Origin of the sequence: Methylobacterium frigidaeris (genome assembly GCF_022179185.1) — a bacterium.
GTDB lineage: Bacteria > Pseudomonadota > Alphaproteobacteria > Rhizobiales > Beijerinckiaceae > Methylobacterium > Methylobacterium frigidaeris.
On sequence record NZ_BPQJ01000005.1, the window covers coordinates 166,400 to 221,532 of the forward strand.

The 55,133-nt window shown below is 70.5% G+C and carries 53 protein-coding genes and 1 tRNA gene (2 of these 54 running past the window's edge); 24 read left to right on the top strand and 30 right to left on the bottom strand.

Going from position 1 to position 55,133, the window contains the following annotated elements; translation table 11 throughout:
• The 3 genes from MFF64_RS07405 to MFF64_RS07415 form a co-directional block, all read right to left on the bottom strand.
• Positions 1–536: the 5' portion of an ABC transporter ATP-binding protein gene (locus tag MFF64_RS07405; RefSeq protein WP_238190260.1), read on the bottom strand. 235 nt of this gene lie to the left of the window's left edge; the window shows 536 of its 771 coding nt (coding positions 1–536); its start codon is at positions 534–536; its stop codon lies off the left edge, out of view.
• A 61-nt stretch (positions 537–597) separates the two neighbouring features.
• The gene (locus MFF64_RS07410) at positions 598–1,461 is read right to left on the bottom strand and encodes an ABC transporter permease (protein WP_099904357.1); all 864 of its coding nucleotides are present in this window, start codon (positions 1,459–1,461) and stop codon (positions 598–600) included.
• On the bottom strand, positions 1,445–2,440 hold the full coding sequence (locus MFF64_RS07415) for an ABC transporter substrate-binding protein (protein WP_099904355.1): 996 nt from the start codon (positions 2,438–2,440) through the stop codon (positions 1,445–1,447). The genes MFF64_RS07410 and MFF64_RS07415 overlap by 17 nt, the downstream gene beginning before the upstream one ends.
• 265 nt (positions 2,441–2,705) lie before the next feature.
• Here MFF64_RS07415 and MFF64_RS07420 point away from each other — a divergent pair, with 265 nt between their 5' ends.
• A complete protein-coding gene (locus MFF64_RS07420; protein WP_099904353.1) occupies positions 2,706–3,425 on the top strand; it encodes a GntR family transcriptional regulator in 720 nt (239 codons plus the stop codon).
• Between the two features lie 17 nt (positions 3,426–3,442).
• A complete protein-coding gene (locus MFF64_RS07425) occupies positions 3,443–4,186 on the top strand; it encodes an aspartate/glutamate racemase family protein (RefSeq protein ID WP_099904351.1) in 744 nt (247 codons plus the stop codon).
• A 104-nt stretch (positions 4,187–4,290) separates the two neighbouring features.
• Here the strand turns inward: MFF64_RS07425 and MFF64_RS07430 are convergent, their stop codons facing one another.
• The 4 genes from MFF64_RS07430 to MFF64_RS07445 form a co-directional block, all read right to left on the bottom strand.
• Entirely contained in the window at positions 4,291–4,989 is a 699-nt protein-coding gene (locus tag MFF64_RS07430; protein WP_238190262.1) for a carbonic anhydrase, read from the bottom strand.
• A 37-nt stretch (positions 4,990–5,026) separates the two neighbouring features.
• Positions 5,027–5,554, bottom strand: a complete 528-nt coding sequence (locus tag MFF64_RS07435; RefSeq protein WP_099903926.1) for an NUDIX hydrolase — start codon at positions 5,552–5,554, stop codon at positions 5,027–5,029.
• Positions 5,551–6,282, bottom strand: a complete 732-nt coding sequence (locus tag MFF64_RS07440) for a DUF429 domain-containing protein (protein WP_099903924.1) — start codon at positions 6,280–6,282, stop codon at positions 5,551–5,553. Before MFF64_RS07440 ends, MFF64_RS07435 begins: the two co-directional genes overlap by 4 nt.
• Before the next feature lie 285 nt (positions 6,283–6,567).
• Complete coding sequence (locus MFF64_RS07445; protein WP_099903923.1) at positions 6,568–7,833, bottom strand: D-amino acid dehydrogenase; 1,266 nt, start codon at positions 7,831–7,833, stop codon at positions 6,568–6,570.
• A 169-nt stretch (positions 7,834–8,002) separates the two neighbouring features.
• On the opposite strand from MFF64_RS07445, the gene MFF64_RS07450 reads away from it, so the two are divergent.
• Together MFF64_RS07450 and MFF64_RS07455 are read left to right on the top strand one after the other, a co-directional pair.
• Positions 8,003–8,470: an Lrp/AsnC family transcriptional regulator gene (locus MFF64_RS07450; protein WP_238190264.1), complete on the top strand. Its 468-nt coding sequence runs from the start codon at positions 8,003–8,005 to the stop codon at positions 8,468–8,470.
• A 593-nt stretch (positions 8,471–9,063) separates the two neighbouring features.
• Entirely contained in the window at positions 9,064–9,615 is a 552-nt protein-coding gene (locus MFF64_RS07455) for a hypothetical protein (RefSeq protein ID WP_133123429.1), read from the top strand.
• Positions 9,616–9,645: 30 nt separating this feature from the next.
• On the opposite strand, the gene MFF64_RS07460 is transcribed toward MFF64_RS07455, so the two are convergent.
• Together MFF64_RS07460 and MFF64_RS07465 are read right to left on the bottom strand one after the other, a co-directional pair.
• Positions 9,646–12,132, bottom strand: coding sequence for a PBP1A family penicillin-binding protein (locus tag MFF64_RS07460; RefSeq protein ID WP_238190266.1), 2,487 nt, complete (start codon positions 12,130–12,132; stop codon positions 9,646–9,648).
• Positions 12,133–12,135: 3 nt separating this feature from the next.
• Complete coding sequence (locus MFF64_RS07465) at positions 12,136–12,495, bottom strand: hypothetical protein (RefSeq protein ID WP_099901606.1); 360 nt, start codon at positions 12,493–12,495, stop codon at positions 12,136–12,138.
• Positions 12,496–12,700: 205 nt separating this feature from the next.
• On the opposite strand from MFF64_RS07465, the gene MFF64_RS07470 reads away from it, so the two are divergent.
• Together MFF64_RS07470 and MFF64_RS07475 are read left to right on the top strand one after the other, a co-directional pair.
• The gene (locus tag MFF64_RS07470; protein WP_238190269.1) at positions 12,701–13,135 is read left to right on the top strand and encodes a hypothetical protein; all 435 of its coding nucleotides are present in this window, start codon (positions 12,701–12,703) and stop codon (positions 13,133–13,135) included.
• A gap of 81 nt (positions 13,136–13,216) precedes the next feature.
• Positions 13,217–13,292, top strand: a tRNA-Asn gene (locus MFF64_RS07475).
• Between the two features lie 68 nt (positions 13,293–13,360).
• Here the strand turns inward: MFF64_RS07475 and MFF64_RS07480 are convergent.
• Complete coding sequence (locus MFF64_RS07480; protein ID WP_099901428.1) at positions 13,361–14,266, bottom strand: helix-turn-helix domain-containing protein; 906 nt, start codon at positions 14,264–14,266, stop codon at positions 13,361–13,363.
• Between the two features lie 295 nt (positions 14,267–14,561).
• Between MFF64_RS07480 and MFF64_RS07485 the strand changes: the two genes are divergently transcribed.
• The 3 genes from MFF64_RS07485 (at position 14,562) to MFF64_RS07495 (ending at position 18,267) form a co-directional block, all read left to right on the top strand.
• The gene (locus tag MFF64_RS07485; RefSeq protein WP_238190271.1) at positions 14,562–15,659 is read left to right on the top strand and encodes an aromatic ring-hydroxylating dioxygenase subunit alpha; all 1,098 of its coding nucleotides are present in this window, start codon (positions 14,562–14,564) and stop codon (positions 15,657–15,659) included.
• Between the two features lie 6 nt (positions 15,660–15,665).
• Positions 15,666–16,637, top strand: a complete 972-nt coding sequence (locus MFF64_RS07490; protein WP_099898980.1) for a PDR/VanB family oxidoreductase — start codon at positions 15,666–15,668, stop codon at positions 16,635–16,637.
• 262 nt (positions 16,638–16,899) lie between these two features.
• Positions 16,900–18,267 carry an MFS transporter gene (locus MFF64_RS07495; RefSeq protein ID WP_099898978.1) on the top strand — a complete coding sequence of 456 codons (1,368 nt, stop codon included), beginning with the start codon at positions 16,900–16,902 and terminating at the stop codon, positions 18,265–18,267.
• Between the two features lie 4 nt (positions 18,268–18,271).
• On the opposite strand, the gene MFF64_RS07500 is transcribed toward MFF64_RS07495, so the two are convergent.
• On the bottom strand, positions 18,272–18,898 hold the full coding sequence (locus MFF64_RS07500) for a 2-hydroxychromene-2-carboxylate isomerase (protein WP_099898976.1): 627 nt from the start codon (positions 18,896–18,898) through the stop codon (positions 18,272–18,274).
• Positions 18,899–19,085: 187 nt separating this feature from the next.
• Here MFF64_RS07500 and MFF64_RS07505 point away from each other — a divergent pair, with 187 nt between their 5' ends.
• A complete protein-coding gene (locus tag MFF64_RS07505) occupies positions 19,086–20,327 on the top strand; it encodes an argininosuccinate synthase (RefSeq protein ID WP_099898974.1) in 1,242 nt (413 codons plus the stop codon).
• Positions 20,328–20,408: 81 nt separating this feature from the next.
• Here the strand turns inward: MFF64_RS07505 and MFF64_RS07510 are convergent, their stop codons facing one another.
• The 3 genes from MFF64_RS07510 to MFF64_RS07520 form a co-directional block, all read right to left on the bottom strand.
• The gene (locus MFF64_RS07510; protein ID WP_099898973.1) at positions 20,409–20,750 is read right to left on the bottom strand and encodes a hypothetical protein; all 342 of its coding nucleotides are present in this window, start codon (positions 20,748–20,750) and stop codon (positions 20,409–20,411) included.
• A 155-nt stretch (positions 20,751–20,905) separates the two neighbouring features.
• Positions 20,906–21,904 carry a DUF4424 domain-containing protein gene (locus MFF64_RS07515; protein ID WP_238190273.1) on the bottom strand — a complete coding sequence of 333 codons (999 nt, stop codon included), beginning with the start codon at positions 21,902–21,904 and terminating at the stop codon, positions 20,906–20,908.
• A 509-nt stretch (positions 21,905–22,413) separates the two neighbouring features.
• Complete coding sequence (locus tag MFF64_RS07520; RefSeq protein WP_099898971.1) at positions 22,414–23,109, bottom strand: GntR family transcriptional regulator; 696 nt, start codon at positions 23,107–23,109, stop codon at positions 22,414–22,416.
• 172 nt (positions 23,110–23,281) lie between these two features.
• Between MFF64_RS07520 and MFF64_RS07525 the strand changes: the two genes are divergently transcribed.
• The 6 genes from MFF64_RS07525 (at position 23,282) to MFF64_RS07550 (ending at position 29,088) form a co-directional block, all read left to right on the top strand.
• Positions 23,282–24,307, top strand: a complete 1,026-nt coding sequence (locus MFF64_RS07525) for an ABC transporter substrate-binding protein (protein WP_099898969.1) — start codon at positions 23,282–23,284, stop codon at positions 24,305–24,307.
• A 30-nt stretch (positions 24,308–24,337) separates the two neighbouring features.
• The gene (locus MFF64_RS07530; RefSeq protein ID WP_238190275.1) at positions 24,338–25,102 is read left to right on the top strand and encodes an ABC transporter ATP-binding protein; all 765 of its coding nucleotides are present in this window, start codon (positions 24,338–24,340) and stop codon (positions 25,100–25,102) included.
• 44 nt (positions 25,103–25,146) lie between these two features.
• A complete protein-coding gene (locus tag MFF64_RS07535; RefSeq protein WP_207767853.1) occupies positions 25,147–26,010 on the top strand; it encodes an ABC transporter permease in 864 nt (287 codons plus the stop codon).
• A 202-nt stretch (positions 26,011–26,212) separates the two neighbouring features.
• The gene (gene araD, locus MFF64_RS07540; protein ID WP_099898967.1) at positions 26,213–28,009 is read left to right on the top strand and encodes an L-arabinonate dehydratase; all 1,797 of its coding nucleotides are present in this window, start codon (positions 26,213–26,215) and stop codon (positions 28,007–28,009) included.
• A 32-nt stretch (positions 28,010–28,041) separates the two neighbouring features.
• A complete protein-coding gene (locus tag MFF64_RS07545; protein WP_099898965.1) occupies positions 28,042–28,791 on the top strand; it encodes an FkbM family methyltransferase in 750 nt (249 codons plus the stop codon).
• A 78-nt stretch (positions 28,792–28,869) separates the two neighbouring features.
• Complete coding sequence (locus MFF64_RS07550) at positions 28,870–29,088, top strand: hypothetical protein (protein ID WP_099898963.1); 219 nt, start codon at positions 28,870–28,872, stop codon at positions 29,086–29,088.
• A gap of 58 nt (positions 29,089–29,146) precedes the next feature.
• Here the strand turns inward: MFF64_RS07550 and MFF64_RS07555 are convergent, their stop codons facing one another.
• The 8 genes from MFF64_RS07555 to MFF64_RS07590 all read right to left on the bottom strand — a co-directional run bounded on the left by MFF64_RS07555 (position 29,147) and on the right by MFF64_RS07590 (position 37,463).
• Positions 29,147–29,380 (bottom strand): hypothetical protein, encoded by a 234-nt coding sequence (locus tag MFF64_RS07555; protein WP_048451744.1) that lies wholly within the window; start codon positions 29,378–29,380, stop codon positions 29,147–29,149.
• Positions 29,381–29,647: 267 nt separating this feature from the next.
• Positions 29,648–29,881 (bottom strand): hypothetical protein, encoded by a 234-nt coding sequence (locus MFF64_RS07560; RefSeq protein WP_099898982.1) that lies wholly within the window; start codon positions 29,879–29,881, stop codon positions 29,648–29,650.
• A gap of 533 nt (positions 29,882–30,414) precedes the next feature.
• Positions 30,415–31,356 (bottom strand): 2-hydroxyacid dehydrogenase, encoded by a 942-nt coding sequence (locus tag MFF64_RS07565; protein ID WP_238190277.1) that lies wholly within the window; start codon positions 31,354–31,356, stop codon positions 30,415–30,417.
• 6 nt (positions 31,357–31,362) lie between these two features.
• Positions 31,363–32,982, bottom strand: coding sequence for an ABC transporter ATP-binding protein (locus MFF64_RS07570; protein WP_099902483.1), 1,620 nt, complete (start codon positions 32,980–32,982; stop codon positions 31,363–31,365).
• Between the two features lie 2 nt (positions 32,983–32,984).
• Entirely contained in the window at positions 32,985–33,863 is an 879-nt protein-coding gene (locus tag MFF64_RS07575; protein WP_238190279.1) for an ABC transporter permease, read from the bottom strand.
• The gene (locus MFF64_RS07580; protein ID WP_099903948.1) at positions 33,863–34,831 is read right to left on the bottom strand and encodes an ABC transporter permease; all 969 of its coding nucleotides are present in this window, start codon (positions 34,829–34,831) and stop codon (positions 33,863–33,865) included. The genes MFF64_RS07575 and MFF64_RS07580 overlap by 1 nt, the downstream gene beginning before the upstream one ends.
• Positions 34,832–34,885: 54 nt before the next feature.
• A complete protein-coding gene (locus MFF64_RS07585; protein ID WP_099903950.1) occupies positions 34,886–36,439 on the bottom strand; it encodes an ABC transporter substrate-binding protein in 1,554 nt (517 codons plus the stop codon).
• A gap of 253 nt (positions 36,440–36,692) precedes the next feature.
• Positions 36,693–37,463 carry a class II aldolase/adducin family protein gene (locus MFF64_RS07590; RefSeq protein WP_099903952.1) on the bottom strand — a complete coding sequence of 257 codons (771 nt, stop codon included), beginning with the start codon at positions 37,461–37,463 and terminating at the stop codon, positions 36,693–36,695.
• Positions 37,464–37,716: 253 nt separating this feature from the next.
• Here MFF64_RS07590 and MFF64_RS07595 point away from each other — a divergent pair, with 253 nt between their 5' ends.
• From MFF64_RS07595 to MFF64_RS07605, 3 genes are read left to right on the top strand one after another with little or no spacing between them, the layout of a single operon-like run.
• Positions 37,717–38,400, top strand: a complete 684-nt coding sequence (locus tag MFF64_RS07595) for a GntR family transcriptional regulator (protein WP_238190282.1) — start codon at positions 37,717–37,719, stop codon at positions 38,398–38,400.
• Positions 38,401–38,440: 40 nt separating this feature from the next.
• Positions 38,441–39,469, top strand: a complete 1,029-nt coding sequence (locus MFF64_RS07600; RefSeq protein ID WP_099899817.1) for a histone deacetylase family protein — start codon at positions 38,441–38,443, stop codon at positions 39,467–39,469.
• Between the two features lie 11 nt (positions 39,470–39,480).
• Positions 39,481–39,801, top strand: coding sequence for a cupin domain-containing protein (locus tag MFF64_RS07605; RefSeq protein ID WP_238190284.1), 321 nt, complete (start codon positions 39,481–39,483; stop codon positions 39,799–39,801).
• A 71-nt stretch (positions 39,802–39,872) separates the two neighbouring features.
• On the opposite strand, the gene MFF64_RS07610 is transcribed toward MFF64_RS07605, so the two are convergent.
• The gene (locus MFF64_RS07610) at positions 39,873–41,768 is read right to left on the bottom strand and encodes a flagellin N-terminal helical domain-containing protein (RefSeq protein ID WP_238190286.1); all 1,896 of its coding nucleotides are present in this window, start codon (positions 41,766–41,768) and stop codon (positions 39,873–39,875) included.
• A gap of 876 nt (positions 41,769–42,644) precedes the next feature.
• Positions 42,645–44,540, bottom strand: a complete 1,896-nt coding sequence (locus MFF64_RS07615) for a flagellin N-terminal helical domain-containing protein (protein ID WP_238190288.1) — start codon at positions 44,538–44,540, stop codon at positions 42,645–42,647.
• A 433-nt stretch (positions 44,541–44,973) separates the two neighbouring features.
• Between MFF64_RS07615 and MFF64_RS07620 the strand changes: the two genes are divergently transcribed.
• The 4 genes from MFF64_RS07620 to MFF64_RS07635 all read left to right on the top strand — a co-directional run bounded on the left by MFF64_RS07620 (position 44,974) and on the right by MFF64_RS07635 (position 48,743).
• Positions 44,974–45,378, top strand: a complete 405-nt coding sequence (locus MFF64_RS07620) for a flagellar biosynthesis repressor FlbT (protein WP_099899813.1) — start codon at positions 44,974–44,976, stop codon at positions 45,376–45,378.
• A 67-nt stretch (positions 45,379–45,445) separates the two neighbouring features.
• Positions 45,446–45,703, top strand: a complete 258-nt coding sequence (locus tag MFF64_RS07625) for a hypothetical protein (RefSeq protein WP_207767872.1) — start codon at positions 45,446–45,448, stop codon at positions 45,701–45,703.
• 92 nt (positions 45,704–45,795) lie between these two features.
• Positions 45,796–47,361, top strand: coding sequence for a cation:proton antiporter (locus tag MFF64_RS07630; protein ID WP_099899811.1), 1,566 nt, complete (start codon positions 45,796–45,798; stop codon positions 47,359–47,361).
• 173 nt (positions 47,362–47,534) lie between these two features.
• Positions 47,535–48,743, top strand: a complete 1,209-nt coding sequence (locus tag MFF64_RS07635) for an alpha-hydroxy acid oxidase (protein WP_238190344.1) — start codon at positions 47,535–47,537, stop codon at positions 48,741–48,743.
• 57 nt (positions 48,744–48,800) lie between these two features.
• Here the strand turns inward: MFF64_RS07635 and MFF64_RS07640 are convergent, their stop codons facing one another.
• On the bottom strand, positions 48,801–49,046 hold the full coding sequence (locus tag MFF64_RS07640) for a hypothetical protein (protein ID WP_099905493.1): 246 nt from the start codon (positions 49,044–49,046) through the stop codon (positions 48,801–48,803).
• Positions 49,047–49,312: 266 nt separating this feature from the next.
• Between MFF64_RS07640 and MFF64_RS07645 the strand changes: the two genes are divergently transcribed.
• Positions 49,313–49,453, top strand: a complete 141-nt coding sequence (locus tag MFF64_RS07645; RefSeq protein ID WP_165795812.1) for a hypothetical protein — start codon at positions 49,313–49,315, stop codon at positions 49,451–49,453.
• Positions 49,454–49,464: 11 nt separating this feature from the next.
• On the opposite strand, the gene MFF64_RS07650 is transcribed toward MFF64_RS07645, so the two are convergent.
• The 5 genes from MFF64_RS07650 to MFF64_RS07670 all read right to left on the bottom strand — a co-directional run.
• On the bottom strand, positions 49,465–50,577 hold the full coding sequence (locus MFF64_RS07650) for a CgeB family protein (protein WP_099905495.1): 1,113 nt from the start codon (positions 50,575–50,577) through the stop codon (positions 49,465–49,467).
• Positions 50,574–51,746 (bottom strand): glycosyltransferase family 4 protein, encoded by a 1,173-nt coding sequence (locus MFF64_RS07655; RefSeq protein WP_099905497.1) that lies wholly within the window; start codon positions 51,744–51,746, stop codon positions 50,574–50,576. The genes MFF64_RS07650 and MFF64_RS07655 overlap by 4 nt, the downstream gene beginning before the upstream one ends.
• Entirely contained in the window at positions 51,731–53,029 is a 1,299-nt protein-coding gene (locus MFF64_RS07660; RefSeq protein WP_099905499.1) for a TIGR04295 family B12-binding domain-containing radical SAM protein, read from the bottom strand. Before MFF64_RS07660 ends, MFF64_RS07655 begins: the two co-directional genes overlap by 16 nt.
• A gap of 217 nt (positions 53,030–53,246) precedes the next feature.
• Positions 53,247–54,305 (bottom strand): NAD-dependent epimerase/dehydratase family protein, encoded by a 1,059-nt coding sequence (locus MFF64_RS07665; protein WP_238190290.1) that lies wholly within the window; start codon positions 54,303–54,305, stop codon positions 53,247–53,249.
• Between the two features lie 29 nt (positions 54,306–54,334).
• Positions 54,335–55,133, bottom strand: partial view of an NAD-dependent epimerase/dehydratase family protein gene (locus tag MFF64_RS07670; protein ID WP_207767990.1) — the 3' portion only. Its footprint extends 320 nt past the window's final position; only the last 799 of its 1,119 coding nucleotides appear in the window; the start codon falls outside the window, past its right edge; its stop codon occupies positions 54,335–54,337.

The following is a 55,133-nucleotide window of genomic DNA, read 5'->3' on the forward strand; positions in this document are numbered from 1 at the left end:
ACCAGCTCCTCCTGCATCTCGATCTTCGTCTGGGCGTCGAGGGCCGCGAAGGGCTCGTCCATCAGGATCACGGCCGGGTTCATCAGCAGCGCCCGGGCGATGCCGACCCGCTGGCTCATGCCGCCCGACAGCTCCGCCGGGTAGTGCCGCTCGAACCCGGTGAGGCCGACGAGGTCGATATAGGTCTTGGCCCTCTCATGGCGCTCGGCCTTGGCGATGCCCTTCAGCTTGAGGTGGAAGGCGACGTTGTCGATGACGGTGAGCCACGGCATCAGCGTCGGCTGCTGGAACACCACGCCACGATCGGCTCCCGGCCGCTCGACGCGCCGGCCCGCCACCCGGACCTCGCCGGCGCTCGGGGTTTCGAAGCCCGCGATCATGTTGAGGAGCGTGGACTTGCCGCAGCCGGAGGGGCCGAGCAGGCAGACGAACTCGCCCGCCTCGATCGTGGCCCGGGTGCGGTCCACCGCCACGAGGTCGCGCCCGTCGCGATCGCGAAAGACTTTCTGGACGTCGGCGAGGTCGATCGCGCTCATGGGAATCTCCGTCGACAAGGGGATTCGGGGCAAGGGGATTCGGGGGAGGGAGAGGGGCGGATCACCGCCCCTGCACCGTCGTGCCCTTCTGCCAGTGCAGCACCGAGGCCATCAGCGCCTTGAGGCCGAGGTCGGACAGGTAGCCGAGCAGGCCGATCGAGATCATCGCGGCGAGAACGATGTCGTAGCGCAGGAAGTAGTAGGAATCCCACAAGACGTAGCCGAGGCCGCTCTTCACCGCGACCATCTCGGCGGTCACCGTCAGCATCCAGGCCGAGCCGATGGCGATGCGAAGACCCGAAAAGATCGACGGCAGGGCGGCCGGCAGCACGATGTCGGTGAGGAGCTGGCGCTCGGACGCGCCCATCATCGCGCCGGCCCGGATCAGGTTGCGGTCGACCCCGCGCACGCCGTGGATGGTGTTCATCAGGACGGGGAAGAACGCCCCGAGGAAGACCAGGAAGATTGCCGGCTTGTCGGCGATGCCGAACCAGATGATGGCGAGCGGGATCCAAGAGACCGGCGGGATCGGCCGCAGCATCTGCAGGGTCGGCTCGACGGTGCGCTCGACGAGCCGCCACCAGCCGATGGCGACCCCGATCACGATGGCCGACGCGGCCGCGATGGCGTAACCGGCGGCGACCCGGGTCAGGCTCGCCAGCGCGTCAGGCACCCAGCGGCCGGAATAGGTCTGGGTGCTCTCGTCGAGGCCGAGCAGCCAGTCCCCCAGGGCGTGCAGCACGGCGGTAGGCGCCGGCAGCAGGGCCGCCGGCAGGGCGCCGGAGCGCGCGAAGGCCTCCCAGCCGGCGATAAGGAGGAGCGGCAGGGCCGCCCGCTCAGCGAAGGCGACGAGGCGCCGGGGCAGCCGGCGGGCGGGAGCCGGCGTCGCTTCCGGCAGCGGCGCGGTCTCAGTAGCCGAGGCCATCGCGGGTCTTCTTCGTGGCGGCCTCCAGGAACGAGAAGTCCATGTGCTTCTCCACGTCGGCCGAGACGTCGCGGCTGATGTACTTGAGGTCCCGCATCATCGCGGCGATGGCCAGGGTCTTGGCCCGGTGCATGCGGTAGTCCGGCTCCGCGTTCCTGATCGCCTCGGCGGCAACCTCCTTCGACAGGCCGGTCTTCTGGTTGATCACGTCGACCCAGACGCCCTTGTCGGCCTTGAGCTTCTCGACCAGCGCCACGTCGGCATCGACCACCGCCTGCACCGCGGCGCGGTTCTTGGCGATCACGTCGGAGCGGGTGACGATCAGGTTGGTGAGGTTGCCGGCGGCCTGGTCGTAGGGCAGCACGAAGCGCTCCGCGGCACCGGCCATGCGGATCTGCGAGGCGAAGGGCTCGACCGAGCAGACCATGTCGATCTCGCCCCGCTGCATCGCCGCCAGGTGGTCGGACGGGTTCGGGATGTTGACGAACTGCACGTCCTTGTTGGGGTTGATGCCCTGCTTGAGGAAGGCGCCGCGCATGTGGATGTCCTGCGCATTGCCGCGGGAGGCCGCGACCTTGAGCGGCGTGCCCGCCGCCTTCGCCTTCTCGACCGCGGCCTTGAAGCCGGCCCAGTCATCCGCCTTCAGGTTCAGGGCCTTGGCGGAGAGACATTCCGAGCCGCCATTCACCTCGCCGGCCACCGCCACGATGTCGAAGCCTTTGTCGAGGGCGGTGACGTAGTGAAGGTACGTGACCTGCGCCACGTCGAGGCTCTTGGCGATCAAGGCCGTCAGCACGTCGTTGCCGGAATTGAAGCCGGTGGCATCGATCGTCGCGCCCTTGGCGAGACCGGGCAGCAGGGCGACCGGCAGGCAATGGGCGCACTTGGCGTAGCCGACCTTGACCGGCGCCTCCTGGCCCGAGGCGGGCGAGAGGGACCACAGGGCGGCGGCCAGCAGGGGGCCGAGATGGCGACGCATGGTCGGTGACCTCGCTCGTGAGGGGCGCGCCGTCCGGGAGCGCGATCGGGCTTGACCGGACATCTCGAAAGCTCTGGCGGGGCCGTCGGCCACCGCCGCGAGATCAGGGTGGGACGGGCTCGGGGCCGGCGCAACGTATTTTTCGTGCTCTGCATGCAATTCATGCCAAATGCCGAGGCAGTCAGCAGAAATGCCTGGAATTGATGCGCCCGCTGCCGGATGGAGCGGCTATGGTCGAGACCCGACGATGATGGAGAGGACACGCATGGATCCGGTCCGGCGCCCCCGTGGGCGCCCGCGCAAACCGGTGCTGCTGGACACGGCCGGCCTCGGGCCGCGGCGCGGCCTGCACGACCAGGCGGCGGAGCGCCTGCGTGCGCTGATCGTCGAGGGAACGCTGCCGGCGGGCGCCGCGCTCGTCGAGACCGAGCTGTCGGCGGCGCTCGGCATCTCGCGCACGCCGCTGCGCGAGGCGCTGAAGCTCCTGGCCGTCGAGGGGCTGGTGGAGCTGCGCCCCAACCGCTCGCCCCGGGTGGCGGAGCTGCAGCCGGAGGCCGTGACCGAGCTGTTCGAGGCGATCGCGGCCATCGAGCGGGCGGCGGCGGAGCTGGCGGCCTCACGCATCACCCCGGCGGAGCTGGAGCGGCTGCGGCGGCTTCAGACCGAGATGGAGGCGCATCACGCGGCCGGCGACCTCGCTCCCTACTTCGCCCTCAACCAGCAGATCCACGCCCTGATCGTGGCGTCCGCCCGCAACGCGTGCTTGCGGGAGGCGCACGAGGCCCTGCACGCCCGGGCCGAGATCGCCCGCCGCCGCGCCCTCGACAGCCGGGCGCGCTGGGACGAATCCGTCGCCGAGCACCGGGCCATCCTGGCCGCGCTCGAGGCCCGCGACGCCGCGCGGGCCGGCCGCCTCCTCGCCGACCATGTCGGCCATACCGGCACGGCGCTGCTGGCCGGCCTCACCCGGCCCGACGCCGCCTGATTCAGAAGAGACCGCCGATGCGCCTGCTGCTCCTCAACCCCAATACCAGCCGCGACGTCACCGAGCTGATGCGCGTCACCGGTGCCGGCGTGGCCGCTCCCGGCACCGAGATCCTCACCGCCACGGCGCCCCGCGGCGTGCCCTACATCGCGACGCGGGCCGAGGCGCAGATCGGCGGCGCGATCGCCCTCGAGATGCTGGCCGAGGCACCGCCGGTCGATGCCGCGATCATCGCGGCCTTCGGCGATCCGGGCCTCTTCGGCGCCCGCGAATTGTTCGATTATCCGGTGGTCGGCCTCGCGGAGGCCGCGATGCTCTCCGCCTGCCTGCTGGGCCGGCGCTTCGGCCTCGTCACCTTCGCCCGCGCCCTGGTGCCCTGGTACGAGGAATGCGTTGCCGCTCACGGTCTCCAGCAGCGCTGCGCCGGTGTGCGGGCGCTTGAGGGCCGGTTCGCCGCCCTCTCCGGCGTCCAGGAGGAAAAGGAGGCGCAGCTGATCGACCTCGCCCAGGCGGCCATCGAAGAGGACGGCGCCGACGTGCTGATCTTCGCCGGCGCTCCCCTGTCGGGCCTCGGCGCCAGGGTGCGCGATCGTCTGCCGGTGCCGGTGGTCGATCAGGTGGTGGCGGCGGTCAAGCTCGCCGAGGCGCTGGTGGCGCAGCAGCCCCGCAAGGCGACCGCCGGCACGTTCCGCCGGCCGGATCCGAAGCCGAGCATCGGGCTGGCGCCGGCCTTGGCGGCGCGGATCGGGCATGAGGATTGAATGTTGCCGTGAACTACCCTGAGACCAGGAAGTCGCGGGATCCCCTCTTCCACATGGGAGAGGGGACGCGCTTTCGGTCGTGAATGTCGCTGCGGACCTTTCGTTCAACCCCCGCTGCCCGCCTCGTCCTGGCAGCGGATCAGCTTCGTCGCGCCCGCCGCCCGGTCGGGCTCGGCGAGGCGGAACTCGCCGGTCTCGGGGTCGCGGATCCGCAACTGCCCGGTGGCGATGCCGAAATGCGCGCCGTGGAGCTGCAGCTTGCCGCGCTCGACCAGAATGCGCACGCACGGGAACGTCATCAGGTTCTTGAGGCTGTTGGTGACGGTCGCGTATTCGAGCTGCTCGAGATAGTCGGGCCCGCGCGGCTCGTCGCCGAGCGCTTCCGCCGCCGGGCGGATCAGCGAGACCCAGCGACCGATGAAGTCGCCCGGCGAGAGCGGCGCGGCATCGTCCGCGAAGGCGCGCACGCCGCCGCAGCGGGCATGGCCCAGCACCACGATGTGCTTCACCTTGAGCGCCTGCACGGCGAATTCGAGCGCCGCCGAGGTGCCGTGATACTCGCCGCCGGTCTCGAAGGGCGGGACCAGGTTGGCGACGTTGCGCACCACGAACAATTCGCCCGGCCGCGCGTCGAAGATCACCTCCGGCGAGACCCGGCTGTCGCAGCAGCTGATGATCAGGATCTCGGGGCTCTGCCCCTCGGCGAGGCTGGCGTAGCGGCCCTGCTCGCGCACGAACCGGTCGTCGAGGAAGGCGCGGTAGCCTTCCGCCAGCGCGGGGGGAAAGGGGGTTGCGTCGGCCATGGGTTCGCGCTCCTTGGAGAGAAGGTCTGGGCTACGCTTACGCCGCGCCAGGCCCCCAGGACAACGTCATCACCTCCGGGATCGCCTGGCCGGCCACGAGCCTTTTGGCCAGAGTGGCGAGGCCCTGCGGCTCCACGCGCTCACGGGTCGCGGCGAGCTCGTCGAGGGGCCACCAGCGGGTGCCGTAGACCGGGTTGTCCTCGGTCTCGGCGAGCCGGCTGGTGTCGACCCGATCGTCGGGCAGCCGGACCACGAAGTAGCGCTCGCGGGCGAAGCGCGGCTTGTTGAACAGCGTGAACGGCCCGTCGCAGCGGGCGACCTGGGGACCCAGGGCGACGTCCTTGACCCCGATCTCCTCCTCCAGCTCGCGCCGGCAGGCTTCTTCCGGCGTCTCGCCGGGCTCGATGCCGCCGCCGGGCATGAACCAGAAGGTCCGGTCGCCCGGCCGGTCCGGGTCGACGTCGCGCGAGGCCTCGTAGGCGATCAGGAGGAGGCGGCCCTTCGGGTCGAGCACCAGGGCGCGGGCGATGTCGCGGGTCGCGAGATCGGTCGGAACTTCGGTCATGCGGGTGCCTCGCTGTGGGTAAGCGTCCAGATCGCGGCCGGCAGGCCGTGGGCGTCGCGCTCCGGCGGATCGGGATAGGGCACCCCGCGCCCGTTGGCGATGGCCCGTGCCACGGCGAGCGCCGCCAGCGCGTCGAGGAGGTCGTCGGGCTTGGCGCCGCGCGGCGGGGCGAGGTCGGCCGGCAGGCCGGCTTTGGTGATGAGGTCGCGCCGCAGGGCCGCGCCGTCCGCTTTCCGCTTCGAGGCGGGGAGCGGCGTGCCGCCGTTGAGGCTCTGGAAGGCGAGCTCCGGGTGCACCTCGTAGACCCGCGTCTGAAGCTCAGGTCTGGCCCGCAAGAGACCATCCGCCTCGCGAATTCGGGGAAAGATCGCGTTGGCGGGCGGGGAGGGGGCGAAGGGCTGCGTCTCGGGCCGGCGCGACAGGGCGATCGCCGCCGTATAGTCCGGCGCGTAGACGACGCTGCGGGCCGAGGTCGGGAACACCGACGCGCGCCGCGGCCCGAGGAGCGCCCGCACCATGACCTCGGCCGTTCGTCCGCCGGGGCCGACCCGGTCGGGCAGGCCGATTGGAATGTCGACCGCCACGATGGCGGGGGCCTCGGGCGCGTCGCAGATCGCCACCAGGCTCGGCAGCACGCGGGCACGGATGGTGTCGGAGCCGCCGTCGAGTGGGGCGAAGACCGCGACCCAGCCGCCCGGGCACCCGTCCACGCCTGCGACCCACGTCATGCGCCGTTTCCCCGTTCGGGGCTGGATTTAGGGCGGGGAGGGCCGTCCTTGGAGGCGAGTTCCCGCGATGGCAGAACAGGCGCTCGCCGTCCCGCTCCACAGGCTCACCCCAGGGTTCGCCGCAGGCGGCAGCCCAAGTTTCGGAAACGCCGAGGGTCCAGGATGAGGCGGAGCGCTGCCCGCTTCACTCTGGCCGCCCTGACATTCTGGATCCCGGCCTCCGCTTTCGCAGCCCCGGGGCGACGCGGAGGGTGTCCGCTCTGTCGGTGAGAGGCGAAGCCGCCCTCACGCCGCCCTGGCGTAGCGCGACTCGGCGAGATCCTGGTGCGCGATCTCCGGCGCCCGGCCGCCGATCAGGTCGGCCAGCAGCCGGCCCGAGCCGCAGGCCATGGTCCAGCCGAGCGTGCCGTGGCCGGTATTGGTGTAGAGGTTGGAATAGGCGGTCGCGCCGACGATCGGAGTGCCGTCCGGGGTCATCGGGCGCAGGCCCGTCCAGAACTTCGCCTGGGCGACGTCGCCGCCCTCCGGGAAGAGGTCGAGGACCGAGCGCTCCAGCGTCGCCCGGCGCGGGCCGCGCAACGCCTGGCTGAAGCCGGCGAGCTCCGCCGTGCCGCCGACCCGGATGCGGTCGCCGAGCCGGGTGATCGCCACCTTGAAGGTCTCGTCCATCACGGTCGAGACCGGGGCGGCCTCCGCGTTGGTGATCGGCAGGGTCAGGGAATAGCCCTTCACCGGATAGACCGGCAGCTCGATGCCGAGGGGCTTCAGCATCGCCGGGGTGTAGCTGCCCATGGCGGCGACGTAAGCATCGGCCGTCAGCACCTCGCCGCCGGCAAGTCCGACGCCGGCGATCCGGCCGCCTTCCTGACGCAGGCCCGTGATGGTCGCGCCGTAACGGATCGTCACGCCCATGCGCTCGCAGATCGCGGCTAGCCTCTGCGTGAAGAGATGGGCGTCGCCGGTCTCGTCGCCGGGAAGGCGCAGGCCGCCGACGAAGGTGCCGGCGACCCGGGCGAGCGCCGGCTCGGCCGCGATGCAGCCCGCAGGATCCAGCACCTCGTAGGGCACGCCGTATTCGTCGAGCACGCTCGTGTCGTCGCCGACATGGTCGAGCTGCTTCTGGGTGCGGAAGAGCTGGAGCGTACCCTTCTCGCGGTGATCGTAGGTGATGCCGGTCTCGGTGCGCAGGTCGCGCAGGACGTCGCGGCTGTACTCGGCGAGCCGCACCATCCGGCCCTTGTTGCGGCGATAGGCGTCCTCGGTGCAGTTCGCCAGCATCCGGGCGAGCCAGCCGTAGAGCTTAGGCTCCAGGCTCGGCCACAGCACCAGCGGCCGGTGGCGCATCATCAGCCACTTCATCGCCTTGACGGGGATGCCGGGCGCGGCCCAGGGCGCCGAGTAGCCGGGGGAGACCTGGCCCGCATTGGCGAAGCTGGTCTCGAGACCCGCGCCGGGCTGGCGATCGAGCACCGTGACCGCGTGGCCGGCCTTGGCGAGGTAGTAAGCCGAGGTGACGCCCACCACGCCGCCGCCGAGGATCAGAACGCGCATCGCCGAAAATCCCTGTTGCGCCCTGCTTCGTCGGTGCCCAACCCGGCGCCTGGTCGACGTCCGGAGTGTTGCGCAAGGATCGCCGAATTTCCCGCCGGATCGGCGCATGATAGGCGAGAATATGCTACGCAACGCAATGATCTGCGGCAAAACGGCAGGAGATTGCGCAATGGCCGGGCGGGACGAGATCGACGCGCGCATCCTGCGCGTCCTGCGCGACGACGGGCGCATCAGCAACGCGGACCTCGCCGCCAAGGTCGGCCTGTCGCCCTCGGCCTGCCTGCGTCGCCTGCGGCTGCTCGAATCGAACGGCACCATCCGCGGCTACACCGCCCTGATCGAGGCCGACGAGCGCGAGGCGCACCTCGTCGTGCTGACCCAGATCACCCTGGAGCGTCAGACGGAGGAGTCGCTCAACCGCTTCGAGGCGGCGGTACGCCGCTGCCCGGAGGTGCGCGACTGCTACCTGATGACCGGCTTGTCCGATTACCTGATGCGGATCGAGGTCTCGGATGCGGGTGATTACGAGCGCCTGCACAAGGAGGTGCTGTCGCGCCTGCCGGGGGTGGCGCGGATCCAGTCGAGCTTCGCGATCCGGACGGTGGTGGGGGAGGGGAGAGTAACCCACAGGCGTTAAGATCGGGGCTGCACGGGGTCGGTGATGCCGGGTCTTCGTCGTCGCGGGGCCGTGACGCGGATGCGGGTCCATCGCGGTGTGGTCGTCGGGAGGGGAGCGAGGCCGAACGGCCCGGGCACACAGCCCGGCAAGAGCCACCACGGCGATTGCCGCGGCTGCTGGTTTGGCCAGGCCGGTGGCACCGGCCAAGCACAGCAACCGGCCAAGCGCAGCAACCAGCCAAGCGCAGGATGTGGCCGGGCCAAAGGCAGCCGCCTGATCCAGTCGGTATGTCGGGCCGGGTGGGTTGAGTTCCGCGATGGCCATCAGGCCGGCCCGGGCGGCTGTGTGGCGCCGCGACAGGCCGCCGGGACCGTGCGCCGGACACGGACGCAGCATCCTCCCCGCAGGTGGGTGCGCGGCGGCGGTGCAGGGTGTGGGTCTGACGGTCCAGCTATGCCCCCGGCTCCTCTCCCACACGGGAGAGGACGATGCGCTGCCCTTTCGTTCGAGCGGATCAGGCGGCGAAGCGTGTTGCTGCGGGCAAATCCCCACCCTGCAACGCGTCGAATCAGCTAGAGCGTCACCGTTTCCCGCGCACTTCGGTGACGACGATGCTGAGAGCTATCCTGCTGGCGACCTGCGTGGCCTGGACCGGGAGCGCCCTCGCGGCGGATGGTGTGGTGAACCTGCCCGGCAAGGCGACGATCGGCTCCGAGAGCCGGGACGTCGCGATGGCGTTCGGCTGCACCACGACGCGGTCGCGCAACGAGACCGGCGCCCTGACGATCGGCTTCGATGTTCCGAAGTTCGAGGCCCTGGAGAAGCGGTTCGACTTCGGTGCCTTCGAGGGCCCGGAGGGCACCCGCAAGCCGCTGACCGAGATCACCGTCGGGCAAGGCGTGCGCCTGCCGGCCAACGGTGCCATCGCGATCGACGGGACCAGCTTCTCCCTCGGTGTCGGCGCATCCTTGCGCGGCGAGACGGCGCAGCTCGGCAAGCTCAGGTCCATCCTGGGCTCCGCGAGCGCCGGACCTGGCCGCCTGCGCTGGCACCAGGAGAGCCCGCGCAAGGGCGACGACCCGATCCTGGTCACGGTGCCGATCTCGAGCGCCGACGCAGATCGCCTCAAGGCGGCGCTGGCCCCCTGCCTGAAGGGCAAGTGATCGGAGGGCAAGTGATCGAAGGGCAAGTGATCACCGCCGCCAGATCCCGATCCGGTTCGAGCGGGCCTGCTCCTCGGCGGCGAGCAGGTCCGGCGTGGCGTCGGCGCTGGCCCGGCCGCCGCCGTTGAACAGGATCAGCTCGGACAGGTCCTGTCCGTCGAGAGAGCAGCGATAGGCGCTCCCGTCGCCGGCCGGCGCGCAGGCGACGTCGCGCCGGCGCAGGTAGCGGCCGAGCTCACGGGCGTTGCGGCCGGACAGACCGTCGACCCCGATCAGCCGCACCGTGCGCCCGTCGAAATCGAGGGTGCCGGTATCGACCACCGCCGGGCTGCCCCGCAGCACCGCGCGGCCGGCGAGATCCCGACTGGCGAGGTCCCGCGACCGCGGATCGGCCTCCGGCTCGGCGACGCTCGCCGTCTCGGGCCGCGGCCCCGGGGCCGGACGGGTCGCCTCCGGCTTGCCCGCCTTGGCGCGGGCCGCGAGGGCCTGGCTGACGAAGTCGTGCCAGATCAGGGCCGGCAGGTCGCCGCCGGTGACGCCGGCCATCGGCGAGTTGTCGTCGTTGCCGAGCCAGACCCCCACCACGAGGTCGCCGGCAAATCCGATGAACCAGGCGTCGCGGCTGTCCTGGGTGGTGCCGGTCTTGCCCCCGGCCGGCACCGAGACCCGGGCGTTCTTGCCGGACCCCTCCCGTACCACGGCGCTGAGCAGGTCGAGCATCGCGGTGCGGGCGGCCTGGTCGCGGGCGGGGGTCGGGGCGGTCTGGGGCCGTGTGTAGAGCGTCTGCTCGCGGGCGAGGATCTGGCGCACGCTGTAGGGCTCGACGCTCTCGGCGCCCGCCGCCACCGCCGCGTAGGCGCGGGTCATCTCGAGGAGGGTGGTCTCGGCCGAGCCGAGGGCGAGGCTCGGCAGGTTCGGCAGGTCCGAGGTGACGCCGAGGCCGCGCGCCGTCTCGATCACCGCCGGCATCCCCACCGCCTCGGCGAGCTGCACCGCCACGGTGTTGATCGAGTGCGCGAACGCGGTGCGCACGGTGACCGCGCCGCGGTAGCGTCCGCCATAGTTCTCCGGCTCCCACTCGCCGACCTGGGTCGGACGGTCGACGAGGGTCGAATCCGGCCGGTACCCCTCGCGGAGCGCCGTGAGATAGACGAACAGCTTGAACAGCGAGCCCGGCTGGCGCTTGGCCTGGGTGACGCGGTTGAACTGGCTGTCGGCGTAGTCGCGCCCGCCGACCATGGCGAGGATCGCCCCGTCGGGGGCCATCGCCACCAACGCCCCCTGCGAGACCTTGCGGCGCTCGCCGTCCTGGTCGAGGCGGCGGGCGATCACGCTCTCGGCGATGTTCTGGAGCGTCAGGTCGAGGGTGGTGCGCACGGTGGCGTCCGCCGGCCCGGTGCCGATCAGGGTGCGGACCGAATCCGCGACGCTGTCGACGAAGTAGTTGGTGCCGACCGGCGTCTCCGTCGGCACCCGGACGGTGGCAGGCGCGCGCTTCGCCGCGTCGGCCTCCGCCTTGGTGATCGCGCCGGTTTCCACCATCGCGTCGAGCACCTGGGCGGCGCGGCCTCTCGCGCCGTCGAGGTTGCGGTGGGGGGCGAGCTGCGAGGGCGCGCGCACCAGGCCCGCCAGCATGGCGGCCTCGCTCAGGGTCAGCTCCTTCGCCGGCTTGCCGAAATAGCGCTGCGCCGCCGCGTCGGCGCCGTAGACGCCGGCGCCGAAATAGGCGGCGTTGAGGTAGCGGGTGAGGATCTCGTCCTTCGGCAGCTGCGATTCGAGCCACAGCGCCAGCACCGCCTCCTGCACCTTCCGCTTCAGGGTGCGGTCCTGCGACAGATAGCTCATGCGGACGAGCTGCTGGGTCAGGGTCGAGCCGCCCTCGCGGGTGCCGCCGGCGGCCGCGTTGCGCAGGGCGGCGCGCAGCAGCCCACGCAGGTCGATGCCGTGATGCTCGGAGAAGCGGCGGTCCTCGATCGCCACGATCGCCTTGGCGAGGACGGGCGGCACCTCCTTCGGCGCGAGCTTCGCCCCCTTGATGACGCCGCGGGTGGCGAAGGCCTGTCCGTCCGCAGCCCGCACCACCAGGGCGGAGGCGGTGGACTCGACCGTGAGCCCGCCATTCACCGGCAGCGTCGCCAGCGCGTAGATCGTGTAGGCGAGGACCAAACCAATCACGAGGGCGGCGGTGGCCGCCGTTACGCGCAGCCAGGGCACGCGCCGGGCGACGCTCGCGACCGGCCGCCAGGCCGCCGCCGTGGCGGCAGCGGCGCGACGCGCGGCGGGATGATCGGCGAGGCGGCCGGCAGAGGCCCGCGCCCGCGAGAAACCGGCGCGAGCGGTCGGGCCGAGGCGGGCTCCGAAGCCGGCGGCGGCGCGGGAGAATTCAGCGAACCGGCCTTCCGGCGGTCCTCCCTTCGGTGTCGTCTCCTGCGGGGCAGCCGGCCGGGCCGCCCCCCCGAGATCGAGCCAGTCGCGGGGGCGCCCGTCGGGCCCGGATTCGGGAGGCCGTTCGCTCAAGGCTCAGCGTCCGGCCTGACGGGGCTCGATCCAGCGCACCGGCCGGGCGGCCGGGCGGCTGAACTGCAGCCGCCGGACGTGGTGGCGGTGGCGGCGGACATGGTGGCGCCCGTAATGGCGGCGATGGTGCCAGTGGCGCCGGTGATGCCAGTGCCGGCGATAATGGCGGCGATGGTGCCAATGGCGGCGATGCCAGTGCCGTCGGTGCCAGTGGCGGTGGCGGCGCCAGCGCACGGTCTCGACGGTGGAGGGCTGGTCGAGGGCGGTGGTGACCGCGGCGCTCGGCATCAGCGGTGAGGCGCCGGCGAGGCCGCCGAGGCCGGCAAGCAGGAAGAAGGCCAGCAGCAGGGAACGAATGCGCATCGGGGCTCCGGGCGAGGATCCAGGCAGAGATGGCGCGACCCGGCACCGGAATGCCATCGCCGCACGCGAGGTGGAACTCAACGCCAAGCTCTGCCGTTCCGTTCCCGTCCGGGACGCTCGTGCCCCCTCGAAGCCTGGCCGTTCCCCGCGGGCGCGTTAGATGTGAGTGTCACGAGGTCCTTCGCGGTGAAGAGAGGCTAAAGCCATGCGGCCGGGCGTGAAACGGCTCTACCTGTGGTCGGCGGCGGCGGCGTTGCTCGCCGGCGGCATCAGCGCGGCGGAGGCGGGATGCGTCCGGCGCGTCATCAACCGCTCGCCCTATTTCGCAGTGGCGAGCCGCAACGGCGGTCCCAGCGTCGGCATCCCACCGCATTCCTCGCGCTCGATCCGCATGCTGGCGCCGGGCCGGGTCGACATCGCGGCCCATTGCGCCGCGCGGGGGCCGCGCGGACGCCTCGTCCCGGTCGGGCCGCCGGTGGCGCAGGACAGCTACACGTTCACGGCGATCCTCGACCGCTGCTACTACGACCTCGGCCTGATGGGCTTCGGCCAGGGCGGCACCGAGCCGTTCGTGCTCAACAACCCCCGCGACGGCGACCTCGTGGTCGGCCCGTTCGGCCCGGCCTGCCCGCCGCGCTGAGACGCGACATCGGGGTTGCGCCGAACGAGTGAACTGGCTAATAAGCCCCCGTCGGCGCTCACGGAGGGCCGGCAGCGACGTTCCCCGATAGCTCAGTTGGTAGAGCAGGCGACTGTTAATCGCCTTGTCGTAGGTTCGAGTCCTACTCGGGGAGCCACTCTCCTTCCCTGACAATTCATCTGGATCCTGCGGTGGTGCGCCTGCACCCGCAATGCTGTCCGGCCGTCAGACCTCCTCGCCCCGACTCGCGCGCCGGAACGCCGCCGGGCTTGCCCCCGCGCGCGCCGCGAAGAAACGCGAGAAATATGCCGGATCGTTGAAGCCGAGATCGAAGGCGATCTTCGAGACCGGCAGCGTGGTGTAGATCAGGCTGCGCTTGGCCTCGAGCAGCAGACGGTCGTGCAGGATGCCTTGCGGCGAGCGCCGCACCGCTTCCGTGCAGGCGGCGTGCAGCCGGTCGGGGCTGACCCCCAGAACCGCGGCGAAGCGGGCGACCGGCCAGCCCTCGCGCAGATGCGCCTCGACCAGACGGCGGAAGCGGCGGTGCAGGTCGGCCCGGGCGAGCGCCGCCGGCTCGGTGATCGAGCGGGCGGCGCGGGTGCGCAGCACGCCGACGACCAGGAGCTTCACCAGGGCCGCCACCGCGCTCGTCGCCCCCGGCAGGGCGCCGGCGGCCTCCCGCCTGAGCGTTTCGACGAGGCTCGCGAGGTCGAGGTCGATCTCCTCCGGCGAGCCGGGCCGCCCGCTGAACGTCGCCTCGGCGGTCACGCGCAGCCGGGCCGCCTCTGGATCGGGATCCAGCACCGCGGCGAGGAAGTCGTCGGCGAGCGACAGCACCACCCCGTCGGTGCCGGGCCGGAACGAGAAGGCGTGCACCACCCCCGACGGCACCCAGACCAGCCAGGGCGCGGAGAACTCCTCGCGCCGGGCGTCGAGCGACAGGGCGCCGTGGCCGCGCGTGACGACGAGCCCTTGCGTCAGCGCGCCGTGGCGGTGGGGTGCGATCTCCCAATCGTGCAGGGCCGCGCTGGTGCCGATCCGCTCGGCATGGACGAAGCTCGGCACCGTGGTCTCGGCGGCCTCGCCGTAGAGGCGAAAGACCGGGATCGGCCGCTCCCGCCGCGTCTGCATCGCCGTGTCCTCCCGGTTCGAGGGTAAGGCCCGGCTCCAGATCCGTCCAAGAATTTCCGGGCAGCGTCCATGGCCCGGGCCGGCGACCGCGGCTAGCGTTGGAGCATCGAACCGGACCAGTTCCAAACTGCTGATCCGGCGGGCGAAAATCTTGTGCGGCGCAACACGCGCAGCCGGCCGGCGGCCTTCGGCGAAGAACGGAGCCGGCGACCGGCTGAGGCCAAGTTTTGGCGCTGCACCGACGGACCTCCGCGAGGCGTAAGACCCGCGAGGCCACCCCACGAGGGAGGAAACGATGAGCGATGCGAAGGCCTTCCCGCTGAACGCCTGGTACGCCGCGGCGTGGGACCACGAGATCGGCCGGGCGCTGACGCCGCGGCGGATCTGCGACAAGGACGTGGTGCTCTACCGCCGCACCGACGGCGCCGTGGCCGCGCTCGAGGATGCCTGCTGGCACCGGCTGCTGCCGCTCTCGCTGGGCCACCTCAAGGGCGACCAGGTGATGTGCGGCTATCACGGCCTCGTCTTCGACGCCGCCGGTCGATGCACCTTCATGCCGGCGCAGGAGACCATCAACCCCTCGGCCTGCGTGCGCGCCTTCCCGGCGGTGGAGCGCCACCGCCTGATCTGGCTCTGGATGGGCGACCCGGCGCTCGCCGACCCCGACCTCGTGCCGGACTTCCACTGGAACAGCGACGCGCCGTGGGTCGGCGAGGGCGGCACCTTCTACAGCCTGAAATGCGATTACCGGCTGGTCATCGACAACCTGATGGACCTGACCCACGAGACCTACGTGCACGCCGGCAGCATCGGCGACGACGCCATCACCCGCAGCCCGTTCGAGGTGACCCACACCGACCGGTGCGTGACGGTGGAGCGCTGGATGGAGAACATCGAGCCGCCGCCGTTCTGGGCCCGGAACCTCGGCAAGCCCGGCCACCACGTCGACCGCTGGCAGATCATCCGGTTCGAGGCGCCGACGGTGGTGGCAGGCGATGTCGGGGTGGCGGTCGCCGGCACCGGGGCGCGCCAGGGCGACCGCTCCCAGGGCGTCAACGGCTTCTTCCTCGCGGCGATCACGCCGGAGACCGCCACGAGCTGCCACTACTTCTGGAACTTCGTGCGCAACTTCCGCACCGACGACGCGGAGCTGACCAAGTCCCTCAACCGCGCCCACGTCAATGACGGCAAGGGCGTCTACGACCAGGACCACGACGTGCTCGAAGCCCAGCAGCGGGCGATCGACCGCCAGCCGCGCCAGCCGTTCTACAACCTCAACATCGATGCCGGGGCGCTCTGGGCGCGGCGCCTGATCGACGGGATGCTCGCCAAAGAAACCCCAGGCGAGACCAAGCCCGCCGAGACCAAGCCCGTCGGCCTGGCGGCCGAGTAGCGCGCCATGACCCCGACCGACTGGCTCCCCGCGCGGCTTCGCGCCATCCGGGCGCTGACGCCCGACATCCGCCTCCTGGAGATCGCGCCTTCGGCTCCCGGCACGCCGGCCCCGCCCGGCAGCCATCTCGGGGTGGCGGTGATGATCGGCGAGCGGCCGGATACCCGCTCCTACTCGCTCCTCGATTCCGGGGCGGACGGGCTCTACCGCATCGCCGTGAAGCGCCTCCCCGACAGCCGCGGCGGTTCGGCCTACATGCACGGGCTCGAGCCCGGCGCCCGCCTCAGCATCTCCGGACCGCGCAACCATTTCGGCCTCACCCTCGGCCGGCCCGGCTACCTGCTCGTCGCCGGCGGCATCGGCATCACCCCGCTCCACGCCATGGCGCTCGCTTTGCACCAGGCCGGCGCCCCGTTCCGCCTCCTCTACGCTGCCCGAACCCGGCAGGATCTGGCGCTGGCGGATGATCTGCGGGCGCGGATCGGCGACCGGCTCGAGACCTTCCTCGACGAGGATCACCGGCGGATCGACCTGCACGCGGCGATCGCCGCCCTCGCCCCTGGCGGCGAGGCTTATGTCTGCGGGCCGTTCGGGATGATGGAGGCGGCCCGCCGCGCCTGGGCGGAGGCCGGTCGGCCGGCGCAAGGCCTGCGCTTCGAGACCTTCGGCACCGGCGGCCGTCACGCCACCGAGCCGTTCACCGTCCGCATCCCGCGCCTCTCCAAGGAGATCGTCGTGTCCCGCAACCAGACCATGCTGGAGGCGCTGGAGGCGGCGGGCGTCGGCATGATCCACGATTGCCGGCGCGGCGAGTGCGGCCTGTGCACGGTGAAGATCTTAGAGGCGGAGGGCACGGTCGATCACCGCGACGTGTTCTTCAGCGAGGCGCAGAAGGCGACCAACGCCCAGCTCTGCACCTGCGTCTCCCGCGTCGTCGGGGGCGGAATCACGATCGATACGGCGGATCGGGCTGTGTGAGGCCTGATTGCTTTAGGTGTAAGTATAGCTGCCGACGTTTTTCACCAACTTCCATCGTCATCCCGGGCCTCGCCAAAGGCGAGAGCTTGGAATCCAGAGCCGCCGATGCCTAAGGAAAAGGCGATCAGCGGTCCTTTATATTATTTACCACCTGATTTTCTGGATTTCGGGCTTCGCTGTGCGGCTCCGGAATGACGAGCAGGGTGTCACGACCCTCTGATGAACAAGAAACTGCAATCACGCCTACCGGGAGGACGAAATCATGTCCAACGCTCACGAATCCTCCGACCCTCGCGCCGCGATCCGCCAGGGCGCCATGACCCCGTTCCAGGTCGCCGCCGTCGCGGTCTGCGTGCTGATCTGCGCGCTCGACGGGTTCGACGTGCTGGTGGTCGCCTTCACGGCGGCCTCGATCGCCAAGGACTTCGCCCTGAAGCCCACCGATCTCGGCCTCTTGTTCAGCGCCGGCCTCGCCGGGATGGGGCTCGGCGCGCTGCTGATCGCCCCCATGAGCGACAGGCTCGGCCGGCGCACCACGGTGCTCGTCTGCCTCGCCATCCTGTGCCTGGGCATGCTGGCGGCGGCCGCGACCCGCACGCTCACGGAACTCGCCCTGGTGCGGCTGTTCACCGGGCTCGGCATCGGCGGGGGGCTCGCCACCGTCAACATCGTGGTGGCCGAATACGCCACCGACCGCTGGCGCAACCTGTCGATCTCGCTGATGTCGCTCGGCTATCCGATCGGCGCGACTTTGGGCGGGGCGTTCTCGGTCTACCTGATCGGGGCCTTCGGCTGGCGCTCGGTCTACGTCTTCGGCGGCCTCGTGGCCCTGGCGCTGGTGCCGGCCGTGCTCGCCTTCCTGCCCGAATCCCTCGATTACCTCATCGCCCGCCGCCCGGCCGGAGCGCTGCCCAAGGTCAACCGGGTGCTCGCCCGCATGAACCGGCCGGCGCTGGCCGCCCTGCCGGCCCCCCTGCGCGCCGAGGCCGAGACCGGCGCCAGCCTCGCGGCCATTGCCCGCCCGCCCTATCGCACCCGGACGCTCGCGGCCTGCGCGGCGTATTTCTGCGTGATGACGACCTGCTACTTCTTCCTGAGCTGGACCCCGAAGGTGCTGACCGAGCTGGGCCTCAGCGTCACGGGCGGCATCTCGGGGGCGATGCTGATGAATCTCGGCGGCGCCGTCGGCTGCCTGCTGTTCGGGTTCCTCGCCCGCCGCGCCGGAACGCGTCGGCTCGCCGCCGCCTTCATGGCTGGGCTGTTCCTCGCCGCCACCGCCTTCGGGCACGTGCCGGCGACGCCAGCGGCGCTCTTGGCCGCCACCCTCGCCATCGGCTTCTGCCTCTACGGCTCGATCAACGCGATGTACGCGGTCGTCCCGCCGATCTTCCCGGCCCCGGTGCGCACCACCGGCACCGGGCTGGCCATGAGCGTCGGCCGCCTCGGGGCCGTCACCGGCCCGGCGCTCGCCGGCATGCTGATGGCGGCGGGCTGGGAGCGGCCGGATTACTGCGCGGCTCTGGCCCTGCCGATGCTCGTCGCGGCGCTCTGCCTGCGCTGGGTCGCGGCGGAGGAGCCGGCGGAAACGGCAGGGCTGGTGCCGGGTGGTGTGCCGGCCGTCCGGGGCTGACGGCCTACCGCAACCCTGCCGGCCGCTCCCCCACCGCCCAGGCGAGCGCCTGCTCCAGCCGGTCGTTGCCCCAGAACAACTCGCCGTCCTCGGTGAGGAAGCTCGGGGCGCCGAACAGGCCGCGGGACTTCGCCTCCTCGCCGATCGAGCGCAGGCGGCTCTTCACCGGCTCCTGGGTGGAGGCGCGGATGAGCGCCGGTCCGTCGAGGTCGAGGCCGTTGAGGATGCTCGAGACCGCGGCAGGCTCGGCGATCGACTGGCCTTGCGCGAATTCCGCTGCGTAGACCGCCCGGACATAGGCGCCGATCCACGGCTCCTCGGCGCCGTGGACCGCGACCCGCGTCGCCGCCAGGCTGTTCTGCGGGAAGCTCTCGGGACGCACCACCGGCGGCAGGCCGAGGCGGGCGGCCTCGCGGGCCAGATCCCGCCACATGTGGCGGCCCTTGGCCGGGTAGAGGTTGAAGGGCGAGGAGGTCCACCCCTGCGCGGCGAAGACCGGCCCGAGCAGGAACGGGCGCCAGCGCACGGCGACGCCGGCCGCCTCGGCCAGCGTCTCGATTCGCATCGCGGCGAGGTACGAATAGGTGGATGCGAACTCGAACCAGAATTCGAGCGTGGGCCGGCGCGGCATCGCACCCCTCTTCCGTTGGCTGGTCCGGCACCTTCGCGTCCGCGGGCCCCGCTCACAAGCACCGCCCCGGGCGTCGCATCGCCACGGGCGGACGATGGAACTTTGGCAGCGCGGTTGCACGGGGCCGGGCCGGGCTGTTAAGCCCCCGCGCATCCGTCAGCTCCCTTTCGCTCGAGGCCCGCTCCGCATGTCCGACCAGCCCCAGAAGCGTGTGAAGAAGGTCGTGCTCGCCTACTCGGGCGGCCTCGACACCTCGATCATCCTCAAGTGGCTCCAGACCACCTACGGCTGCGAGGTGGTGACGTTCACTGCCGATCTCGGCCAGGGCGAGGAGCTGGAGCCGGCCCGCCGCAAGGCGGAGCTGCTCGGCATCAAGCCGGAGAACATCTTCATCGAGGACCTGCGCGAGGAATTCGTCCGGGACTACGTCTTCCCGATGTTCCGGGCCAACGCCCAGTACGAGGGCGTCTATCTCCTCGGCACCTCGATCGCGCGGCCCTTGATCGCCAAGAAGCAGATCGAGATCGCCGAGAGGGTCGGGGCCGACGCGGTGTCCCACGGCGCCACCGGCAAGGGCAACGACCAGGTCCGGTTCGAGCTCGGGTACTACGCGCTGAAGCCCGACGTGACGGTGATCGCTCCCTGGCGCGAGTGGGATTTCCGCTCCCGCGAGTCGCTGCTCGCCTTCGCTGAAGCCCACCAGATCCCGATCGCCAAGGACAAGCGCGGCGACGCGCCGTTCTCGGTCGACGCCAACCTCCTCCACGCCTCCTCCGAGGGCAAGGTGCTGGAGGATCCGGCAGAGGTGGTGCCGGATTACGTCTACTCGCGCACCCTCTCCCCCGAGGAGGCGCCCGACACGCCGACCCTGATCACCATCGGCTTCGAGCGCGGCGACGCGGTCTCGATCGATGGCGAGCGGCTGTCGCCGGCGACCCTGCTCGCCAAGCTCAACGAGCTGGGACGGGCCAACGGCATCGGCCGCCTGGACCTCGTCGAGAACCGCTTCGTCGGCATGAAGAGCCGCGGCATGTACGAGACCCCCGGCGGCACCATCCTGCTGCCGGCTCACCGGGCGATCGAGTCGATCACCCTCGACCGCGGCGCGGCCCATCTCAAGGACGAGCTGATGCCGCGCTACGCCGAGCTGATCTACAACGGCTTCTGGTTCAGCCCTGAGCGCGAGATGCTCCAGGCCCTGATCGACAAGAGCCAGGAGATGGTCACCGGCACCGTGCGGCTGAAGCTCTACAAGGGCGGCGTCCACGTCATCGGCCGCGAGAGCCCGAACTCCCTCTACGACCAGGACCTCGTCACCTTCGAGGAGGGCGCCGTGGCCTACGACCATCGCGACGCGGCGGGCTTCATCAAGCTCAATGCGCTGCGCCTGCGCACCCTGGGGCAGCGCAAGCGCAAGCTCGGCGCCTGAAAGCAGAAGGCCCGCTCCGGCGCCGGAGCGGGCCTCGCGAACAGGTCGCGGCCGGCCTTCGCCGGCCGCGCGAGGCGTCTGCTACTCCTCGTCCTCGTCGTCGATGTCGACCAGGAACAGGATGTCGACATCGTCCTCCTCGTCCTCGTCGTCGGTCTCGCCCCGGCTGTCATTGGCGGCCTGGGGCTCGTCCTCGTCCTCGAAATCCTCCTCGTCCATCGAGTCCTCGAAGGTCTCGACCTCGTCCTCGGTGGCGGGGCGCAGCTTCAGCGATTCGGCCTTGCCCGACCACAGCGGGCGGCCGTCGCTCTTCATGGTGCGCAGGTCGTCCTGAAAGCCCTCGACCTCGAGAAGCTCCCGGGCCCGTTCCTCGTTCGACCGGATGATGGCGACGGGCGTGCCGTCGATCTCGAGAGTGAACATCGTGCTTCCCTTGTAAGGGCCGCGCCGCAAAGGGCGGGCGGGGCCGGTGTTACGGGGGGAAAGGCCGCCGCGCCAGCCCCGTTCCGAGCGGCCTCGAGGGAAAGTCGCGCGGGCCCGCGATGGTTCGCCGGCTCCAGGGGCTTCCCGAGCCTGCGCTACCGGATCCCGAGGAGCGCGGCGTCGTTCGACACGATCAGGATGCGCAGGTCGGCGTCGGGCACGTAGTCCTTCGCCTCCCACACGAAGGTGGTCGGCCCGGTCTTGCGCACGCCCTTGCGGCAGAAGCTCACGAGCGCGGTCGGGCTGCCCTTGTCCACCGTCAGGGTGAAGCGGCCGATGCGCCCGGCCCAGTTGCGCGCGGTCGTCACGATGTAGGGCACCTCGGCCGCCCGGGTCGTGTCCTGCTCCTTCTCCGGCGAGGCGGCGATCAGGCGCCGGATCCCGGCGAGACCGGCATCGTCGAGGCAGTAGCGAGCCCGATAGGCGGGCGTCGCCGCCTCCTGGCCCGAGAGGATGTGGTTGCCCTTCACGGGGGCGTAGGTGTGGGAGACGCGAAGCTCGCGGCCTGCCGGAAACGTCTGCTCCCAGTGAAACTTGGCTTCGCTGCGCCACAGGTACTCGGTACTCGCCGAAGGTTCGGACAGGAGACCGGCCTTTTCCAGCTCCTGCAAAGTCGCCGGCTTGAGGCGCTTCAATGCCGCCTCCAGGTCGCCGCGCCGCAGTGGATTGAGCGGCAGGCCGTGGCGGGTGAGCAGGCCGGTCACTTCGCGGGTGCCGAGATAGGCCCGCTCCTCCAGTTGCGGCGTCACCGGCGCTCCATCCACCGTCACCGTGAAGCCGACGAAGTTCGCCCGGTCCTCATAGGGCAGGCTGAGCGCGCTCGTCGACAGGTGCGCCCCGTCGATCGCCGGCAGCGGGAAGGCGATCCGCAGGGTCTTGGGCGCCGCCGCAGTGTTGCGGAACACGTAATCGACCGCGATGCGGTCGAGGCCGATGCGCAGGTCCTCGCTGGCAAGCGCGATGTCCGGATCGCGCACCAGCACCAGGCCGCCGGCATCGAGGGAGGCGGCGCTGTCGTTGGCCCGGGCCGGAGCCGAAACGGACGCCGCCACGATGCAGGCCGCCAGACATGACCGAACTCTGCCGCCCATCATCGCCGTCTCCCGTCCATCGCGCGGCCCCGCTTACGGGCATCGGGGCCATGTCCGCAATCGGCGTTCCCGAAATACCTGCGGGTCTTGCCTCGTCGCCGCGAAGTCGCGGGATCCGCTTTCCCTTAGGGGAGAGGGTGTGGGGGATCGAAGATCCCGCCTGTGGGTGACACGCTTCGGTGTGAATCACACACCATCGTGCCGGGAGCGGCATGGTTCAGGCATGCTGTGGAGTCGTCGCACCCTCACCCTCACCCTCGGCCCCCACAGGCGTTAAGATCGAGGCTGCATGGGGTCGGTGATGCCGGGTCTTCGTCGTAGAACCCCCTCTCCCGAATGACCGAAGCGCCAGCGGAAGGAGATCCGGGATCCGCACTTGAATGTCGCGAAGGGTCCGTCTGTCTGCAAAGGTGCAGAAGCGGAGCCGCTTCGCGGCACGTCTCCCCCGGGATCCCGGATCCCCTTCCACTGACGCTTCAATGGTCCGGAACAGGGTGGGGAGATCGAGAAGTTCACGCGAAATACGCCGGCCAGCGCGCCCGGATCTCGTCGCCGAGCGCGATCGATTTCGAGAGGTGATCGCGCAGGGCCTCCTGCGCCGCCGCCTGTTCGCCATCCGCCAGGGCCGCGACGATGCGGCGGTGATCGGCCACGATCTGCCGCGCCTTGCCCTCCACCGGCAGGTGCAGGCGGCGCAGGCGATCGATATGACCGCTGCGGCGGCGGATCAGGTCCCAGAGGTCGGGCACGTCCGCCGCCTCGCACAGGGCGCGGTGGAAGGCCTCGTCGCTGGCCGACAGGCGCGCGAAGTCGCCCTGCTCGGCGAAGATGCCCTGCTCGGCCACGAAGGCCTGGAGCCGCGCGATCAGGGCCCGGTCGGGCGAGAGCGCCAGGGTGCGCACCACCTCCTGCTCGACGGCGCGGCGCAGGAACTGCGCCTGGCGGGCGGCCGCCAGGTCGATGCGGCTCACCACGGTGGCCGATTGCGGGAAGATGTCGACCAGACCCTCCTCTTGGAGGCGCAGCAGCGCGTCGCGAATCGGGGTGGCGCTGAGGCCGAAGCTCGCCTGCAGTTCGGGGCGCGACAGCACGGTGCCGGGCGCGAGATCGAGCGAGACGATCTTTTCCCGGATCAGGTCGAAGACCTGCGGAGCGGCGTGGCGCGAGCGGTCGCGCAGACGCTGCGCACCGGCGAAGACGGCGTTCATGGTGCGAACTCGTGAAGACGACGCGGTGCCGCCGGAGCGGCGCCGCGGGCAGCCTAGCACGGCCCGGTGCGGGTTGACATACTAATGCATTACCATTTTAGTGAGGACACCAGACCGGCACCCGACAACGAGCCGGCATGCACCGCCCCCAGGCGGCCCCGGGAGAACGCTCATGATCCACTCGCCCGCGCGCCGCGCCTTCGCGGCGGGCCTTCTCACTGCCAGCACGCTCCTGGCCGGCCTCGGCCCGGTCTTCGCGCAGCAGAAGAGCGAGATCGCGATCACGCGCCAGCCCGGCATCATCTACCTGCCGACCCACATCATCGAGAAGCAGGGGCTGATCGAGAAGCACGCCGAGCGCCTCGGGGTGCCTGGCGTGAAGACGAAGTGGATCACCTTCTCGGGCGGCGGCAGCCAGACCGACGCGCTGCTCGCCGGCGGGGTCGACATCGTCAATACCGGCACCGGCAACCTGCTGCTGCTCTGGGACCGCACGCGGGGCGGCGTGAAGGGCATCGTGGCGACCTCGGCGCTGCCGCTGCTGCTGGTCAGCCGCGACCCGAAGATCCAGACGATCAAGGATATCGCCCCCGGCGACAAGGTCGCGGTGCCGACCGTGAAGGTCTCGACGCAGGCGATCCTGCTGCAGATGGCGGCGGGCGAGCTGTGGGGCGCCGACCAGTCCGGCCGGCTCGACGCCAACACGGTGCAGCTCGGCCATCCCGACGCGGCGATCGCGCTGGCCAATTCCACCCACGAGATCAAGACCCACTTCGCGGCGCCGCCGTTCCAGTACGTCGAGCTGCGCAACGTGCCCGGCGCCCACATCGTCGCCCGCTCGCCCGACATCATCGGCGGGCCGCTGACGCAGGGCCAGTTCTTCACCACCACCAAGTTCGCCGACGCCAACCCGAAGATCGTCCAGGCCGTGCGCGCCGCGTCGGAGGAGGCGCAGGATTTCATCCGCCAGGATACCCGCAAGGCAGTCGAGATCTACCGCGAGGTGACCGGCGACAAGACCAGCGTCGAGGATCTCCTCAGCTACCTGCGTGAGCCCGGCATGATGGAGTTCAACCTCCAGCCGCAAGGCACGATGCGCTTCGCCGAGCATCTCGGCCGGATCGGCACCCTGCGAACCAAGCCGAAGGCCTGGACCGACTACTACCTGCCGGTCGCCCACGACCTGAGCGGCAGCTGACGCGATCTCGCCGAGAAGGGACACGCCATCATGACCGCTCTCCTCGACGTCCGCGGCGTCACCTTGCGCTACAAGACGCCCAACGTGCTCGTCACCGCGACCGAGCGCGTCAGCTTCAAGGTCGACACCTCCGACCGCTTCGTGCTGCTCGGGCCGTCCGGCTGCGGCAAGTCCACCCTGCTCAAGGCGGTGGGCGGCTACATGCATCCGAGCGAGGGCGAGATCCGCATCAAGGACCGGGTGGTCAAGGAGCCCGGCGCCGACCGGATGATGGTGTTCCAGGAATTCGACCAGCTCCTGCCCTGGAAGACGGTGCTGGAGAACGTGATGTTCCCGCTCCTCAACGCCCGCAAGATGCCCCGCCGCGAGGCGGAGGAGCGGGCGAAGGCCTATATCGAGAAGGTCAGCCTGACGCGGGCGATCGACAGCTACCCCCACACCCTCTCGGGCGGCATGAAGCAGCGCGTGGCGATCGCCCGCGGCATGGCGATGGAGCCCGACATCCTCTTGATGGACGAGCCCTTCGCGGCCCTCGACGCGCTCACCCGGCGCACCTGCCAGGACGAGCTCCTGCAGCTCTGGGAGGAGACGAAGTTCACGGTCCTGTTCGTCACCCACTCGATCGCCGAGGCGATCAAGATCGGCAACCGCATCCTGCTGCTCTCGCCCCATCCGGGCCGGGTCAAGGCCGAGGTGCGCGACGTCGACAAGGTCTCGTCCCAGGACGGCAGCGCCGGGCAGCTCGAGCAGCAGATCCACGACCTGCTCTTCGCCGACGAGCCAAGCCACTCCTGAAACCTTGCCACCACTGATCGATCGTCGCGTTTGAGAGGCAAGCCATGAGCACGACCATGCCGGCCCGCATCATCATGAACGACGCGGCGCCCGCCGCCGACGGCGCCGTCGAGCGCCAGCTCGGCACCGCCGAGATCCTGTGGAACAGCGGCTTCGTCCGCAAGACCGCGATCATCATCGTGCTGGCGCTGATCTGGGAGATCTATGCCCGGATCCTCGACAACCCGCTCCTGTTCCCGACCTTCTCCGACACCGTCACGACGCTCTATCAGCAGACCCTCGACGGCACGATCCCGAGCCGGGCGTACTCGTCGATCAAGGTGCTGCTGATGGGCTACGTCGCCGGCATCCTGCTCGCCGCGACCCTGACCATGCTGGCGATCTCGACCCGCATCGGCACCGACTTCCTCGAGACGATGACGGCGATGTTCAACCCGCTGCCGGCCATCGCGCTGCTGCCGCTGGCGCTGATCTGGTTCGGCCTCGGCAACGGCAGCCTTGTCTTCGTGCTGGTCCACTCGGTGCTGTGGGCGGTGGCGCTCAACACCCATTCGGGCTTCCGCGGCGTCTCGAACACGCTCCGCATGGTCGGGCGCAACTACGGTCTCAGGGGCCTGCCCTACGTCACCAAGATCCTGATCCCGGCCGCGTTCCCGAGCATCCTCACCGGCCTCAAGATCGGCTGGGCCTTCGCCTGGCGCACGCTCATCGCGGCGGAGCTGGTCTTCGGCGTGTCGTCAGGGGCGGGCGGGCTCGGCTGGTTCATCTTCGAAAACCGCAATCTCCTCGACATCCCGGCGGTGTTCGCCGGCCTGCTCACCGTCATCATCATCGGCCTCGTGGTCGAGAACCTGATCTTCCGCACGGTGGAGCGCCGCACGGTGCAGAAGTGGGGCTTGCAGCACTGACTCCCGGCCCTCCCCTCTCCGCGGGGGAGGGGAACGCGACGCTGATCCAAGTGGCGCCCCTCACATCGGTCCAGCCTTTTTCCGGAAGCGTGGTCCCCCTCTCCCGGCCCGCTTCGCGGGCCGCCCTCCCCCGCAGAGGGGGGAGGGGTCGGGCGCCGCGGAGCTGATATCCAACAGCACAACACCAACAGGAGCCCGAACCATGGCCCGCGACCCGCTCCCCCCGCCCGAACTCGAGCCCGGCACCATTCCGGACGGCCCGCAGGTCGTGCGCCGCGACCCGGCCTCGTTGCGCTCGGCGCGCTGGTTCGGCCCGGCGGACCTGCGCTCCTTCGGGCACCGCTCGCGGGCGATGCAGATGGGCTACGCCCCCGAGGAGTGGACCGGCAAGCCAGTCATCGCGATCCTCAACACCTGGTCCGACCTCCAGCCCTGCCACGCCCATTTCAAGCACCGCGTCGACGACGTGAAGCGCGGGATCCTGATGGCGGGGGGCTTCCCGGTCGAATTGCCGGCGATCTCGGTCTCCGAGAGCTTCGTCAAGCCGACCACCATGCTCTACCGCAACATGCTGGCGATGGAGACCGAGGAGCTGTTGCGCTCCCACCCGGTCGACGGCGCGGTGCTGATGGGCGGCTGCGACAAGTCCACGCCGGGCCTGCTGCTCGGCGCCACCAGCATGAACCTGCCGGCGATCTACATCCCGGCCGGTCCCATGCTGCGCGGCAACTGGCAGGGCAAGGTGCTGGGGTCCGGCTCCGACAGCTGGAAGTACTGGGACGAGTTGCGCGCCGGCAAGATCACCGACCAGGACTGGCTCGGGATCGAGGGCGGCATCGCCCGCTCCTACGGCACCTGCATGACCATGGGCACCGCCTCGACCATGACGGCGATCGCCGAAGCCGTCGGCATGGTGCTGCCCGGCGGCTCGTCGATCCCGGCGGCCGATGCCGGCCATATCCGCCTGTGCTCGGAATCCGGCCGGCGCATCGTCGACATGGTGTGGGAGGACCTGACCCCGCGGCGGATCCAGACCCGCGAGGCCTACGAGAACGCGATCGCGGTGGCGATGGCGATGGGCTGCTCGACCAACGCGATCATCCACCTCATCGCCATGGCGCGCCGCGCCGGCCACGAAATCGGCCTCGACGATTTCGAGCGCTACAGCCGCATCGTGCCGGTGATCGGCAACGTCCGGCCCAGCGGCAATGCCTACCTGATGGAGGATTTCTTCTACGCCGGCGGCATCCGGGCGCTGATGAACGAGATCCGCGAGCACCTGCATCTCGACTGCCTGACGGTGAGCGGCCAGACGCTCGGCGAGGCGATCGACGGAGCGAAGGTCTACAATACCGACGTGATCCGGCCGCTCTCGAACCCGGTCTACGGCCAGGGCTCGCTCGCGGTGCTGAAAGGAAACCTCGCGCCGAGCGGTTGCGTCATCAAGCCGGCGGCGATGGACCAGCGCTTCCTCAAGCATTCCGGCCCGGCCCTCGTCTTCGACGATTACCCGTCGCTCAAAGAGGCGATCGATGACGAGAATCTCGACGTCACCGCCGACCACGTGCTGGTTTTGCGCAATGCCGGGCCGCAGGGCGGGCCTGGCATGCCCGAATGGGGCATGCTGCCGATGCCGAAGAAGCTCCTGAAAGAGGGTCACCGCGACATGCTGCGCCTGTCGGATGCGCGGATGAGCGGAACCAGCTACGGCGCCTGCGTGCTCCACGTCGCGCCGGAATCCTTCATCGGCGGGCCGCTGGCGCTGCTGCGCACCGGCGACATCGTCAGCATCGACGTCGAGGCGCGCTCGATCCGCATGGAGGTCTCGGACGAGGAGCTGGAGCGGCGCCGCGCCGCCTGGGCACCGCCGGCCCCGCGCTACGAGCGCGGCTACGGCGTGATGTTCTCGCGCCACATCCAGCAGGCGGACGAGGGCTGCGACTTCGACTTCCTGCGTACCGAGTACGGCGCCCCGGTGCCCGAGCCGGCGATCTACTGATAGGTCTCCGGACCAGTGTCCGGAGCACCCCGATGACCCGCCTGAGAGGAACCGCCGCCGCGATCGGCCGCTCGCTGCGGATCTATCGCGGCGCGGACGCTCCCAAAGCCGCCATGGACGCGCTCTACCGCCGCTTCGTGCGGCCGGGCGACCTGGTGTTCGATGTCGGCGCCCATGTCGGCGACCGGGTGGCGGCCTTCCGCCGCCTCGGCGCCCGGGTCGTGGCGCTGGAGCCGCAGCCCGGGCCGGCCCGGGCCCTGCGCCTGCTCCACGGCCGCGATCCCGGCGTGACCCTGGTCGCGGCGGCTTTGAGCGACGCGCCCGGCGAGGTCGTGCTTCATCTCAACTCGGCCAATCCCACCGTGTCCTCGGCCTCCGCCGACTTCGTCGCGGGGGCGGCGAGCGCACCGGGCTGGGAGGGGCAGGTCTGGGACCGGCGGATCACCGTCCCCGCTACCACTCTCGACCGGCTGGTGGCGGAGCACGGGCGCCCGGCCTTCGTGAAGATCGACGTCGAGGGGTTCGAGGATCGGGTGCTGGCGGGCCTCTCGGTTCCGCTCCCCGCCCTGTCCTTCGAGTTCACCACCATCGCGCGGGACGTCGCCCTGCGCTGCCTCGACCGGCTGGCGGAGCTGGGGCCTTACGGGTTCGACGTCGCGCTCGGCGAGAGCCAGGCCTTGAGCCTCGGGCACCTCGTTGGCCGCGACGAGATGGCGGCGCATCTCGTGGCGCTGCCGCAGGCAGCCAATTCCGGGGATGTCTACGCGGTGCTCCAGGCCTGAGCCGCCGCGGCGCCCTGGCCGTCGGGCAAGCCTTTACGCCCTCGCGCGACGCTGGGAGAGCGGTGCAGGGAGGAGGGCATGAGCGGGCGGACCGGGATCTATCCGGCGGCGATGCTGGGCACGCTGTGTCTCGGCGGCGTGGCCTCGGCCGGTTCGCCCGGTCCTCGGGACCGGACGCAGCAGGATCTGGATGCGATGACGCGGCACGACCTGTGCGCACGGGACGATGCGGGCCTGAAGCGGCTCAACCGCGATCTGTCGAAACCGTCCGCCGCGGGGGTGAGCGCGAAACGATAGGAGGCCGATGCGGATGCCGGCCCCTCGGCCGGCATCGATCTCGTAGGCTTGAAGCCGCTCAGTCGGCCGAGCGCACGATCTTGGTGATGGCGAGCGGCGGCCGGCCGGACTTCTCCGCGATGTCGCGGTCCTGCTCCTCGATCACCTGGCGGACGGCGGTGTCGACGTCGTGCTCGAGCGTGGCGGTGCGGGGCACCCGGCGGTTGGAGCGGCGCGAGCCGTCCTCGTAGTAGACGTCGAACAGGACGAAGCCCGTATCCTGCACCTTCGGCTTCTGCTTCGAACGCAGCATGGTCGTTGACTCTTCTTGGCGGCGGAGCACACGGCATGACAGCGCGGCCGGGAGAGCCACGCTGCGTGCGGCCCGCGCCGCGAGGGGGAGGATCGATCAGACGATGGCGGTCCTTCGGGCGCCTGGTCGGGGGCCTGCCTCGGAGGGGCGGGCGCGCGACGCGAGCGAGGATATGGGGCCGAAAGCCGCCGAACGCCAGCGCGAAGCGCCAGCGTCGATGCCGCAGTGCAGGAAGGGCGTGCCGGACGGTGTGGAGCGGTCCGGCGATCAGCCGGTATACATCACCGCCGCCACCGGGGCGGCCTTGGTCCGGCCCGTATGGGTCACGGCCCAGATCGACCAGGCGGCGAGCGCCGAGCAGGAGAGCAGCACCAGCCCGCGGACATAGCGCCCGCGGTGGAGATCACGCACGGCATAGACCGGCATCAGCGCCGCCTTGGCGATGTTGCGCAGGGCCAGAACCATCAGGATTGCCAGGAAGGCCGTCACTGTTCCGAGCATGTCCATCCCCCTCTAGGCTGATGCGCCATGGTTAAGCTTATCCCCGCAACACGGCGAAACGAAGTCGCCTGCCCGAAATATCGCTGCGGCGTGTCAACCCAGCCCCCGCGACTCTGCGCGCCGAATGGTTAACGATGGGTAGCGTGACCGTGGGGGGCCCGTCGCCGCTCACCGCATCCGCGCGAAATGCGGCCTTGCACAGGCGCGGCCCACGCTCCCGCCCCGGTCCGCGATCGCGACGGTCAGCGCTCGGCGCCCGGTTCGCGCATGGCAATGATCGAATGCCCCCTGAGGGATGTGGAGGCCGGGCCGCCGAAGCGACCTGAGGACGAACCTCAACGGTCGGACACGCCGCGCCGCGTCAGAACGCCGATCCGCCGCGCTCGCGGGGATCCTCGCGCTCGTTGCCCCGTCAGAGGACGGGGCGGGCATGGATGGATTCCATGGCTCGCCCTCCTGCCGGGTCCGGTCCCGGTCCATGGTGCGAGACTGCCGCGGCGGAAGGGGCGCGGCAATCCGCTGGATGTACGTCGTCAGTAGCCCCGCGCCGCATCCACCGTGTCCGGCGGCACTCGTCCCTCGCGCACGGCCTCCGCGGCGGCGAGCAGGGTGCGGGCGACGGCCTGCGGGCTCGCCTCGCAGGCCTCGTGCGGGGTGATCCGGATCGCCGGGCGGTCCCAGAACGGGTGCGAGGGTGGCAGCGGCTCGGTGGCGAACACGTCGAGGGCAGCGCCGGCGAGGTGGCCCGATTCGAGGCAGGCGAGGAGGTCGGCCTCGACCAGGTGCTCGCCGCGGCCGACCTGGATCAGGTATCCGCCCGGGCGCAGGCGGGAGAGAAGGCGGGCGTCGAGAATGCCGCGCGTCTCCGGCGTCAGCGGCAGCAGGTTCACCAGAACCTCGCTCTCGCCGAGCATCGCCGCGAGCCCGTCCGGGCCGTGATGGTGGGTGACGCCGGGATCCGGGTTTTGCGCCGTGCGGCTCCACGCCCTGACCGGGAAGCCGAGGGCAGCGAGGTCGGCCGCGACCCGCCGGCCGATCTTCCCGTAGCCGAGGAGACCGACCGGCACCGCGCTCGCGTCCCGCGGGTAGAGGCGGCGCCAGACCCGGTCGCGCTGGTTCTCCGCGTAAGCCTGGAAGCGCCGCTGGTGGCCGATGACGTGCCAGAGCACGAAACCCGACATCGCCCGCGCCTGGTCGGGATCGACCACCCGCACCACCGGCAGGTCGGGCGGGCGGCCGGGGCAGGCCAGCAGGTTGTCGACGCCCGCCGCGATCGAGCAGAGGGCCGCGAGGTTGGGGTAGCGCTGCAGCGCGTCGGCGGGCGGGCGCCAGCCGAGGGCGAGGCGCACTCGCTCCGGATCCTCGGCCGGATGGTCGAGGATCTCGACCCGGTCGGCGATCGCGGCCAGAGCCGCGCCGAACAGCCCGCGCAGGTCGGTGGTGGTGCTGAGCAGCACGCAGGGCAGACGATCCATGGAGCGTCAGGCCGCCTGCCGCACCCGGCCCGGCACCGCGTCGAGGAGCGCGCGGGTATAGGGATGCTCGGGGTTGGCAAAGAGCGCGCTCGCGGTCTTGAGCTCGACGATCTCGCCCTGGCGCATCACCGCGATCCGGTCGCAGATCTGGGCCGCCACCCGCAGGTCGTGGGTGATGAACAGCATCGAGAGGCCGAGCCGCGCCTTCAGGTCTTCGAGCAGGGCCAGCACCTGGGCCTGGACCGAGACGTCGAGGGCCGAGACCGCCTCGTCGGCGACCAGCACCTCGGGTTCGAGCGCCAACGCCCGGGCGATGCCGATGCGCTGGCGCTGGCCGCCGGAGAATTCGTGCGGGAAGCGCTCCAGCGCCTTCTCGTCGAGGCCGACGAGGCCGAGGAGGCGGCGCGCCCGCTCCATCGCCTCGGAGAGCGGCACCCCATGCGCCACCGGCCCGTCGGCGATGATGCGCCCGACGCTGCGGCGTGGGTTGAGCGAGGCGAAGGGGTCCTGGAACACCATCTGGATCCGGCTTCGGGCTTGGCGCAGGGCCTCGCCCTTGAGCCCCGTCAGGTCGGTGTCGCCGAGGCGCACGCGGCCGGAATCGGGCTCGATCAGCCGCATGACGAGGCGCGCGACCGAGGATTTCCCCGAGCCCGATTCGCCGACGAGGCCGAGCGTCTCGCCGCGATGGAGCGCGAAGGCCACGTCCCGCGCCGCCGCGGTGCGGCGCTTGGCCCGCCACAGCCCGCCGCCGGTGACGTAGGTCTTCTGCAAGCCCACCACCTCGACCGCCTTCGGGCCCGACAGGGGAGGGCGGGTCGGCGGGTCCATGGTCGGCACGGCGGAGAGCAGCGTGCGGGTATAGGGCGCCTGCGGCCGGCCGAGCACGGCGCTCGCCGGTCCTTCCTCCACCACCTTTCCGTGGCGGAGCACCAGCACCCGGTCGGCGATCTCCGCGACCACCCCGAAATCGTGGGTGATGAACAGCACCGCCATGTTGCGGCGGCGCTGGAGGTCGCGGATCAGCTTGAGGATCTGCGCCTGCGTCGTGACGTCGAGCGCCGTCGTCGGCTCGTCGGCCACCAGCACCGCGGGCTCCAGCGCCAGCGCCATCGCGATCATCGCCCGCTGGCGCTGCCCGCCGGAGAGCTGGTGCGGGTAGGAGCGGACGATCTGCTCCGGGTTCGGCAGCCCGACCTCGCCGGCGAGCGCCACCGCGCGGGCACGGCGCTCCTTCGGGGTCAGCTGGCCGTGCGCCTCGAACACCTCGGCCATCTGGTCGCCGATCCGCATCAGCGGGTTGAGCGCCGTCATCGGCTCCTGGAAGACCATCGCGATCCGCCGGCCGCGGGTGTCGCGCCAGGCCGCGTCGTCCTGCGCGAGCAGGTCGGTCTCGCCGAGGCGGATTGTGCCCGAGACCGGGCGCACCGCCTTCGGCAGCAGGCCCATCAGCGCGTGGGCGCACATCGACTTGCCGGAGCCCGATTCGCCGACGAGGCACAGGATCTCGCCCGCCACGAGATCGAAGGACACGCCGTCGACGGCGTTCGCCCGGTCGCCGCCCTCCGGGAGGGCGAGGCTCAAGTTCCGGACCGCGACGGCGACCCGCTGGGTGTCGGCATCCATCGTCAGCGCTCCCGGGACAGGCGCGGGTTGAGGGCGTCGTTCAGCCCCTCGCCGATCAGGTTGAGGGCGAGCACGGTGAGCAGGATCACGAGCCCCGGGAAGGCGGTGATCCACCAGGCCTGCCGGATCACCGTGCGGCCGGCCCCGACCATGAAGCCCCAGGACATCCGGTTGGGGTCGCCGAGACCGAGGAACGAGAGCGAGGATTCGAGCAGGATCGCAGTCGCCACCATCAGCGAGGCCAGGACCACGATCGGCGACAGGGTGTTGGGCAGAACCTCCCGGCGCAGGATGGTGAAGGTGGTCTGCCCGGTCACGATCGCCGCCTGGACGTATTCGCGCGAGCGCAGGGACAGCACCTCGCCCCGCACCAGCCGGGTCACCGGCGGCCAGCTCACCAGCGCGATGGCGAGGATCATCGAGGAGAGCGAGGGCTGGAGGATCGCCACCAGCACGATGGCGAGCGCGAAGCTCGGCACGGTCTGAAAAAGCTCGGTGAAGCGCATCAGGGCGTCGTCGACCCGGCCGCCGAGATAGCCGGCGAGCGCGCCGAGCGGCACGCCGATCAGGAGGGCGGCGAGGGTCGAGACGAGGCCGACGATCAGCGAGACCCCGGCCCCGTGCATCAGCCCGGCGGCGATGTCGCGCCCGAGGGCGTCGGTGCCGAGCGGCACCCGCTCCAGGGTGAAGGGCGGCACGAAGGGCCGCTGCACCATGCGCCAGGGCGAGGTCGGGTAGAGGACCGGCGCGAGGAGCGCCGCGGCGACGACCAGAGCCAGGATCACGAGCCCGATCACCGCGCCCGGATGGCGCAGGAAGGCGGCGAGCGGGCCGCGGCGGCGCGGGCGGGCCGGGGCGGCCAGGGGGAGGGCGTTGCTCATCACGCCACCTCGATGCGGGGATCGACCGCGCGGTAGACCACGTCGGTGACGAGGTTGAACACCAGCACCATCGCGGAGGAGACCACGAAGACGCCGAGCAGGAGGTTGTAGTCGCGCTGGAGCAGCGCCTCGTACATGAGGCGCCCGATCCCCGGCCAGGCGAAGACCGTCTCGGTGAGCACCGCGCCCCCGACGAGGGTGCCGGCCTGGAGGCCCGCCAGCGTCACCACCGGCAGCAGCGCGTTGCGCAGGATGTGCCGGCGCTGGATCACCCCCTCGGTCAGGCCCTTGGCCCGGGCGGTCTTGACGAAGTCGAGGCGCGAGACCTCGAGCATCGACGAGCGGGTCATCCGCACGTAGACCGCCATGAAGAACAGCCCGAGGGTGAGGGCCGGCAGCACGAGGTGATGGGCGATGTCGAGGGCGCGGGCGAGGCCGGTATAGCCGGCGCCCACGGTCTCGAAGCCGAAGCTCGGCAGCCATTCGAGCCTGACCGAGAACAGGATGATCGCCATCAGCGACACCCAGAACAGCGGCGTGGCGTAGAACAGCAGGGCGAGCCCGGTGATCGTGGTATCGGCGAGCGTCCCGGCCCGCCGCGCGGCGAGCGACCCGAGCAGCACGCCGAGCGAGAGCGAGACGACGAAGGCGCTGCCGGTGAGGAGCAGGGTCGCCGGCAGCCGCTCGCCGATCAGCGTCGCCACCGGCATCTGCTGGCGCACCGAGTAGCCGAGATCGAGCCCGGCGATGCTGCGCAAGTACGCGCCGAGCTGGCTCGGCAGCGGCTGGTCGAGGGCGAACTTCTCCCGCAGCTGCGCGATGAAGGCCTCGTCGCCGGCCCCCGCCTCGCCGGCCATCACCAGGGCCGGGTCGCCGGGAGCGAGGCGGATCAGGAAGAAGTTCAGGACCACGATGGCGAGGAGCACCACGATGCCCTTCGCGATCCGCCGCGCGACGAAGCCCAGCATGCTTTATCCCTCAGCGCTCGAACCAAGAGCCTTCAGCGATCAATCCAAGAGCCTTCAGCGGTCGATCCAAGCATCGCGGAAGCCGTCATTGACCCCGATGCCGGTGGTGACGAGGTCGTGGACCTTGCAGCGGGTGATGGTCGGGAATTGCAATTCCAGGAGCCAGGCCACCGGCGCGTCCTCGACCAGGGTCTTCTGCACCGCCTCGTAGATCGGCCGGCGCTTGTCGTCGCCGACCGCGACCGCGCCTGCCGCGAAGGCCTCGTCGACGCTCGGGTTGGAATAGCCCTCGACGTTGTTGAACGGCGAGCCCTTGGCGATCTGCGACGAGACGTAGTTGCGCCCGACCCCCAGCGCCGGATCGCCGTACTGGTAGAGATACGTGAAGGCGATGTCGTAGTCCCACTCGGAGGTCTTCTGGTTCCAGCCGGCGACGTCGGTGGCGACCAGCTCGACCTTGATGCCGGCATCCTCGAGGTTCTGCTTCACGGCCTCGGCCCAGCGCTGCCAGGTCTCGCCGTAGGGCAGCGGCAGCAGGCGCACGGTCTCGCCCTTGTAGCCGGCCTCCTTCAGCAGGGCCTTGGCCTTGGCGGTATCGAAGGAGTACTTCGCGGCTTTCGGGTCGTAGTAGCGCACGGTGGAGGAGAAGGCGCCGGTCGCCGGTTTGCCCAGCCCGTTCCACACCACGTCGCGGGCGAAATCCCGGTCGAGGGCGTAGGACACCGCCTGACGGAACGCCTTGTTGGCGGTCGGGCCCTTGCGGTTGTTGAGCCAGAGCCAGGAATGCGGGCTGAAGAACTCCCACCCATTGGTCGTCGAGCAGGCGCCCTTGATCTTCGACAGGCGCGGCACGTCGAAGTTCTCGACCGAGCCGCCGGGCAGGATGTCGACCTTGCCGGTCTCGAACGCCACCGCCCGGGCCGCGGCGTCGGGGATCACGTGCCAGTAGATCTCGTCGAGATAGGGCTTGCCGGCGACGTGATAGTTCGGGTTCTTCACCAGCCGGATGTAGGAGCCCTTCTTCCACTCCTTGAACATGTAGGGGCCGGTGCCGATCGGCGTGTTGTTGGCCGGGTTGGTCTTGTAGTCGGTGCCGGCATAGATGTGCTTCGGCACCATCGGCAGCGAGCCGACCTCGAAGATGCCGAGGAACGGCCCGAACGGTTCGGAGAGTGTGAACACCACCGTGTACGGATCGGGCGCGGTCACGCTCGCCACCCGGGCGAGGTTGCCGCGGGCCCGGGCATGGGTCTGGCGCAGGAGTTCGACCGAGAAGATCACGTCGTCGGCGGTGAACGGCTTGCCGTCGTGCCAGGTGGCGTTCTTGACCAGCTTGAAGGTGTAGGTCTTGCCGTCGTCGCCCATGCTCCAGCTCTCGGCGAGGCCGGGCAGGGGCTTGAGGGCTAAGTCGTAGCGCAGCAGGCCCTCGTAGATGTTGCCGGCCACCATCTGGGTCGGGCCGTTCTGCACCATCGCCAGCATCAGGCCGGGCGGCTCGGGCTGGATCACCGCGTTGGCGGTGCCGCCGGGCTTCGGCGTGCCCTGCGCGAGGGCCGTGCCGGCGAGCGCCAGGGAGAGCACGGTGCCGGCCATGAGCGTCTTGAGCATTGGTCGAGTTCCCCTCATATCCCTGTCGCGGCGTCGCAAATACAAGCACCATCCCCTCTTCCGTGTGGGAGAGAGGTTAGGGGTGAGGGTGCCGCGGTTCTGAGCCTGGTGCGAACCGTTCCGATATCAGCACGACGCCCAGTAATTGACACTGCGGCGTGTCACCCTCGCACGATCTTCGATCGCCCCTACCCTCTCCCACACGGGCGAGGGGATCCCGCGCTCAACTTTGCAGCGGGTGACTTTTATTGTCCTATTCCTTGTAATCCGGGTCGCTGCGCTCCAGCATGCGCTTGAAGGCGTCCCACTCGGTGTCGGGCAGCTTTCCCGTCTCCATCTTGTCGTAGAACGACGCGTACTGGCCGGCGGTCTTGGTCGCGACCGCCGCGGAGGGGCGGATCAGCGGGGCGCCGGCGGCTTGCAGCGCGAGCTGGGCGCGGCAGGAGCGCTCCAGGTTGTGCATCAGCTTGAACGCCTCGGCGACCGAGCGGCCGCAGGTCAGCATGCCGTGGTTGCGCAGGACCATCACGGGTTTGTCGCCGAGATCGGCTACCAGGCGCTCGCGCTCGTCGAGGTCGAGGGCGATCCCCTCATAGTCGTGGTAGGCGAGGCGGCCGTGGAACTGCATCGACCACTGGTTGAGCGGCAGCAGCCCCTCTTCCTGGCACGAGACGGCGACGCCCGCCACCGTATGGGTGTGCAGCACGCACAGCGCGTCCTCCCGGGCGGCGTGGACCGCGCTGTGGATGGTGAAGCCCGCCGGGTTGATGCCCAGCCCGCACGGGTCGTCGACGACGCGCCCCTCGAGGTCGACGGTGACGAGGTTGCCGGCCTTCACCTCCTCGAAGCGCAGGCCGTAAGGATTGATCAGGAAGCGGTGCTCAGGGCCCGGCAGCCGGGCCGAGATGTGGGTGTAGATGCTGTCGTCGAGTCCGAGGCGGTGGATCAGCCGGTAGGCTGCCGCAAGGTCGACGCGGATGCGCTGCGCCACCTCGTCGGCGTGCGGATGAGCGGATGACGACATCGGACCTCCTCACGGACTCATTCGGCGACGGGGTGCGCCGCGACGACTTGCCCGGGTACCGGGCGATTTGGCGTGTATGGACGGCGCGGCGCGAATACTCGCACGCCGACGGCCGGATGCCGAGACGGACGGATCACAACATCACCCGGCATGAGCCTAGACTGACCCGGCCCTGCGCCACGATCAAGCTGAAAGTGTCGACAATCGACGCCTACGTATTGCACATTGCAGCCACGGAGGTGCGATGCGCGCGATGTCCCCACCCGTCGGGTTGCCGGTGCTGGCCGAGAGCGATCTCGTGCGCCAGGTCGCGCGCCGGCTCACCGATGCGATCGTGCACGGGCGACTCGCTCCCGGCGCCAAGGTGGCGGAGGCGGCGGTCGCCCGCGAACTCGGCATCAGCCGGGCGCCGGTGCGGGAGGCGGCGCGTCTCCTCGAGAGCCAGGGCCTGCTCAAGGCCTCGCCGCGGCGCGGCTTCTTCGTCCGCGAGCTCTCCGCGCAGGAGGTCGACGAGCTCTATGACCTGCGCCTTTGCGTCGAGCGCCACGCCGCCGTCGAGGCGGCCCGCCGCCTGACCCCGGCGGCGCGGGACGGCCTGCGCCGCCAGCTCGACCTGATGCGGGACCTCGCCCGGCGCGACGACCCGGCGGCCATCGTCGAGGCCGACTACCAGTTCCACCGCCTGATCTGCGAGGCCGCCGGCAACGGCCGCCTGCTGCGCCTGTTCGACGGGCTGGCCTCGGAATTGCGGATCGTGATCGGGCTGATCGGCCGGCTCTACGACGATCCGGGGGAAATCGCCCGCACGCACGAGCCGGTGCTGGAGGCCATCGAGGCCGGCCACCCGGAGCGGATCGTCGCCCATGTCGACCACCATCTCGGCGTCGCCCGCCGCGAGGTCGTCCGGCTGGTGCAGAGCCTCGCCCCCAACCCCTGAGGCGAAAGCCTCGCTCCCACCTCATGACGTCGGAGATCCCATGAAGGCCGTCCATTCCGAGGACCATCGCCGCCACGACCCGAAGTTCTTCCTGGTGCGCGGCCAGGTGAAGCCCGCCGCCGACCAGCCCGAGCGGGCCGACCGGCTGCTCGCCGGATTGAGGGCCGGGAACCACGCGGTGGTGGCGCCGCAAGCCCACGGCGCGGGCGCCCGGGCCCGGGTGCACAGCCCCGATTACCTCGCCTTCATGGCGGAGGCCTGGGAGGCCTGGGAGGCCCTGCCCGACCACGGATCTGAGATGATCGCCAACATCCACCCGGTGCGGGAGGCCGCGACCTACCCGACCCACATCGTCGGCCGGCTCGGCTGGCACACCGTCGACACCGCCTGCCCGATCGGCCCGGGCACCTATGCGGCGGCCTCAGCGGCGACGGATGTCGCGGCGAGCGCGGCGCAACTGGTGCTCGACGGCGAGGACGCGGCCTACGCCCTCTGCCGCCCGCCCGGCCACCACGCCTATCGCGACCGGGCCGGGGGCCATTGCTACTTCAACAACAGCGCGGTCGCCGCCGCTCACCTCCGCCAGCGCCACGCCCGGGTCGCGGTGCTCGACGTCGACGTGCATCACGGCAACGGCACGCAAGGGATCTTCTACCGCGATCCGAGCGTGCTCACCGTCTCGCTCCACGCCGATCCGCGCGGCTTCTACCCGTTCGTCTGGGGCTACGCCCACGAGCGCGGGGAGGGGGAGGGGATCGGCGCCAACCTCAACCTGCCGCTGCCGCTCGGCACCGGCGACGACGATTACCTGACGGTGCTGGAGGGCGTGGCGAGCCGCACGGTCCAGGCCTTCGCCCCGACGGCGCTGGTGGTGGCGCTCGGCCTCGACGCCTCGGAGCACGATCCGCTCGCCGGGCTCGCCATCACGACGGAGGGCTTTCGCCGCATCGGCGCGGCTTTGGCCCGCCTGAACCTGCCGACTGTGCTGGTGCAGGAGGGCGGCTACCTCTCGGACCTGCTGGGCGAGAACCTCATGGCGGTTCTCGCCGGCTTCGAATCCGCCCGATAGGGGATCGTCCCATGGCCTTCGCCTGCACGATTCCCGCGGTCCCGACCGTCCAGCACGACGATGACACGGTGCGCATCACCCGCTGGGACTTCTCCCCCGGCGCCGTCACCGGCTGGCACGAGCACGGCTGGCCCTACTTCGTGGTGATGATCACCGCCGGCACTCTGCGGATCCACGACGGCACCCAGGTGACCGAGGTGCCGCTCGCCCACGGCCAATCCTACCGCCGCCCGGCCGGCATCCGCCACGACGTCCAGAACGGCTCCGACCACCCGATCGCCTTCGTGGAGATCGAGGTGAAGCGGCCGGAGGGGCTGGCGGCCCTCGCCTGAGCGGCGCCCCCAAACGGGAACGGCCGGGGCGTGAGCCCCGGCCGCTTCTTTGGTGAGGCTCTAAGTGCCGATCAGCGCAGGAGCTGGAGGATGCCCTGCTGCGACTGGTTGGCGAGCGACAGGGCCGAGATGCCGAGCGAGTTGCGGGTCGAGAGAGCCTGCGAGTTCGCCGCCTCCTCGTTCAGGTCCGCATTCGTCAGGTTCGCCGCGCCCGCATCGAGCACGTTGATCATCTGCTTGGTGAAGTCCTGCCGGTTCTGCACCACCGCCAGGTTGGCGCCCAGGGTCGAGGCCTGGTTCTTCAGCTGGCTCGACGCGCTGTTGATGTTCGAGATCACGGCGTTGATCGAGTTGCTGTCCTGGAAGTCGGTCTGGCCGACCGCGACCATGCCGAGCAGCGAGGCCGAGACCTGCGTGCCGGAGATCTTCAGCGAGGAGGTGCCCTTCTCGTTGAAGCTGACGTTGACGGTGTCGCCGGCCAGCAGGTTCGTGCCGTTGAAGCCCGAATCCGCCGCCATCTGGTCGATCTGGCCGAGCAGGTTGTTGTAGGTGCTCACCAGGTTGTTGCGGGTGTTGGCGCCGTCACCGCTGATGATCGCGCTCGACGTGCTAGTGCTGAACGGGTTGCCGGCGCCGCTCGCCGAGACGGTCAGGTTGTCGGCACCCGACTCGTTGGTGGTGGTGATCTTGAGCGCGCCGGTGGTGCTGTCGATGCTCGCCATCGCGTTGGCCGGGGCCAGGGCGGCGTTGAGCTGGTTGAGCGTCGAGATCTGGCCCGCAGCCGTGCCGAAGCTCAGGCTGACCGAGTTTCCGCTGGCCACCTTGACGGTGATCGACTTGCTGTCCAGGGCGCTCTTGGTGAAGGTCTGGGTCGGGGGGGTACCGGCCGTCGCGACCGTAGAGCCCTGGCCGGCGCCGTAGCTCTTGATGAGCGAGAAGCCGAGGTTAGACACCTTGGCGGTCGAGGTGCTGCCGTCGCCGAGCACGATGCCGGTCGCCGAGTCCGCCGCCGTGAAGCTGAACTTGCGGGCTGTGGCGTCGTAGGTGGCGCTGACCGTGCCGTTCGTAGCCGTGCTCACCTTCTGGGCGAGCGAGCTCAGGGTGTCGGAGCGGCCCACGGTCACGCCCTGGCCGTTGACGGTGAACGTGTCGCCGACGTTGAAGCCAGCGCCGGTGGCGAGCGAGGTCGCGGTCGGCAGGAACGTGCCGGCGGTGGTGACGGTGGGCGTGGCGCCGAACAGCGCGGCCGACTGCGTGTCGGTGCCGAGCGAGAAGGTGCCCCCGTCTGCGGTGCCGGTGAAGGCAATGAAGTTGCCGCTGACAGCCGCGGTGACCGACGAGCCGGCGGCCTTGAGCTGGGTGTTGATGGCGGCGACGAAGGACGCCTGCGTGGTGTCGTCGATGCCCTTGGTCAGGGTGACGCCGACGCCGTCGATCGTGACCGTCTTGCTCGACGACGCTGCGGTGAAGAAGTTGGTCTGGATGGCGTTCTGGTCGGCGACGCTGACGGTAGTAGTCAAGACCCGGGCGACGGCCGGGCCGGACGTGCCGACTTGGTTCTCGGCGACGGCAGTGGTGGCGCCGACGGAGAGGAGGTTGTTGGCAGTGGCGCCCGACAGGGCGGTCGAGGCGATGCTGGCCTTGGCCGAGAAGGCGTTGGAGGCCGAGAGGGCCTGCTGGGCGACGGACTTGAGCTGGTCAGTCAGGCCCTGCAGCTTGGTCAGGCCGGTATTGGCGGCCTGGATGGTCTGGATGCCGTTCGACACCCCGTCGAGCAGGTTGCTGAGGGCCGACGAGCGCGAGGACAGACCCTGGGCGGTGAAGTAGTTGCTCGGGCTGTCGAGGGCGCTGTTGACCTTCTTGCCGGTCGCGAGGCGGGTCTGCGTGGTCGAGAGCAGGTCGGCCGTGCCCTGGAGCGACAGGAGGTTCTGGCGGGTGGCGGCCGAGAGGGTGATGCCGGAAGACATTTGTCGATCCTATTGATCGGGAGACCTTCGTGTTTTGAAGGCATGATCAGATTGCCCCCTCGCCCTTGCCCGGTCCTTACCGCAAAGCTGAAAAGGCTTTCGTTCCCCTGGATCCGGAGGTCATGACTTTCAGAACCTTAATGATCATGCCCGCCTTCACTGATCGATTTACCTTAATGCGGCGGTCACCATGATTCACGCGCGGATTGAGAGCCGATGGCCTATGTGGATCGAACGCCAGGATGGCAATGGTTCGCGCTGTTCGAGGACCCGTCGGGTACGAGCTGTTACGGGAAGAATGCCGCTGCAATGCCCACGGCAAGCGTCGCCGCTCCGATTGCGGGCTGATCCGGCTGCCGGTTCTGCAAAATCAGGCTCCGCGGCATCCATTACGACCCGCCGAGACCCAGTCGCCGGAGGATGCATTCGCAGAGATTTTCGGGGCCTGTTCGGGTGGTCCGGCGGAATTGAAATTCTCGATTGCCATCCCGGGGCCGCGTAGCGGAACCCGGGATCCATAAACGCTGGCGATGCTCAATGGCCCGGAGCGCTGGCCGCTCTGTCCTGGCGCGCCAGCGTTTATGGATCCCGGGTTCTCGACTTCGTCGAGCCCCGGGATGACGAGGAGAGATGGCAGTGTCTGCAATGAATAATGGATGGGACGATTCAAATAGGCTCTGGTACAACAAGAAACCCCCAGGAGACGCGCATCATACGCGTCCCCTGGGGGTTTAAAATCGGCACCTTACGGCGTGATGGAATAGGCCGCATGTCACGTGGCCCGTCGTAGAGAGGCCGTACGGGATGCGCGAAAGGCGCAGGCTCCCCGCCTCTCACACGAGAGACGGCGAGCCTGCGCCTGTTCCGCCTGCGCGATCAGCCGCGCAGGAGCTGGAGGATGCCCTGCTGGGCTTGGTTGGCGAGCGACAGGGCCGAGATGCCGAGCGAGTTGCGGGTCGAGAGAGCCTGCGAGTTCGCCGCCTCCTCGTTCAGGTCCGCATTCGTCAGGTTCGCCGCGCCCGTATCGAGCACGTTGATCATCTGTTTGGTGAAGTCCTGCCGGTTCTGCACCACCGCCAGGTTCGCACCCAGGGTCGAGGCCTGGCTCTGCAGCGCGGTGTTGGCGCTGTTGATCGTGGCGATCACGGCGTTGATCGAGTTGCTGTCCTGGAAGTCGGTCTGGCCGACTGCGACCAGGTTGAGCCCTGATGCCGTCACGGCCGTGCCGGAAATCTTCAGCGAGGAGGTGCCCCGCTCGTTGAAGCTGACGTTGACGGTGTCGCCAGCCAGCAGGTTCGTGCCGTTGAAGCCCGAATCCGCCGCCATCTGGTCGATCTGGCTCAGAAGGCCGTTGTAGGTGTTCACCAGGCCGTTGCGGGTGTTGGCGCCGTCGCCGCCGATGATCGCGCTCGACGTGCTGGTGCTGAACGGGTTGCCGGTGCCGCTCGCCAATACGGTCAGGTTGTCGGCGCCCGACTCGTTGGTGGTGCTGATCTTGAGCGCGCCGGTCGTGCTGTCGATGCTCGCCATCGCGTTGGCCGGGGCCAGGGCGGCGTTGAGCTGGTTGAGCGTCGAGATCTGGCCCGCAGCCGTGCCGAAGCTCAGGGTGACCGAGTTGCCGCCCTGCACCTTCACGGAGATCGACTTGCTGTCCAGCGCGCTCTTGGTGAAGGTCTGGGTCGGGGGGGTACCGGCCGTCGCGACCGTAGAGCCCTGGCCGGCGCCGTAGCTCTTGATGAGCGAGAAGCCGAGGTTCGAGATCCTGGCGGTCGAGGTGCTGCCGTCGCCGAGCACGATGCCGGTCGCCGAGTCCGCCGCCGTGAAGCTGAACTTGCGGGCGGCGGCGTCGTAGGTGGCGCTGACCGTGCCGTTCGTAGCCGTGCTCACCTTCTGGGCGAGCGATGCCAGGGTGTCGGCGCGAGCCACCGAAACGATCTGGCCGTTGACGGTGAAGTTGTCGCCGACGTTGAAGCCAGCGCCGGTGGCGAGCGAGGTCGCGGTCGGCAGGAACGTGCCGGCGGTGGTGACGGTGGGCGTGGCGCCGAACAGCGCGGCCGACTGCGTGTCGGTGCCGAGCGAGAAGGTGCCCCCGTCTGCGGTGCCGGTGAAGGCAATGAAGTTGCCGCTGACAGCCGCGGTGACCGACGAGCCGGCGGCCTTGAGCTGGGTGTTGATGGCGGCGACGAAGGACGCCTGCGTGGTGTCGTCGATGCCCTTGGTCAGGGTGACGCCGACGCCGTCGATCGTGACCGTCTTGCTCGACGACGCTGCGGTGAAGAAGTTGGTCTGGATGGCGTTCTGGTCGGCGACGCTGACGGTAGTAGTCAAGACCCGGGCGACGGCCGGGCCGGACGTGCCGACTTGGTTCTCGGCGACGGCAGTGGTGGCGCCGACGGAGAGGAGGTTGTTGGCAGTGGCGCCCGACAGGCCCGTCGAAGCGATGCTGGCCTTGGCCGAGAAGGCGTTGGAGGCCGAGAGCGCCTGCTGGGCGACGGCCTTGAGCTGGTCGGTCAGGCCGCGCAGCTTGGTGATGCCGGTATTGGCGGCCTGGATGGTCTGGATGCCGTTCGACACCCCGTCGAGCAGGTAGGTCAGGGACGACGACCGCGAATTCAGGTTCTGGGCGGTGAAGTAGTTCACCGGGCTGTCGAGGGCGCTGTTGACCTTCTTGCCGGTCGCGAGGCGCGTCTGCGTCGTGGAGAGCAGGTCGGCCGTGTCCTGGAGCGACAGGAGGTTCTGGCGGGTGGCGGCCGAGAGGGTGATGTCGGACATGGTGGCGACCTTTTTGATCGTCGGGCGGGGCGTCTTTTTGACGACGCCGTCACCATCGCCGTGCGGGCCTTTCGTCTTCCTTAAGCCTAACGGTTCCGCTGACCGGGTCCGTCCTGTTATGGTTAATGTTGGATAAATCTATTGCCGGGGCAGTTGTTTCGGGTTTCGGTACAGTGAATTCTTAATCGTCCGGGCCCTAGCGTCGGGCGCATGTTCACCCATTCCCCCTCCCACGCCCCGCCTCGAGGGCAGGCCCGCCGGCCGCTTCCATCTCCGGATGGGGTGGCTCCGGTCGTGCCGCCCGCGTGCCGCGGCGGGGCGCCGGACCGGGGCGGGGCGGCACGGTCTCCCGCCGGCCCGTCGGGATGACGTGCAGGATGCAACCAGACTCGGAAGGCGCACCCTTCGCTAAAGCCTAAACGGACAGACGCCCATGCCCCTGCGCATCCACCTGAAGCCGTTCGAGCGCCTGATCATCAACGGTGCGGCGCTCCGCAACGGCGAGCGCTCGACCAACCTGCTGATCGAGAACACGTGCAAGTTCCTGCGCGAGAGCGAGATCATCCCGGAGAGCGGCGCCGACACCGCGTGCAAGCGCCTGTGCGTCACGCTCCAGCTAATCTACCTCGCCGACCATCCGATCGAGGCCGACGACCTCCTGGTGCGGCAATCGCTCGAGATCCTGCGCAGCATCCCGACCAGCGCGCCCTACCTGGTGGCGATCCAGGACGAGCTCGCGAACAAGCAGTATCACCGCGCGCTGAAGGTCGGCCGCGAGCTCGTGGCCTACGAGCGCAGCCTGATGGAGCGGCTGACCTCCGCAACCAACGCCGCCTGAGCCAGCGACACCGCGGGGCAACGAAACCGCCCCGGCCCAGCCGCAATGGGGTGGTGGTGCTTGCCCCATGAGCGACACGGACCCGATCGACTGGACCTCTCCGGCGCAACTCGTCGTCTGGCCGGGACGCGGCCCCGACGAGCCGGTGACCACGATCCTGCGCGAGGCGGTGGCGGCGGCCCGTTCGGTCGAGGCTGGGAGCGCCTGGATCATCCTCGCCGACGGGCGCATCCTCCGCCCGGGCCAAGTCGCCGAGCTTCAGATCGCCGAGCTTCAGGCCGCCGGCCGCGCCTCGCGCGACAGAGCTTCGAGCCGCCGCGCCTGAGACCGGCGGCCGAGCCGGGCCCTCTCTTTCCCGCCCCACCCAAACCCCGGACGCCCCGCGCGCGTTGACCCTCCTTCAGACTCGGAGGGGTGATGCTGATCTTCGAATGGATCGCGGGCGTGCTCGTCGTCGCGGTCCTGCTCGCCGGGGTGGCGCGGCGCCTCGGGGCGCCGTTCCCGGCCTTCCTCGCCATCGGCGGGGTCGCGCTCACCTTCGTGCCGCAGGTGCCGCGTCCGGGCCTCGATCCCGATCTGGCGCTGGCGCTCTTCCTCGCCCCGGTCCTGCTCGACGCCGCCTACGACACCAGCCTGCGCGACCTCAAGCGCAACTGGATGCCCGTCGCCGGCCTCGTCGTCGGCGCGGTCGGGGTCACGACGGTGGCGGTGGCCCTGGTGGCGCGCTGGCTCGTGCCCGACATGCCGCTCGCCGCCGGCATCGTGCTCGGCGCCATCGTGGCGCCGCCGGACGCGGTGGCGGCGCTCTCGGTGCTGGCCCATGTCCGGCTGCCCCACCGCCTCGTCACCATCCTCAAGGGCGAGAGCCTGTTCAACGACGCCTCGTCGCTGCTGATCTACCGCCTGGCCCTCGGCGCGGTGGCAACGGGATCGTTCTCGGTCGCCGAGGTCGCCCCGACCTTCCTGATCGGCGTCGTCGGCGGGCTCGTCGCCGGGCCGGTCCTGGCGATGCTCTACGTCCGGCTGATGCGCCGGGTCACCGATCCGCCGAGCGCCGTGGTGCTGCAATTCGTTGCCACCTTCGGCCTCTGGATCGCCGCCGAGCGGGTCGAGGTCTCGGGCGTGCTGACGGTGGTGAGCTTCGGCCTCACCGTGTCGCGGCTCTCGCCCCAGACCATGCCGGCCCACCTGCGGGTCACCTCCAACACCGTCTGGGAGACGGCGGTGTTCGTGCTCAACGTGCTCGCCTTCGTGGTGATCGGCCTGCAGATCGGCCCGATCCTCGAGGGATTGAGCCCGGCCGAGCGCAGCCACTACGCGCTCGTCGCCGCGGCGGTGTTCGGCACCACCGTCGTGGTGCGGCTCGCCTGGGTGCTCGGTGCCCGGGCGGCGGCCCGGCTCTGGCACCGTCTCGCCGGCCCGGCACGGTCCAGGCTATTCTGGCCTGCCCCGATCGGCCTGCGCTCCGGCACCACGGTGGCCTGGTGCGGCATGCGCGGCGTCGTCACGATCGCGCTCGCGCTGGCGTTGCCGGGCGACTTCCCGCACCGCGACCTCGTGGTGCTGACGGCGTTCTGCGTCGTGCTCGGCACGCTGGTAATCCAGGGCCTCACCCTGCGCCCGCTGCTCGCCTGGTTCTCGCTCGGCGACGACGATCCCGTCGGCATCGAGATCGGCCGCGCCCGCGCCGCGGCCTACCGGGCGGCCCGCGACAGCCTAGCCGATGACCGCTCGCCCCATGCCGAGGCCCTGCGGCGGGAATTCGACGCGGTCTTGCGCGAGGCGGAGGCCCACGACGAGGGCCTCGCCCCGGCGAGCCTGCCCGCCGATGGGCTGCGCCGTCGCGCCGTCGAGGCCGCCCGCGCCGTCATCCTGGATCTGCGCGAGCGCGACGAGATCGGCGACGACGCCTATCTGCGCCTCGAGGAGGAACTGGACTGGGCCGAGCTCAGCGCCACGCCGCGGGAGGAGGTCTCGCCCTGACGGCTTCCGGCGCGGTGCCGGGCCGCGCCGGGAGCACGGCAAAAACGATGGTCAGACCCGGACGGTTGATTGTATCCCGTGCGGGCTTGAGACAAAAACCTGCGCGCCGGACGAGCGGTGTCCCGCGCGGGGAGTAAGAGACGCACGAGCGAGACGCCATGCACGCCACCCGAATGCCCTCGTCGCGGCCGCCGTCCTGGACGTCGCGGTTCTTCACGAGCGGGCCCGTCACCTGCATCGAGGACCTGCGCGTGCTCGCCGAGCGGCGGGTGCCGCGGATGTTCTACGACTACGCCGATTCCGGCTCGTACTCGGAGGGCACCTACCGGGCGAACGAGGACGATTTCGCGCAGATCAAGCTGCGCCAGCGCGTCGCGGTCGACATGACGAACCGCACGCTCGCCAGCACCATGGTCGGCCTGCCAGTGAGCATGCCGGTGGCGCTCGCTCCCACCGGCCTGACGGGGATGCAGCACGCCGACGGCGAGATCCTCGCCGCGCGCGCCGCCGCCAAGGCCGGCGTTCCCTTCACGCTGTCGACCATGAGCATCTGCTCGATCGAGGACGTGGCGGAGAACACCGACGCGCCGTTCTGGTTCCAGCTCTACGTGATGCGCGACCGGGACTTCATCGACCGGCTGATCGACCGGGCCAAGGCGGCGCAGTGCTCGGCCCTGGTGCTCACCCTCGATCTCCAGATCCTGGGCCAGCGCCACAAGGACGTGAAGAACGGCCTCTCGACCCCGCCCCGGATGACGATCCCCAACATCATCAACCTGGCGACGAAGCCGCGCTGGTGCCTCAACATGCTGCGCACGCAGCGGCGCACCTTCCGCAACATCGTCGGGCACGCGCAGGGGGTCGGCGACCTGCGCTCGCTCTCGTCCTGGACGGCCGAGCAGTTCGATCCCCGGCTCAACTGGGACGACGTCAAGCGCATCCGCGACCGCTGGGGCGGCAAGCTGATCCTGAAGGGCATCCTCGATCCGGAGGATGCGGAGCTGGCCGCCCAGAGCGGCGCCGAGGCGCTGATCGTCTCCAACCACGGCGGCCGTCAGCTCGACGGCGCGATCTCGTCGATCGCGGCCCTGCCCTCCATCGTCGAGACGGTGGGCGACCGGATCGAGGTGCTGATGGATGGCGGCATCCGCTCAGGGCAAGACGTCATCAAGGCGCTGGCGCTCGGCGCCCACGGCGTCTTCATCGGCCGCGCCTTCCTGTACGGGCTGGGGGCCGGCGGCGAGGCGGGCGTGACCCAGTGCCTCGACATCATCCGCAAGGAGCTCGACGTCACGATGGCGATGTGCGGCCTGCGCGACGTCCGCCAGGTCGACGAGCGGATCCTGGCCGGCAAACCGGCCCTGGCCAACCGGCCGTTCTGACGAGACGCTCCGCCCGGCCGTCGGGGACGAACCTCGGGCCGGGCGGAGCGTGACCCCTCACATGCGGTGCATGCGACGGTGCATCATGTGCCGCCGGTGCATCATATGGCGACGGTGCATCATGTGCCGGTGCATCCGGTGATGGCGCATCATCCGGCGCTCGCCGCGGGTCATCTGCACCTGCTCGACCATGGGGGCGGCCTGCAGGCCGGCGGGGCTCGCCGGGGCGGCGGACGCCGCGCCGATGCCGAAGGTGAGGCAGCCGAGAACGGCCGCCGCCGCGAGGCCCAGAGTCTTCTTCATCTTTGGTGTCTCCTCTTGCACGGCCCCGCGCCTGACGACGGGAGCCGGCCCGCCGGAGCGGCAGGCTCACCCGCTTGGCAGCGGGTCACGAGAAAGATTCTACCAACGGTGAAGGTTCCGGCAGAAGGATCGTTTTTCACGGGTCCGACGCCGAAAAACGTCGATGCTTAAAAAAATGTAGTCGGGCTCGGTATCCTGGCGCGTCGCTGCGCGTTTCCTCCCGCATCCCGAACGGATGCCGCAGCGACACGGGAGAGCGTCAGGCCATGCACGAGGGTATTCGGATCCAGGCCGACGCGGACGGCACCTTCACGCTCTACAGCGATTCCCGGGTGATCCTGCGCGGCCTCTCCCGCGAGCGCGCCTACCGCCTCGCGGGACGTCTCGGCGAGTTCGTGCAGTACTGACGCCCGGGGCGTCACGCCGCCCCGCTGCTCATCGTTCCCGCCACCGCCAACAGCTCCGCCGCCCGATGCGCGCAGGTGTGGCGCGCCCGGATCGTTCGCAGGCCTTGCTCAGCGAGCGCCGCGCGCAGGGCCCGGTCCTGCGCGAGCTCGCGCAGATGGCGCTCCATCGCAGGCCCATCCGGCGCGACCAGGAAGTCGCGGCCAGGGGTGAACAAGCCCTCGCTGTCGCGCCAGGGTGCCGAGACCAGGGGGATACCGCAGGCCAGGGCCTCGAAGACCCGGATCGTCGGGATGCCCGGCAGGGCCTCGACGTAGAAGCGCCGCGGCACGTGTACGGTGGCGAGGTGGCGGGCGAAGACCTCCGGAGCGCGGGAATTGGGCAGCCAGCCGCGGTAGCGCGCGGCGTGACGTTGCAGCGTTGCCAGGGCCTCGTCGGGATAGCGCACACCCCAGATGTCGAGGGGGAGGCCCGCCCTCTGAGCGGGCCCGAACAGGAAGTGCTCCAGCTCGGCGCTGCGCTCGCCGTCCCCCCAATTGCCGATCCAGACCAGCCCCTCGCGGGGGCCGTCCACCTCCGGCGGATGGAACAGGCGGGTGTCGGCGGCCTCGTGCCAGACGAAGACGCGGTTCCCCCAGCCCCAGCCGCGATAGACCTCGGCCAGCGTCTCGCCGAAGGCGAGCACGCCGTCGTACCCCGAGAGGTCGTAGGCCCGCATTGCGTCGGGCTCGCTCACCGCCCGGTGGTGGGTGTCGTGGAAGAGCAGCGTGAACCGGCCGCCATCGCGCCGCGCCGCACCGATCCGGGCGACGAGGGCCGGCTCGTTCCACTCGTGCACCAGCACGAGGTCGGCCCCATCGAGCGCTGCGTCCAAGGAGCAGGCGTCCAAGCCGAAGCCCGGCGGATCGATCGTGGCTTTCAGCTCCGGGTAAGGCGCGAGGGAGGAGGTGAGGCCCGCTTCGCCGTGATCGCGGACGAGGTTCTCGACGCTCCAGGCGCCCTCCGGCTCATGGGCCGCGACGCTGTGGCCGAGAGCCTGCAGCTCGCGCAGCACGCCGCGCAGGAAATGGGCGTTACCGTGGTTCCAGCATGAGCGCAGGGAATGGGTGAAGGCGACGATCCTCACGCCGGCACCCCGGCCCGCAGGGGCTGAGCCTCGAGCACGGCCCGGTAGACGTCGAGCACGCCGGCTGTCATCGCCTCGACCGTGAAGGCCTCGGCCCGGGCCCGCGCCTCGGTGCCGAGGCGCGCCCGGATGGCGGGATCGGCCGCCACCATCTCGATGGCGTGGGCGAAGCCCGCATCGTCGTCGGGCGCGATGAAGATCGCGGCCTCGTCCCACAATTCGCGGAAGGTCGGGATGTCGGAGAGCACCAGGGCGCAACCGGCGCTCGCGGCCTCCAGCACGCCGAGGCCGAAGGGCTCGTAGCGGGCGGCGGAGGCGTAGATCGGGGCACCGGCGAGCCAGCGTGCCACGTCCTGGTCGCTCAGGCGGCCCAGCGGCCGCAGGTGCTCAGGGGTGAACTGCGCCGCGTTCGGGCCCTTGAGGTCGCCGGCGGCGAGGAGCGGCAGCTGCATCCGGGCGGCCGCCCGGTCGAGGGCGCGGGCGTTCTTGCCCTCGTCCCACAGCCGGCCGGCGGTGAAGGCGAAGGGCGAGGCCGCGGCGCCCGCCGGGGTGCGGTGGCCGCGGGCCGCGGCGCTGCGCCGGCCGTTCGGCACCACGCGGGGCGGGGCGATCCCGTAGGCCGCGGCGGTCGCCTCCGCGAAGGCGCGGGTGGGGCTCAAGAGCGCGTCGACCCGGCGATAGCCTTCCGCCACCAGGCTCGCCCGCCAGGCGAGGTCCGGCGGCAGGGGGCCGGGGCGCATCGCCGCCCACCAGGTCGCCACGCAGGAATGCGCCACCGCCACCACGGGGGCGCAGAATTCGGCGATCGCGGCGAGCGCCGGGCTGTTGAGGTGGATCAGGTCGGCGCCGGCCCGCTCGGCCTCGCGGGCGACCATGGCGGCGGCGGCCTCGACCTCGCCGGGGGTGAGGGCGGTCCAGTCGAGGCTCGCCCCGAGCGGGCACAGGGCGAGGCCGCGGATGGCGCGGGCGGCACGGAGCTGGTCCTGGCTCGGCTCAGGTCCCAGCACCGCCAGGGTGACGCCGACGCCCTGGCGGGTCAGCTCCTCCGCGAGGTCGAGCCCGTATTGCCAGACGCCGCCGACCGCATCGACGGTCATGAACAGGTTGAGGGCCGGCGCCCCCCGGTAGGGGAGGGGGCGTCCGGCCGGGACCGTCAGGCTGGGCAGCATGCCGCCTCCAACTCGCGCAACGGGGCCGGCCGCTCCTCTTGGATGTCGCTGAAGCGGTCGAACTGGCCGAGGTAATGGGCATGCGCCCGCTCCCAGGCCTCGCCGTCCGGCTCGCCCCAGAGGCGGCGATAGTCGGGCGAGGACGGGTAGGGGTAGAGCGGCACGGGATCGTTGGCCCAGACGCCGGCGGCGCGCAGGCGGTCGCGCCAGGCGGCGACGAGCTCCGGATCGTCGCCCGCAACCTTGATCAGGTTCGCCTGGACGAACGGCACCGAGCGGCGGGCATGGATCAGGCGCTCGGCGAGGTCGTCGGTCGAGGCGCGGCAATTCTTGTCGAGGAGGGCGCGGCCGGCCTCCGTCAGGCTCTCGACGCCGGCCTCGATCGAGACGCAGCCCGCTTGCCCGAGGAGGTCGAGCATGTCGGGCTTCCACAGGTCGATCCGCGTCTGCACCCCGAACTCCACCTTGCGGGCGGCGAGCGCCTCCAGCAGCGGCTTCTGCGGCAGGAAGATCTCGTCGATGAAGTAGAGGTAGGTCGCTCCTTGCCCGATCAACCGGTCGACCTCCTCCAGGATGGCCGGCAGCGCGCGCCGCCGGTATTTGTCCCGGAAGTCGATCTTGGCGCAAAAGGTGCAGGAATAAGGGCAGCCGCGCGAGGCCTCGACCTCGGCGCCCGGCCCCTCCGGCGTCCGGTCGAAGCGGTGGTGGTGGTGGTGGTGCCGCGCCACCCAGGCGTCTGGCCAGGACAGGGCCGGCAGATCGACGAAGGTGGTCGCCGCGGGACCGCCGGTGACGACCGTCTCAGCCCCATCGCGGAAGGCCAGGGCCGGCACGGCGTCGAGCCGGGCGAGGCCGCCCTCGGCGAGGCGCGTCACCACCTCCTCGCACTCGCCTCGCACCACGATGTCGCAGGCGAGCTTGGCGAGCGTCGTCTCCGGCGTGACCGAGCCGTGCGGGCCCACCGCTACGGTGCGGCCGCCGCGATCCCCCAATGCGTCGAGGAAGGCGCGGGGCACCCGCAATTCGGGCTGGGCGCAGCGCCAGAACAGGTAGGTCGGGGCGGTGGTCACCACCGTCATGGTGGGGGCGAAGTCCGCCACCCGGTCGGCCAAGCCTGAGAGCGAGAGTGCGTCCAGGGCCCCGTCCAGCATCAGGACCTCGTGGCCCGCCCGCTCCAGCAGCACCTTGCAGGCCCCGAGTTCGATGGGGAGGTGCGGGGAACGGCACCCGAAGTAGATGCTGTTCTCGAAGCTCCAGGTCGGGTTGACGAGGGCGATTCTCAAAGCGGCTGTCCTGAACCGGGAACGGGCATCGCAGATACTGGTGGCGACTATTGAGGATGTGGCAGGGCCGCTCCGGACGACAAGGGCTTTTCGCTTAGGCGCGGTTAAGCGATTGATACCAATAGGACGTCCGTCATGCCACAGGCGCATGGCGCGACATCTACCATGCCGTCGCCGCAGGCTCGCGACGGGAACCAAATCGCCTCTCGCGCGTGCCTCAGGCCGGCACCGCCTGGGGCTCCAGGTGCAGGCCCCGGCTCTCGGCGAGCCATGCCGCCAGGCGTGTCAGCCCCTGGCGCCAGGGCAGCGGCGCGGCCAGGTCGAGATCGGCGGCGGCGCGGCGGGTGTCGGAGACGTAGTAGCGCTGGTCGCCGGCGCGCCATTCCTCGAAGCCCAGATCGAGGGGATGGCCGACGATCGCCTCGATGGCCGAGAGCACCTGGCGCAGCGACACCGCGTTCGCCGGCCCGCCGCCGAGATTGTAGGCCCGGCCCTTCACCTGCCCGATCCGTGCGAGCGCCGCCCGGTAGGCCGCGACCGCGTCGCCGACATCGAGCACGTCGCGCACCTGGCAGCCGTCGCCGTAGACCGTGATCCGCCGGTGCTCCAGCGCCCGGATCAGGAAATGGGCGACCCAGCCCTGGTCCTCGGTGCCCATCTGGCGCGGGCCGTAGATGCAGCTCATCCGCAGCACGCAGGTCGGCACGCCGAAGCTGCGGGCGTAGTCGAGCACGTACTGGTCGGCCCCGCCCTTCGAGCAGCCATAGGGCGTGTGGAAATCGAGGGGCCGGTCCTCGCCGATGCCGTGGGCCAGGATGGCTTGGTCTTCCGGCGCGTAGGCGTTGCCCACCCGCCGGAAGGTCAGGTCGGCGAGGTCGCCATAGACCTTGTTGGTCGAGGCGAAGACCAGGGGCGGCGGGTCCGGGCGCCGGCGCAGGGCCTCGAGCAGGGTCAGCGTCCCGCCGAGATTGACGGCGAAATCCGCCACCGGGTCGGCGAGGCTCGTCGTCACGGCGACCTGGGCGGCGAGGTGGATCACCGCCGACGCCTCCGAGGCCGCCGCCGCGAGGGAGCCCGCGTCGCGCACATCCGCGATCACGGCGGAGATCCGCTCGGGGTGGCGCTCCTTCAGCCAGGCGAGGTTGCCCGCGACGCCAGGGCGCAGCAGGGCGTCGTAGACGAGGACGTCCCGCCCCTCCGCCGCCAGGGCGTCGGCGAGGTTGGCGCCGATGAAGCCGGCGCCGCCGGTGATCAGGACCGGGCGCCGGCCGGACATCGCGCGAGTCGTGTTGGACTGAGCCGTCATCACGCCACCAGACCGCGCCGGTCGAGCTCGCGGCGCGCCTCCTCGACCCGGTCCCGGGCCTCCTCCTGCTCCGCCACCCAGGCGGCGAGCTCGCGCAGGCCGTCCGCGAAGTCGCGGGCCGGGCGGTAGCCCAGCTCGTCGCGCGCCTTCGAGATGTCCGGGATGCAGTGGCGGATATCGCCGGCCCGGGCCTTGCCGGCGATCTCAGGCGTCAGGTCGGGCCGGCCCATCGCCTCGCCCAAGAGGGCGGCGACCTCGCGCACCGAGCGGTCCTCGCCCGAGCCGATATTGTAGACTTGTCCCGCGGCTTTCGGCCGGTCGAGGGCGAGCAGGAAGGCCTGGGCCACGTCGTCGACCTGCACGAAGTCGCGCCGCTGGTGCCCATCCTCGAAGATCACCGGGGCCGAGCCGTTGTGCAGGCGCGAGGCGAAGATCGCCAGCACGCCCGTATAGGGGTTCGAGAGCGCCTGGCCCGGCCCGTAGGCGTTCCACAGGCGCAGGGCCACGCCCTCCATGCCGTAGGCGGGGGCCAGCATCAGGGTCAGGCGCTCCTGGGCGTACTTGGTGAGCGCGTAAACCGAGGCGAGGGCCGGGCGCTTCCATTCCGGCGTCGGCACCGGCACCAGCGGCCGGCCCTCCTCGTCGAGGGGATCCCAGGGCGCGTCGGGGCCGGAGCGCGGCTGGCGCAGAACCTCCTCGCGCACCCGCCCGTCGGCGCCGCGATACAGCCCCTCACCGTAGACGCTCATCGAGGAGGCGACCACCACCCGCCGCACCGGCCGCTCGATCAGCGCCTGG

Coding starts and splice junctions, on each gene's coding strand:
- MFF64_RS07410 (WP_099904357.1), bottom strand. CDS start 1,461: ATGGCCTCGGCTACTGAGACCGCGCCGCTGCCGGAAGCGACGCCGGCT.
- MFF64_RS07415 (WP_099904355.1), bottom strand. CDS start 2,440: ATGCGTCGCCATCTCGGCCCCCTGCTGGCCGCCGCCCTGTGGTCCCTC.
- MFF64_RS07420 (WP_099904353.1), top strand. CDS start 2,706: ATGGATCCGGTCCGGCGCCCCCGTGGGCGCCCGCGCAAACCGGTGCTG.
- MFF64_RS07425 (WP_099904351.1), top strand. CDS start 3,443: ATGCGCCTGCTGCTCCTCAACCCCAATACCAGCCGCGACGTCACCGAG.
- MFF64_RS07430 (WP_238190262.1), bottom strand. CDS start 4,989: ATGGCCGACGCAACCCCCTTTCCCCCCGCGCTGGCGGAAGGCTACCGC.
- MFF64_RS07435 (WP_099903926.1), bottom strand. CDS start 5,554: ATGACCGAAGTTCCGACCGATCTCGCGACCCGCGACATCGCCCGCGCC.
- MFF64_RS07440 (WP_099903924.1), bottom strand. CDS start 6,282: ATGACGTGGGTCGCAGGCGTGGACGGGTGCCCGGGCGGCTGGGTCGCG.
- MFF64_RS07445 (WP_099903923.1), bottom strand. CDS start 7,833: ATGCGCGTTCTGATCCTCGGCGGCGGCGTGGTGGGCGTCACCTCGGCT.
- MFF64_RS07450 (WP_238190264.1), top strand. CDS start 8,003: ATGGCCGGGCGGGACGAGATCGACGCGCGCATCCTGCGCGTCCTGCGC.
- MFF64_RS07455 (WP_133123429.1), top strand. CDS start 9,064: ATGCTGAGAGCTATCCTGCTGGCGACCTGCGTGGCCTGGACCGGGAGC.
- MFF64_RS07465 (WP_099901606.1), bottom strand. CDS start 12,495: ATGCGCATTCGTTCCCTGCTGCTGGCCTTCTTCCTGCTTGCCGGCCTC.
- MFF64_RS07470 (WP_238190269.1), top strand. CDS start 12,701: ATGCGGCCGGGCGTGAAACGGCTCTACCTGTGGTCGGCGGCGGCGGCG.
- MFF64_RS07480 (WP_099901428.1), bottom strand. CDS start 14,266: ATGCAGACGCGGCGGGAGCGGCCGATCCCGGTCTTTCGCCTCTACGGC.
- MFF64_RS07485 (WP_238190271.1), top strand. CDS start 14,562: ATGAGCGATGCGAAGGCCTTCCCGCTGAACGCCTGGTACGCCGCGGCG.
- MFF64_RS07490 (WP_099898980.1), top strand. CDS start 15,666: ATGACCCCGACCGACTGGCTCCCCGCGCGGCTTCGCGCCATCCGGGCG.
- MFF64_RS07495 (WP_099898978.1), top strand. CDS start 16,900: ATGTCCAACGCTCACGAATCCTCCGACCCTCGCGCCGCGATCCGCCAG.
- MFF64_RS07500 (WP_099898976.1), bottom strand. CDS start 18,898: ATGCCGCGCCGGCCCACGCTCGAATTCTGGTTCGAGTTCGCATCCACC.
- MFF64_RS07505 (WP_099898974.1), top strand. CDS start 19,086: ATGTCCGACCAGCCCCAGAAGCGTGTGAAGAAGGTCGTGCTCGCCTAC.
- MFF64_RS07510 (WP_099898973.1), bottom strand. CDS start 20,750: ATGTTCACTCTCGAGATCGACGGCACGCCCGTCGCCATCATCCGGTCG.
- MFF64_RS07515 (WP_238190273.1), bottom strand. CDS start 21,904: ATGATGGGCGGCAGAGTTCGGTCATGTCTGGCGGCCTGCATCGTGGCG.
- MFF64_RS07520 (WP_099898971.1), bottom strand. CDS start 23,109: ATGAACGCCGTCTTCGCCGGTGCGCAGCGTCTGCGCGACCGCTCGCGC.
- MFF64_RS07525 (WP_099898969.1), top strand. CDS start 23,282: ATGATCCACTCGCCCGCGCGCCGCGCCTTCGCGGCGGGCCTTCTCACT.
- MFF64_RS07530 (WP_238190275.1), top strand. CDS start 24,338: ATGACCGCTCTCCTCGACGTCCGCGGCGTCACCTTGCGCTACAAGACG.
- MFF64_RS07535 (WP_207767853.1), top strand. CDS start 25,147: ATGAGCACGACCATGCCGGCCCGCATCATCATGAACGACGCGGCGCCC.
- araD (WP_099898967.1), top strand. CDS start 26,213: ATGGCCCGCGACCCGCTCCCCCCGCCCGAACTCGAGCCCGGCACCATT.
- MFF64_RS07545 (WP_099898965.1), top strand. CDS start 28,042: ATGACCCGCCTGAGAGGAACCGCCGCCGCGATCGGCCGCTCGCTGCGG.
- MFF64_RS07550 (WP_099898963.1), top strand. CDS start 28,870: ATGAGCGGGCGGACCGGGATCTATCCGGCGGCGATGCTGGGCACGCTG.
- MFF64_RS07555 (WP_048451744.1), bottom strand. CDS start 29,380: ATGCTGCGTTCGAAGCAGAAGCCGAAGGTGCAGGATACGGGCTTCGTC.
- MFF64_RS07560 (WP_099898982.1), bottom strand. CDS start 29,881: ATGCTCGGAACAGTGACGGCCTTCCTGGCAATCCTGATGGTTCTGGCC.
- MFF64_RS07565 (WP_238190277.1), bottom strand. CDS start 31,356: ATGGATCGTCTGCCCTGCGTGCTGCTCAGCACCACCACCGACCTGCGC.
- MFF64_RS07570 (WP_099902483.1), bottom strand. CDS start 32,982: ATGGATGCCGACACCCAGCGGGTCGCCGTCGCGGTCCGGAACTTGAGC.
- MFF64_RS07575 (WP_238190279.1), bottom strand. CDS start 33,863: ATGAGCAACGCCCTCCCCCTGGCCGCCCCGGCCCGCCCGCGCCGCCGC.
- MFF64_RS07580 (WP_099903948.1), bottom strand. CDS start 34,831: ATGCTGGGCTTCGTCGCGCGGCGGATCGCGAAGGGCATCGTGGTGCTC.
- MFF64_RS07585 (WP_099903950.1), bottom strand. CDS start 36,439: ATGCTCAAGACGCTCATGGCCGGCACCGTGCTCTCCCTGGCGCTCGCC.
- MFF64_RS07590 (WP_099903952.1), bottom strand. CDS start 37,463: ATGTCGTCATCCGCTCATCCGCACGCCGACGAGGTGGCGCAGCGCATC.
- MFF64_RS07595 (WP_238190282.1), top strand. CDS start 37,717: ATGTCCCCACCCGTCGGGTTGCCGGTGCTGGCCGAGAGCGATCTCGTG.
- MFF64_RS07600 (WP_099899817.1), top strand. CDS start 38,441: ATGAAGGCCGTCCATTCCGAGGACCATCGCCGCCACGACCCGAAGTTC.
- MFF64_RS07605 (WP_238190284.1), top strand. CDS start 39,481: ATGGCCTTCGCCTGCACGATTCCCGCGGTCCCGACCGTCCAGCACGAC.
- MFF64_RS07610 (WP_238190286.1), bottom strand. CDS start 41,768: ATGTCTTCCGGCATCACCCTCTCGGCCGCCACCCGCCAGAACCTCCTG.
- MFF64_RS07615 (WP_238190288.1), bottom strand. CDS start 44,540: ATGTCCGACATCACCCTCTCGGCCGCCACCCGCCAGAACCTCCTGTCG.
- MFF64_RS07620 (WP_099899813.1), top strand. CDS start 44,974: ATGCCCCTGCGCATCCACCTGAAGCCGTTCGAGCGCCTGATCATCAAC.
- MFF64_RS07625 (WP_207767872.1), top strand. CDS start 45,446: ATGAGCGACACGGACCCGATCGACTGGACCTCTCCGGCGCAACTCGTC.
- MFF64_RS07630 (WP_099899811.1), top strand. CDS start 45,796: ATGCTGATCTTCGAATGGATCGCGGGCGTGCTCGTCGTCGCGGTCCTG.
- MFF64_RS07635 (WP_238190344.1), top strand. CDS start 47,535: ATGCCCTCGTCGCGGCCGCCGTCCTGGACGTCGCGGTTCTTCACGAGC.
- MFF64_RS07640 (WP_099905493.1), bottom strand. CDS start 49,046: ATGAAGAAGACTCTGGGCCTCGCGGCGGCGGCCGTTCTCGGCTGCCTC.
- MFF64_RS07645 (WP_165795812.1), top strand. CDS start 49,313: ATGCACGAGGGTATTCGGATCCAGGCCGACGCGGACGGCACCTTCACG.
- MFF64_RS07655 (WP_099905497.1), bottom strand. CDS start 51,746: ATGCTGCCCAGCCTGACGGTCCCGGCCGGACGCCCCCTCCCCTACCGG.
- MFF64_RS07665 (WP_238190290.1), bottom strand. CDS start 54,305: ATGTCCGGCCGGCGCCCGGTCCTGATCACCGGCGGCGCCGGCTTCATC.